The sequence below is a fragment of the Actinomycetospora sp. NBRC 106378 genome (assembly GCF_030269685.1).
Taxonomy (GTDB): domain Bacteria; phylum Actinomycetota; class Actinomycetes; order Mycobacteriales; family Pseudonocardiaceae; genus Actinomycetospora.
Map to the genome: position 1 here is coordinate 115,344 of NZ_BSTT01000012.1, position 56,673 is coordinate 172,016.

A 56,673-nucleotide genomic window follows, 5' to 3' on the forward strand; every position below is an offset into this window, starting at 1 on the left:
GGGAGACCCCGCTCGACCCGGCCCACCACGGCTGCAGCCCGGAGTGGAGCACGCTCTACGGGACGTCGTACTGGGACGAGCTGAGCGAGTCCCAGCGCGCCGCGCTGACCCGGCAGGAGGCGGCGTCGGTCGCCAGCACGGGCATCTGGTTCGAGATGATCCTGCAGCAGATGGTCATCCGGGACTTCTACGCGAAGGACCCCACGGACCCGGCGTTCCAGTGGGCGCTGACCGAGATCGCCGACGAGTGCCGCCACTCGATCATGTTCGCCCGCGGGGCGGAGAAGCTGGGCGCGCCCGCCTACCGCCCGGCCCGCCACGTCGTCGAGGGCGGCCGCGTGTTCAAGGCGGTCGCCAGCGGCGAGGCGGCCTACGCGTCGATCCTGGTCGCCGAGGAGGTCCTCGACGTCATGCAGCGCGACTGGATGCGCGACGACCGCGTCGCCCCGTTCGCGCGCACCATCAACAACATCCACGTGGTCGAGGAGGCGCGGCACATGCGCTTCGCCCGCGAGGAGACCCGGGAGCGGCTCGAGGGCGTCGGCCCGGTCCGTCGTCGGGTGCAGGCGCTGCTCGTCGCCTTCGCGGCGTTCTTCATCGTCACGAGCATGTGGAACAAGCAGGTCTACGCGAACGCCGGGCTGGACCCGGAGCGGGCGCTGCGCGAGGCGCGGGCGAACCAGCACCACCGGGCGATGCTGCGCTCGAGCTGCGCGGAGCTGATGGAGTTCCTCGGTTCGGTCGGCCTGCTGACGCGTCCGGCGCGGGCGATCTACCGCGCCGCGCACATCCTCTGAGAGGCCGTCGTGGCGTTCGCGATCACGCAGTCGTGCTGCGTCGACGCCTCGTGCGTCTCGGCCTGCCCGGTCAACTGCATCCACCCCGCGCCGGGTGAGCCGGACTTCGGGTCGACCGACATGCTCTTCGTCGACCCGCGGGCCTGCATCGACTGCGGGGCGTGTGCCGAGGTCTGCCCGGTCGACGCGGTGTTCCCGGTGGAGGAGCTCGTCGGCCCGCTGCGGGACTACGCCGAGGTCAACGCCGGGTACTACGCCGGCCGCGACGTCCCGACGGCGCTCGCCGGGTCCCCACTGTTCCACGCCTGGGACCCGGTGCGCTTCGACCGCGTGCTGCCGGCGGACTTCCCGCGGCTCGACGTCGCGGTGGTCGGCAGCGGGCCGGCCGCGATGTACGCGGTGGAGGACCTGCTCCTGCACACCACCGCGCACGTCACGATCATCGACCGGCTCACCGAGCCGGGTGGCCTCGTGCGCTTCGGCGTCGCGCCCGACCACGCGTCCACGAAGAAGGTCGGCGAGCACTTCGCCCGCTACCACGCCCACCACCGGGTGAAGCTGCGGCTCGGCGTCGAGGTCGGGCGCGACGTCACGGCCGACGAGCTCGCACGGCGCTACGACGCCGTGATCTACGCCGTCGGCGCCGCGGAGTCGCGCGACCTCGGCATCCCGGGCGAGGACCTGCGGGGCAACCTCGCGTCCACGACCGTGGTCGGTTGGTACAACGGCCACCCCGAGATCCCGGCGGACGCGGTCGACCTGTCCGGGCCGCGCGTGGTGGTCGTCGGCACCGGCAACGTCTCCCTCGACATCGCACGCGTCCTCGCGGCCGACCCGTCCGCGCTCTCGGGGGTGGCCCCGGGGGCGCTGGCCGCGCTGCGCGGGAGTGCGGTGCGCGAGGTCGTGGTGCTCGGCCGACGCGGCCCGCGCGACGCGGCCTGGACCCGGGGCGAGCTGCTCGGGCTGCTGCGCCGCGACGACCTCGAGGTGGTCGTCGACGACCACGACCCCCGCGTGGCGGACGAGATCGCAGGGGCCGACACCGCAGGGACGGCGAGCCTGCTGCGCGACGTCCCGCTCCTCTCGGAGGCGGGGGAGCCTTCCCGACGGCGGGTGGTGCTGCGGTTCCACGCCGCTCTCGAGGACATCGTGGGCACCGACCACGTGACCGGCGTGCGGCTGGTGGGCGGGGACGTCGTGGAGGCGGGCGTGGTGGTCCGGGCGATCGGCCACCGCGGTCGTCCCGTGCCGGGGCTGCCGTTCGACCCGTCGTCGGGAACGGTGCCGCACGTGCAGGGGCGGGTGCAGGACCGTCCGGGCACCTACGTCGTCGGCTGGATCAAGCGTGGTGCCTCCGGCGGCATCGGCGCGAACCGGGCCGACGCGGCCGAGACGGTGGCGTCCCTCATCGCCGACGGTGCCACGGGTGTCCTGGGCGACGGCGCGTCACGGAATCCCGTCACGCGGGTCCTCGGGCGGTTGACCCGTCGCTGAGGTCCGGCGCGCCCTCACGACGAGGTGCACATCAGGCAGGCGCGGGAGCCCGCGGACCTGCCCGGTGTGCACCTCACGAGCGTCGTGCGGCGGATCGTGGCGTATCCGGCTCTCTCGCTCCCACGCTAGACGGGCGTAGACGCCTCGATCGACGACAGATCGGGCCGTATCCGGCTCTCTCGCGGTCACGCTAGACGGACGTAGAGAGAGCGAACCGACGATGGCGCTCTGCTCGCGTCCAACGGCAGCAGAGCGCCATCGTCGGGACACGGCGTCGTCGAGCCCGCTCCGACGATGCGGCGGACCTGCCACTGGATGACAGCAACGACGCTTTCCTGCCACGGAGCTACGACCCGCGCAGGGCGTCCAACCCCGGCCAGACGACGGCCATCAGCATGTCGGCGAGCAGGTCGGCGGGCTCGCGGCCGTGGGTCGGGTGGTTCCCGCCGAGCCACCAGTCGGTCAGCCCCTCGGCGGCGCCGACCAGGATGTGCGCGACCGGCTCCGCGGCCTCGGCCGAACCGCCCAGTTCCGCCGCGAGCAGCTCCGCCGCGCGGCGCACGATGCCGCGCCGTGCCGCGTCGACCGGGCCGGCGAACTCCCCGCTCGACGCCTGCCGGTAGAGCACGGTCCAACCCTGGCGGTGCGTGGTGACGGCGCCGAAGAACGCCCGGAACGACCGCCGGAGCCGGGCGTCGGCGCCCGAGTCGCGGGAGCCTCCGTCGGGAAGGGCGGCCGCGGTCAGCGTGGAGACGAGCCGCTCGGCCTCGCGGGCCAGGCATGCGGCGAAGAGTTCGTCCTTCGTGCCGCCGTGGGCGTAGACCAGCGGCTTCGACACGCCGGCCCGCGCCGCGATCGCGTCCATCGACGCGCCGTGCAGGCCCTCCTCGGAGAACACCGCGATCGCCGCGTCCAGCACCTGGCGGCGGCGCACCTCGGGGGCGAGGCGTCGGCGCGTCGAGGAGGTCACCCTTGCATCGTATCTACTACCGCGTAAAGTAGCGAGCGTCAGCGGGACCGCTGGTACCTGGAACCTCACGTCGGAGTGGAGATCGTGGCCGAGAAGATCGACGTCAACGAGCTGGGTCGCAGCGTCGACCTCAAGAAGCTGTCCTCCGAGGACCTCGTGGCGACGCTGCGCGACGCGCTCGCCGAGCCCGAGGGTGCGAAGACCGTGGACGCGTCGATCTTCGCGCGCCTGGTGAAGGGCGCGAGCAAGGCGCAGCTCGAGGCGATCATGGCCTCCGACGCCCGCCGCCCGGTGATCGACGCGATCTTCGGCCGGATGAGCGAGTTCTACTCGTCGAAGGGGGCGAGCTCGAAGCGGCAGGTCGTGCACTGGCACGTCACCGGCGCTCCGGGCGGCGGCAGCGACGACTACCAGACCGCGATGCAGCACGGCACCTGCACGGTCTCCACCAGCCTCGACGAGGAGCCCCGGACCGAGCTGTTCATGAACGGCACGGAGTTCCTCAAGGTCGTCACGAACAACGCGAACCCGATCACGCTGTTCATGACCCGCAAGCTCAAGGTCTCGGGCGACGTCGGCTTCGCCACCGCCCTACAGAAGATGTTCACCATCCCCTCGGCGTAAGGCGCACCATGACTTTCTCGATGGAACTGTCCGAGGAGCACACCGACCTCAGGGACTGGGCGCACGGCTTCGCCGCCGACGTCATCCGCCCGGCGGCCGAGGAGTGGGACGAGCGCGAGGCCACCCCGTGGCCCGTCCTGCAGGAGGCCGCGAAGATCGAGCTCTACAACTTCGAGACGCTCGCGTCGTTCTGGGGTGACGAGACCGGCCTGAGCCTGCCGATCGTCAACGAGGAGCTCTTCTGGGGCGACGGCGGCATCGGCATGGCGATCTTCGGCACCACCCTGGCCGTCGCCGGCATCTTCTCCTCGGGCACGCCCGAGCAGATGGTCGAGTGGATCCCGCAGTGCTACGGCGACGTCGACGACGTCAAGGTCGCCGCCTTCTGCTCCTCGGAGCCGGAGTCGGGCTCCGACGTCGGCGCGATGCGGACCAAGGCCGTGTACGACGAGGCCAAGGACCAGTGGACGATCTCCGGCGCCAAGGCGTGGGCCACGAACGGCGGGATCGCGAACATCCACGTCGTCCAGGCCGTCGTCGACCCGACGCTGGGCACCCGCGGCCAGGCCGGCTTCATCATCCCGCCGAACACGCCGGGCCTGGAGTCGACCCGCAAGATCAAGAAGATGGGGCTGCGCGCCTCGCACACGGCCGACGTCTTCCTCGACGACGTCGTCGTGCCCGGCTCCTGCCTGCTCGGCGGCAAGGACAAGCTCGACGAGCGCCTCGCCAAGGCCCGTGAGGGGCAGAAGTCCAAGGGCTCGGCCGCGATGCAGACCTTCGAGCTCTCCCGCCCGACGGTGGGGTCGCAGGCCATCGGCATCGCCCGCGCGGCCTACGAGTACGCGCTGGAGTACGCGAAGGGCCGGCAGACGTTCGGTCGCCCGATCATCGACAACCAGTCGATCGCGTTCACCCTCGCCGACATGAAGACCGAGATCGACGCCGCCCGCCTGCTCGTGTGGCGCGCGGCGTGGATGGGCCGCAACGGCGTGCCGTTCGAGGCGGGCGAGGGCTCCATGTCCAAGCTCAAGGCCGGCCGCGTCGCGGTCTGGGCCACCGAGCGGGCCATCCAGGTCCTCGGCGGCGCGGGCTACTCCCGCGAGCACCCGGTCGAGCGCATGCACCGCGACTCGAAGATCTACGACATCTTCGAGGGCACCGAACAGATCCAGCAGCTCGTCATCGCCCGCTCCATCTCCGGGCGCCACATCGCCTGACGCTCCCCAGCCGCATCGGCGCCGGTCACGAGGGCTGCTCTCGTGGCCGGCGCCGTTGTGTGTCCAGGCCGGACGTAGTCCCTGGCGTGCGGTCGTCGTCAGCGTGCTCATGATCAGGCCGTCCTCAGGCCGTCGGAGGTATCAACGCCCGCCCTGAGCACGGCGTCCACGGCCTGGCGGGCGCGAGCGTGGCTCGACGGCACGAGGTGGGTGTAGGTCCGGAGCGTGAAGCCGGGGTCGGTGTGGCCGAGGTACTCGGCGACCTCCTTGATGGAGACGCCGCCGGCCAGGAGCGTCGAGGCGTAGAAGTGCCGCAGGGCGTGCATGCCGTCGGTCCGCGGTTCGTAGGCGAGCCCGGCGGTCCGGAACGCCCCACGCCACTTCACCTTGTTGAAGTGATCGCCCGAGTGGGGCGCGCCCCGCTCGTTGGACAGCAGCAGCTCGACCTCGACGGTGCGCCCTCCCGGCTCCAGCCACGGCAGCCGGACGCGCACCGAGGGGAACGACCGACGATGCGCGGCCACGGCGCCGCGGACCTCGTCGGGCAGTGGGACGGTCCGGGACTTGCCGCCCTTGGGTGGGGCGAAGACCAGCTGCCCGCGGATGATCCGCAGTTGCCGAACGACGTGGACCACCGCTTCTGTGGTGTCGAGGTCATCAGGTGACAGTCCGAGTACCTCGCCCTGACGCAGGCCGAGCCCGGCCCCGACGTCGACCGCGAGACGCCACCGCTCGGCCAGCCCTTCCCGCACGGCGCGGACTCGTTCCACCGACCACGGCACGACGCGACGGCTGGATCTCCGGGGCTTCTTGATGCTCCGTGCCTGACAAGGATTGTCACGAATGAGCTTGTCCTCGACGGCGGCGTTCATGATCGAGGAGAGCGTGTCGAAGAGCACCGCCCGATACGTCCCGTCGAGCCGTTGCTCCTCCAGCCTCGCGAGCCAGTCGCGCACGCGGGCCGGCCCGATCGCATCGACCGGTCGCCGGTCGAAGAACGGGTAGAGCTGGCTTCGCAGTCGGCTCTCGATCGACTGGCGGGAGGACGCGTCGCTGGACTGGCCCTTGACCCAGCTCTCGGCGTACTCGCGGAACGGCATCTTGCCGGCGTTGGGGTCGAGGTAGGTCCCCGCGCGGACACCGGACTCCATCTCCCCGAGGAAGTCCTCCGCGGCCTTCTTGCGTCGATCGGGGAACGACTTGGACCGCTCGCGGCCCTCGGGGTCGACGTAGCGCACCTTGTAGCGAAGCCCGGTGCCGTGCAGGTCGGTGCGCTCCCGCCGTGTCTCGCCGGTGAACTCGTCCCGCACGGTGCGGAACCAGCGGTCTTGTACGTGGCCCATGGGTGATCACGCCGCTTCCGGCTGCGTCGCCCATGCCCGGACCTGATCAGGCGCGTACCGGAGGTGACGACCGATCTTCCGGACGGGAGGACCCTCGCCGCGCCACTTCCACTGGTAGAGCGTCTTGACCGGGATGCCGAGGTACGCCGAGACGTCGTCGACCGACCAGAGACCCTCCGTCGGTGTGGTCGTCATGCCGCCGCCCCCTGCTCGTGAGTTGCCGAGCTGACGTCGTCCTTGGCCTGGTCGTATTGCTGGCGCCATCGGCGGCGTTGGGCGATGGAGCGCAGTAGCAGCTCCAGGCGGTCGGGTTGGTCGGGGTCACGGGGCCCGATGAGCTGCCAGGTGTAGCGCTCAGGGTCCGCGTCGTCGGTGTCGTGTTCGGGCTTGGCGCCGACGGCACCGAGGACGCGCAGGACGTGAGTACGTCGTTCGCCGCGGTGTTCGGTGAGGGTCTTGCCGGACCAGCGGCGAGAGACCAGGCAGCGGCGGCCGCCGTAGCCCAGGTGTTCGGCCTTGTGGGCCTTGGCCTTGCACATGCCCGGGGCGAGCCCAGCCGTGGCACCCTTCGGCGTGATCCCGTAGAGCAGCCAGTTCGCGCAGCTCTCGGAACACGGCTCGTGCCGGAGGGCCTCGACAAGCCGGTCCATGTGCAGCTGAGCGGCAGGGGTGTCAGGGGTGTGGCACTCGGCGACGCCCTTGGTCAGGTACTTCGTCAGGTACCCGAGGGCCCGGTCGGCTTCGCCGGTCTCGCCGAGGACGCCTTGGATGTCGACCTGCGGGCCGAACCCGAGCACATGGGCGGGGACGGCGTCGTCGCCGCTGGTGTGCGCGTCGAGGGCCTGCTCCCAGATCGGGAGCCGGGCACCGGTGTCGGGGTCGACGTAGCAGGGGACGTCGCGGGTCTCGTCCCAGACCGGCGGGTTCTCCACCGTGTAGATCGGCTGGTCGGCGGGGGGCCACCAGACCTGGTGGTAGGTGGCGGCGGCGACCTCGCGGATCAACTTGCGGGGCAGAGTGCCGCGAATGGCGGCGTGGAGATGTGGTGCTCCGCGGCGTTGGGGTTCGACTGCGGCGAAGTACTGCACGTTCCACCCGGCGGCGCGGCGCAGGTTCTGCCAGAACCGGTCGACCAGTTTGCCGAAGTGCAGCGCGTCCCGGGCCGCGCGGCGGTAGTCGTACCGATCGGGGTCGCGCGGAGCGCCGTCAGAGCGGACCGGCCCGTAGGAGGGCAGCGTGAGGGTGACGAAGGTGGACGGCCGGTAGGTCCGCCCGTTCGGAGCCTCGAACACCCTCCCGGTGGTCTGGGCCCGGACCTTGTGCCGCGGGAGGTCGGGGGCGTCCTGACGCCGCCGGGTGCTGCGGGTCCGCCGCTTCGCCGCCTCCTCACCGTCTTCGCCCGATGTGCGTGGGGCGGTGAGGGTGCCGCGGATGCCTTCGGCGCGGAGCAGGGCGTCGGCTTGGTCGATGGCGTGCTCGAGGTCGTGGGCGCGGTCGGTGTCGCCCGCCTCGAGCGCGGCGGCGTGCTCGTCCTCGAGGTCGGCGCGTTGGCCGAGCAGGGCGCGTTGCCGCATGGTGGGTTCGGCGGTGGTGATGGTGGGTTCTTCGGTGAGGTGCCAGCCTTCGCGGGCTTGGTGCATCCGCAACCGCCGGGCCCGACCCGCGCAGGGCCCGCACACCGCCGCCCGGGTGGCTCCGCACGGGATCGGGACCACGGTGGCCTGCCCGGTGGTGGTGTCGATGCGCCGGACCGCGAGGGGCCGGGTGCAGGCGCCGACTTCTTCGGCGTGCGCGACGGCGAGTTCCCGGGCGAGTGGGGCGGCGATCTTCCCGACCGGCACCGGCCCTGGCTCCGGGACCGTCTCGGGGGCGGTCATCGGCGGGCCTTGCTGCGCGGCCGAGGCGCTGGGGCGTCCTGCGGTTGGTCGGCTGGCTGGTCGTCGAGGATTTCGCCGTCGATGACGTCGGGCACGAGTCGTGAGGGGGTGGGGTAGGTCTCCGCGAGCCAGGCGAGTTGGTCGTCGTCGACGAATCCGGCCCGGACCTTGGTGACGGTCGGGGCGCCGTCCTCGATGACGTAGCCGATCCCCGGCGCGGTCAGCGGGATGCGATCCGCGGTGGCGCCGCGGTCGCGGGCCCCGTCGCCGAGGACCATCCCGACTTCGGTCTTCTCGGACAGCCTGAGGGCGATGCGGGTGGTGAACAGGTTCCGCAGTTCCAGGACCTCCTTGCGGGGGTCCTGTACGCACCCGACAACAGAGACACCGGGGGCGCGCCCCTTGGTCAGCAGTCGGCCCAGGGCAAGTTTGGCGCGGTCGCGGAGCTGCCGGTCCCCGAGGTAGGCGGTCAGCGAGGCGATCTCGTCGACCACCACGAGGTAGAACGGCTCAGCGATCGTCGGGACATGCTGTCGGGCGACGCCGCGGAGTTCCTTGGCGCGGGCTTGGACGAGGTCGGCGGCCAGTTCGAGGGCCTCGACCATCTCGGCGTCCGTTTCGCAGGCGAGGTGCCAGAACAGGCCGGGGTAGAGCCCGAACTCCATGCCGCCCTTGGGGTCGATCCCGATCACCCGCACCGACCCCGCGGCGATGGCCGGGGCGAGCTGGGTGAACAAGGCGGCCACCACGGTCGACTTCCCCGCCCCCGTCGCACCCGCGATGAGCAGGTGGCGGCCGAGCAGTTGCAGCAGCCACGGGCCGCCGTCTTCGCGTTGTCCGAGCTCCAGGGCGGTGAGGTCGACGTCGTCGGGGGTGCGGGGTGGGGCGACGCCGTCGAGCAGGGTGTCGGCGGCGATCACCCGCAGCAGACACCATCCCCGCCGCGTTGGGTGAGGCAGGACGCGGACCTCCAGGGCGCGGAACTCCGAGCGCAGCGCATCAGTGCGTTCGGCGATGTCGTCGGCGGTCACGCCGGGGCAGAGCTGGACGTGCAGGACGTCGGCGTAGCGGCCGAGCTGGACCCACCACAGCCGCGGGACGCGGACGGTGTGGTGGGCGTCGCGGGCGGCGAGCCCACAGGAGGCGAGCAGGTCCGACCAGGTGAAGCGGTAGCGGATGCGGCGGGCGAACCGGTCAGCGCGGGACTCGACGTACCGGTCGAACGAGTCCGGCCACATCCACCGCCAACCGGCCCCGCCCGCCACGAGGACCGCGGCCAGCGCGAAGCCGGCCATCCGGCTCTCGACGTTCCACAGCGCCAGCACGACGGCGACGGCGGCGCCGACGAGGGGGACGTAGGCCAAGAACCACACGGCCATCGCCGCTGCCCACACCGTCAGGGCGACCAGGCGGGCGGTAGCAACCAGAGCGGAGCGCCGCAGGCGGGCTCCGAGGGTGGTGGACCGTTCGATGCGGGTGGGTTGGACGTCGGCGCGGCGCCGGACGGTGGTGCCGCGCAGCGCGGAGGTATCGAAGAGCGGGGGCATCAGGAGGCCTTCCGGGAACGCCTACGCGACGACGGCCGGCGTAGGGCGGTGAGGGGGAAGAGGGGCTGTTGGTCGAGGTGGCCGGCACACCGGCGGCGGTCTCGGCGGGGCCGGTCATCTGTGAGGCGGGCGCGACAGACCTCACAGCGCGCAGCGACCTGCTCCGCGGCGCTCACGCCACCGCCCCCGACGACTCGGCCACTTCGGCGAGGGCGTCGTGGCGGCGGGCGTGCTCGCGCAACTGGACATACAGCCGGCCCCGCTCGGTGGCCGAGAGGCCGCCGAACACGCCGTAACGCGCCGAGGCGGACTCGCGGGTCATCGCCTCCGCCAGGCACGCCGCCCGCACCGGACACCCGGCGCAGACCTGCTTGGCCTGCTCGACCTGAGCAGCGCCGAGAGGTCCGGTCTCGGTGGGCGGGAAGAACAAGGTCTCGTCCATCCCCGAGCAGGCGGCGTCGGCGTGCCAGTCGGGGACTGAGCCGCCGTCGAAGACCAGCTCGCGGACCAGGGCCCGCAGCCGCTCCCGAGTCATCCGCCGCACCGCGCGGGCCGGGCGGGTCGTCGGATCGGTGGTGCTCATGCCACACCCCCGGAGGTGAGGCCCGGGACGCGGGAGGCGACCGTGGCGGCGGGAGCCGTCCAGCGCTCGCAAGCGGTCACGAACACCTGCAGGGCCGCGAGCAGGGAGCGGGCGGCCTCCAGCTCCTCGTCGCCGACCTCGTCGAGGCGCCGCGGGGTCAGGGTGAGCACCGTGCGGGCGTTCTCGACGACATCGAGGATCGGGGTCTGGTCCGGCGGGGTGATCACCTCGGCCCGACCGATCGGGGTCAGGCGCACCGACAGCCCGCGCATCAGGCCACCGCCTCAGCCGACTTGCCCGTCGAGGAGGCGTGGCGGCGGCTCTGGCTGGGGGCGTGCATCCCGGTCGCGCGCAGCCCGAACGCCACCCGACCCCGGCAGCGGTGCGGCCGCCCGTCCTGGGGACCGGTGCAGGACTTGGTGTCGATGTAGGGCGTCAGCTCCAGGCCCTCGAACTCCACCGGCCGGAACGGCAGCCCGGGCAGCGCTTCCGGTGGGACGGGCTGAACCTCGGCCGCGATCTTCACCGTCACCGACCGCTCGGTCTTGCGGGCCTCGGGGTCCGGGTCGTGGACCCCGACCTCCCACAGCGGCAGCCCCGTCACGGTGTCGGTCTGCTGCACGAACTTGTCCTTGCTCGACCGGTCGAAGTCGCGGACCGCGTCCGCGCCATCGGTGGTCAGGAATGCGCCGTGCGGGAACACGTCTTCCATCGAGACCCGCAGACGTCGCTTGATCGCCATTTCTGTGTTCCTCCAGTTCGCCGCGGAGTCGTTCTCCGCGGTGAGGCCAGGAAACGGCGATCACCCCGCCTGGCGGGAGCTGCCAGGGGTTGACACGGGGATAACAAGTGCGTTGTTACCCCTGGCGTGAGCAGGGGAAATGCGGCACCCTCGATCACAGGTTCGAAGATCTTGGCTGGGGGGTGCGGCAGGTGACGGCACTACGCGACGCCCGCGCCGCGCTCGGCTGGTCGCAGCCCCGGGCGGTCCAGGAACTGATCCGCCAGGCGAAGACTCGCGGGCTCACGCTCACCAACGCGGCGTCGTTGAAGACCCAGCTCTCACGCTGGGAGAACGGGCACCACGAGCCCGACGTCATGTACCGGGAGCTGTTGCGCGCTGCCTACGGCCGCACCGACGCCGAACTCGGCCTCCCGCCGATCGTCTCCGCGTGGAGCGCTCAGGCGGAGGCGCTGCGGACCGCGGTGAGCATGTCCCACTCGGTCGGGCCGGCCTCGGCGGCGACGTTCGCCGAGCAGGTCCAGACGACGCGCGTGCTCGACCGGCAGCTCGGGGCGCCCGGGGCGCTCGACCGGTTGAAGTCGATCACCGAGGCGATCGAGTCGCTGCTGACCCACGCCGTCCTGCCTGGCGCTCGGGCTCCTTTGGCCGGAGTGCTCGCCGACGCCGGAGCACTCGGTGGGTGGCAGGCCCTCGACACCGGCGACATCACCCGCGCCTGGTCGCTCTACGAGATCGCCAAGCACGCCGCCCGCGAGGCCGACGACCCGGCCGCGCTGGCCCACGCCATGGGCGAGCAGGCCTACGCGCTGCTCGACATCGGCGAGCCAGCGGACGGGCTCGCCCTGGTCGACGCCGCCCGCGCCGAGGCCGGGACCCGGGTCCCACCGGTGCTGCATGCGTGGTTGGCCGCAGTCGGCGCCGAGATGTCCGCAGGCACCGGGGATGAGCTCGGCGCCCGCCGGCTGCTCGACCTCGCCGACGGCACCCTTCCCGCAGACCCCGCCGAGGCCGCTGTCCTGCCCTACATCGCGCTCGGTCCCGGGCACCTGGCTCGATGGCGGGGGAACATCCTCGCCCGCCTCGGCGACACTGACGCCACCCGCGACCTCGTCAACGCCCTCGACCAGATGGACCCGACCTTCACCCGCGCCGGGGCCAGCCTGCGCTGCGACCTCGCCGCGGCGATGCTCGCCCAGCACGACCGCACCGAGGCCCGACGTCACGCCGCCGAAGGTCGCGCTCTGGCCCGTCAGGCCGGATCAGTACGTCAGCGACGTCGTCTGGACGCGCTGGCCGCCTGACCCGGCGGTCGGCTCGAGCAAGCTTCCCAGTCCGAGCCCGGCGGGCCCCGCGCCCTCACCCCGGAAGAGAACCGAGAGCTGATCGACAATCCGTCGCCTCGACTACGCCCGCGGCGCCTCGACCCGCCACGCCAGCTACACCCTGGCCGGCCACCTCAGCTGAACACCTCGAATCGAATCGAGATCAACTCTCGCCGCCACCCAAGAAGCAGGACCGGCAGGCGCCGTCGGACGTGCCCGGACGAATTCGGCAGATGGAGCAGCAGAGCCGCAACGGCGGCCATTTGTCTCTTCGGCGGCGCCGCTCAACGCGCCATGTAATTCGTTTCCTGCAGCTGATCGCACCGAGCGCGTATCACGGAGTTCGTCCCCCGTACTTCCTAACTCTGGATGAACGGTCGCTCCCCACGAAGGACCACTGCATGACAACTACGACGAGGACGAACGCCGTGGCTCGCGCCTTCTTGCGCTGGCTTGACGAGCACGAGGCCCGCCACCCAAACCCGCACGACTATCTGGACGTCGAGCCGCTTGTCGACAACCTCCCCGTGACCGAGCAGGAGCTAGAGCGAGCCGTTCTTCGCGTCGAGTCCTACGGCCTCATCAAGGGACTCAAGGCGATGGGGTCGCGAATACCGCTGCGTGTGCACCTGCTTGATCCCGGTCGCGAGTGCATTGATGACTACGACGCCGACCCAGCGAGATTCCGCCAGGCCCAGGGGGGCCCGGGAGACCAGCACGTGACGATTCATCAGGGCGACTACGGCCAAGCGGCCGCGTTCGCCGGCCGCGATGTCGTGCAGACGATGAACGTCACCGAGGATCCTGATCGGCTCCGTGACGTCGCACGCGCGAGCCGCGAGGTCCTCCCGTTGGTGCCGGAGCAGTACAGGACTGACATCGAGCGCGCCGTGGAGGACGCCGAAGACGCTGTCGGCTCGCCTCGACCACGGCTGACGGTGAAGCAGGCCGCCGCTGCGCTCGCTGCGGCCCTCGCGGCGTCTGCCTCACTGCTCGTGGTCCTACGGTTCATCATCGACGCCCTTTCGGGCGGGCTTGGTGGTCACCAGTGACCAGGACCAACGCTGTCGTGCAGCATTTGCTGCGCTGGGGATACAACAACGAAGGCGCCCGACACGGTTTGGCCAGCTACCTGGCCACCGAACCAGTCGTCGAAGGCGAGCCGGTCAGTCCGGAGGACTACGGACATGCCGTGAAGCGTGCCGCCAGGCTCCGGCTAATCGAGGTCATCCCGATGGAGGAGTCGTCAGTGCCGGTGCCTACCGGCTTGACCGACCTCGGTCGCCAGTGTGTTGAGGAGTACGAGGGCGATCCCTCCGCGTGGGAGGCGGCCGGGCGGCCGACGAGTGGCACCACGATCAACCACACGACGATCACTATGGGCGACTATGGACAGGCGGCCGCCTTCACCAGCGGCGACGTGCAGCAGTCGCTCACGCAGATCACTACGGACCCTGAGCGTCTCCGTGACGTAGGCCGCATGGCTACGGAAATTCTTCCGCTGCTACCCGAGCACATGCATCAGGAGGTGCGGGAAGCGTCACAAGACATCACCCGTGCCGCTGACGACCCCACCGACACGAACCGGCTACGCGCGGCGGGCGCTCGTCTGTCGGTTGCCCTCGGGCCCGGCGCAGCCATGCTCACCATCGTGCGGTTCATCATCGACCTGCTCTCTGGAGGGCTTGGCGGCTGACATACCTCCCGTCGGCGGGGAACCGGCGCGACTGCCGACCGCACCGGCCTTCGAGCAGCCGGGAGAGTGCAGTACAGGCGACGGGCTCGATGGGGCTGTATTCCTCGCGGCGTCTCCTGGGTGGTCTGGCGCATGCGGTCGGCGGCCTTGGCCTGGGCAGCAGCGAGGGGCGGGGACGAAGTCGTCGGACCATAACCCGGAGTACCAAACATGTGTTTTATAGACGCGAACCTTGATCCGGGGCAGCGTGGTCGGCCATGAAGACGTGGCGAACCTGGCTGCTCCTGCGCCATCGCGGACTATCCCTCGTCGATGTGTTGCGCGGCTGGTCCTGACTTCGGCGAACCTCGTATCGATGGCACCCCAGCAAGCGATGATCGCGGCGTGACCTTCCTGGCTACTGGGCGGCGCGGTCAGCGAGCAGGTGCAGCAGCGCCACGAGCGAACCGGAGCCGGCGACCTCGCCAGCATTGACCAGGTCCATGACCTTGGCCATCGGGACCCACTCGATGACCGCAGCCTCCTCAGCGTCCTGCGGTTCGCCGACGTTCTCGGCGCCTTCCAGCGCGTACAGCTCATGCGGAGTGTCAACCATCCCCGGCATCGGCTGGAACGACACCAGGTGCCGGGCCTTGCCGGTCGGGCGCCACCCGGTCTCCTCCTCGACTTCACGGACCGCCGCGGCGGCGCCGTCCTCGCCAGCGTCGACGATCCCGCCGGGCAGCTCCCAGCCCCACTGATCCACCGCGAACCGGTGGCGCCACATCATCAAGACCTCGTCTGCCTCGTTGATCACTGCGGCGATCGCGACCCGCCCGAGCCGGACGACGTGGTATTCGAACCGGTGCCCGTCCGGGGGCTCGATGTCCATCAGCGTGAGCCGGACCCACTGGTTGTCATAGATCGTGCGCTCGCCGAAGACCTTGGTCCTCAGCTCCTCGGGAGTCCGCTCGTCCTGCACAGCCCCGACCGTATCGGGCTGTATCCGGGCGTATCAGGGCCGAGCGAGCCGAGTGCAGCTCAAGGCCGCGCGGCCGGAGGCCACGAAGGACCCGCCTGCGGCGAGCGGTCTGTCGGCCCCGGGAGCGTCACACGGGCGCCCTCACGTTCAAGGGTGCTGCGCATCGCTGCGCGACGGACTCCGTCCGCCCTTGATCGCGAGCCTCCGCGCCCATGCTCAGGCGCTCCAAGCGTGGCGGGGGCAGCACCCCGCCACCTCGACCCGGGGCCGACAGCCCTGGCTTCGCTTGGAGGCCCCCATGACCGTGCTCCGCGATCTCCTCGCCACATGGGAGAACTGGTCCGCCAACGACGTCATGAGCCGCGCCCTCGCGCATGCGCCCACGGAGGCGCCGACCCCGAGCCCCCTGGACGCGCTGCGCGACAGCACCGAGCTCGTAGCGCTCCTGACCGGGTGGCAGTGGCAGGCGATCTACGCCGCGCGCCGTGACGGCGCCAGCTGGGCCGAGATCACGGCCGTCCTCAAGGTCAGCACCGAGCAGACCCGCAACGATTACGTCGAGGTCCTCAACCGCCAGGAGCGCATCCTCGGCCGGAACGTCAGCGCCTACCGCGAGGTTCTGTAAGCGCATTGCCGAATTGACCTCTCTTCAGTCAAGGCGGCGCCTCCGGCGCCGTGCGCGGGCCGCTTGGCCCTCGGCCCTGGCCTCCCGCTCCGCTCCGGCGGGCCGGGGCCGCGGCCCGAGCTACGACAGCCTCGTCACTCGCACCTCACTGCTGGCGATTCATCTCGTGCATGCGCTTGCCCAGATAGTCGCGGAACTCCGAGTCCCGCAGGAAATCGGCCCATTCCGGGTCGGACGAGAGATGATAGACCACTATCCCGTACATCTGCGCTGCGTCTAAGTTTCCCCGGTTCCTCAGCTTGCCGCCTATACTCGCGGCAAGCGAGGTCTTTCTGTCCCGGCCGTCCGAAAGACTTCGGCCTAGTCGCTCCAACACTCCCTCGAGGATCGACTTCGCCGCGCGACCATCGTGAGGGCTGACCGGATTCTCGTCCTTGGTGTAGCGGTACCAGCGAACGTCGCGCCCGCGGAACTCGCTATAGCCATGGTGTTCGCTGCCGCGAACTAGATTTTCGTGCGAGGTGATGAGATTGGGCGCGTAAAGGTTCGTACCGACCGATTCGACAACGACGTCAGGAGTATTGGCCTGCTCTATAACGTACAGAAATCCCGCCGGAAGGATTCTGCGAAGTGCAAGTATGCTGGCGTGCGCGCTGATTTCACATCGATCCAAGAGTTCGAGCCACTCGTCGGGCTCGCGAGCCTGGCCCACGAGACTTTCTAGGTATCTTTGAGGGACCAGGACTCGGGAGGCGAACTCGTTGGCCTGCACTTCGTACTTCCTCGTACCAACTCGACCTACGTGACACGTCGCATTCTCCACATGCCACGGGATCATCACATGGCCAAACTCGTGAGCCGCCGAGAAAGGCCATCTATTGCGGGGTTGGTTCTTGCGAAGGAAGACCTTCGGTCGTGGACGGCTGGAGAGTCCGTGAACTACTCCGTCGCAATCGAATGACCAACTGGCGTTTTCGACGTCGGCCTTCTCTGTCAGCAGTGCGAGTACGTCCACTGGGGGGTGCAGATCATTCCGACTCACAATCAGGTCGGCGATAGCCTCATGAGGGTTCGTCAAGCCGGCCAGTTTCCTGAAGCCATCTTACTAGGTTCTTCGCATCTTCGTCTTTCTTAGTGCGAGCAGCCACCAAGGCTAGGTCGGCATCATTATTAACATCTTGAAATGATCGACCCTGTTCCCGGCCCGCAACTATCGAGCGTAGAAGGCTTGGACGTTCGGCCCAAGCGGCGTATTCGAGCGTCGACAATCCAAGATATTCGCGGAGCGCGACCTCGTAGCCATTCGGCTGCCCATCTGCCTCGTGCCAATCTTCTACCCAGTCGTCCACGTCGTCGAGGAGGGCTGCCCCAGCCAGGCAGGCCTCCATGAAGGTGCGCCTGCTAGACATTGATCTTCCTCCCTGCTATGGCCTCCCCAATCATGACACCGTGAACGGCGTCCAGGACAGCGACATGCCGACCTCGGAGGTTGAAGGCCTCGACGTGTCCATGGAGGTCGTCCCAGGTGTAGAGGCGCTTCTCCGTCGTGGAGCGCCAGACCTGTCGGCCCCCTCGGTAGCCGAGGTACTCGACGGACTGCCCCTTGAGGAAGCTGTTCGGCGGTATCGACCGCCGACCGACCGCGGGCCACTGGCCTCCTCCAGCAGTGGAGTCCGCTCGCCCTGGTGACACAACGTGACAGGATACCGACGCTCATCAGCGCCGCCGTCAGGCCGTCAGGAGGCCGTCGGAGGTCGGGTAAGGCCGAGCGGACCTGAGAAGTGTCGAGCACCTCCAGCGCTGGTCGTTGGCCTACCGACGTCCAGCGCCGCAGGTCGCTTGGTAGCGCTGCAAGATCTACGACATCTTCGAGGGCACCGAGCAGATCCAGCAGCTGGTCATCGCCCGGTCCATCAGCGGGCGGCACATCGCCTGATGCAGGCTCCCTGCCCGCACGAGGGGGGCGGGCAGGGTCTCCCCGCGAACGCTCCCCCGACACCGGCCCCGGTCGCACCCGCGACCGGGGCCGTCGTCGTGCCGGGTCGCCGGTCCTCAGCGAGCGCGGGCGGGTTCCGGCCGCAGCCGCCGTGCGAGCACGGGCGCGAGGCCGAGGACGAGCGCCAGCCCCACGACCAGGCCGAGCAGCGGCGTCCCCGGCGCCGCGATGCCCGAGCTGACGAGCAGGGCAGTGGCGCCGGCGGGAGCGTGGTGGGCGTCGGCGACGGTCAGCACCACCAGCGTCAGCGCGATCGCGCAGCCCTGCGCCGCGATCTGCGGCCACGACTCGTGGTGGGTCGCGACGACCGACGGCGCGTGCCACAGGCCGAACACGGCGAGTGCGAGCAGGCCCGTGACGAGGGCGGAGGAGTGTCCGATGATCGCGTTGCGCGCCCGGGCGGTGACGTCCGACGGGTGGGCCACGAGCAGGTAGGCGGTGGGGCCGAGCGTCGCGGTCAGCCACACCCCGGTGCCGGTGAGCAGGCCCGCGGCGCCGACCGCGGCGAGCAGGAGACCGACGAGCAGGCCGACCCGCAGGCCGGAGAGCAGTCGCGTCCTCACCCCCGCCAGCGTTCCACGCCGGGCCCGTCGAGGAGCGCCAGAGCCGGCGCCCGCCCGCAGGTCCCCGCCGCGAGGGCGAGCGCGGGCCCGGACACGACGTCACCGGAGCCGTGCGCGAAGTCGACGTCGTCGGCCACGAGCCGGACCCCGTCGAGCCGGCCCCGGGGCAGGAAGACGCCCACGGCCTTCGTCGTGGTGAGGAACCGCAGCGACGGCAGCACGTGCGCGGGGTCGACGTGGTCGACGTTCGGGGCGTCCTCCAGCGCCCAGCGCACGTCGACGGTGTGCACGAGGACGTCGGTCAGCGGGGCCGCGAGCGGCAGCCCGGGCGGCCGGAAGGTCGAGCCGGCGTGCGTCTCGAGCAGGTCGAGCAGCTCGTCCACCGGCCGGGCCGCGAGGTGGCGCGCCCAGGCGTCCATGGCGCCGGCCGGCCCGCGGTGGCGCAGGATCGACAGCGCCATGCGCGGGAGCGACACCGCGAAGGGCGTGACCAGGTGGGCGAGCACCTCCCGGGTCGTCCACCCCGCGCACAGGCTGGGCCGCTCCCAGCTCCCGTCGTCGAGGGCCCGGAACCCTCGGACCGTCGCGAGACGCTCGGTGCGCAGGATGTCGTCCACGTCCCGGACCCTATGGTCCTGCGGAAGGACCGGGGTTTCCTCCGGGTGACGTCGGGCACAGACGGGAGGAGGACCTGTCGTCGGGAAGGACGCGTCATGGCGATCGACACCGGAGCCGACCCGTCGGGGGCACCGCACCAGCTCACCGAGGCCCTGGGCACCGACTACTTCTCGGTGCGCCACCGCTTCAACCCGCAGCAGTGGGACACGTTCATGGCGGTGCGCAAGTTCGTGGACCACGAGGTCCTGCCCGTGGCGGCCGAGGCGTGGGACGCGGCGCAGATGTCGTGGGAGGTCATCAACCGGCTGCCGGAGCTCGGGGTCGTCGGTGACGACATCGAGGGCAACGGCTGTCCGGGGCTCGACCCGCTGTCCTGCGGCCTGGTGGCAATGGAGCTGGCGCGCGGCGACGGCAGCCTCGCGACGTTCCACGCCGTGCAGTCGGGCCTCGCGATGAAGGCCATCGACATGCTCGGCTCGGACGAGCAGCGCGCGCGGTTCCTGCCCGGGATGGCCCGCCTGGACATCGTCGGGGCGTTCGGGCTGACCGAGCCCGACCACGGGTCCGACTCGGTGTCGCTGGAGACGACGGCCCGCCGGGACGGCGACGAGTGGGTCCTCGACGGTCGCAAGCGCTGGATCGGCAACGGCTCGGTGGCCCACCGCACGGTGGTCTGGGCGCGGAACACCGAGTCCGGCGACGTCCACGGTTTCGTCGTCGACACCACGACGCCGGGCTACGCGGCCAGCGTGATCCCGCGCAAGGGCTCGATGCGCTCGGTGTGGCAGGCCGACATCCATCTCGACGGCGTCCGCGTCCCCGAGTCCGACCGGCTCCCCGGGGCCCGGACCTTCAAGGACACCGGGCGGGTCCTCGCCACCACGCGCGGCACCTGCGCGTGGATCGCCCTCGGTCACGCGACCGCCGGGTACGACGCCGCCCTGCGCTACGCCCTGGAGCGCACGCAGTTCGGGAAGCCGCTCGCCTCGCTGCAGATCGTCCAGCAGCGGCTGGTGAAGATGCTCGCCGAGCTGACCGGCATGCAGCTCTACTGCATGCAGATCGCGCAGCTGGCCGAGGAGGGCGACCTGTCGCCGACCATCGCGGGCCTGGCGAAGATGAACAACACCTCGAAGGCCCGGTGGATCCTCTCCGAGGCGCGCGACCTGCTCGGCGGCAACGGCATCCTGCTCGACAACCACGTCATGCGGCACATGGCCGACATCGAGTCGGTGCACACCTTCGAGGGCACCGAGACGATCCAGACGTTGATCGTCGGGCGCGAGATCACGGGGCTGGGCGCCTTCACCTAGGGGCGCTCACCGCCACCACCGCGGGCCCTTCACCTCCACCGACCCGAGGGCGACGCGGCCGGTGACCACCACGTGCGGGCGCCCGACGGCGGAGCCGCCGCGCCGCTTGTCCTCGACGCTGCCGGCGGTCGCGCTGACGCCGTCGAGGGAGGCGCTCGCCGTCTCGGGCAGCCGCAGTTCGACCGAGCCCAGGGTCATGTCGACGTCGATCTCGACGACGTCGTGGTCGATGACGGCCTCGGTGAGGTCGAGCTCGGCCGACCCGAGCCAGCCGTCGATCTCCAGACGCCGGGGGACCGCCCACGCGCCGCGACGCTTCACCGACCCGAGCGTGGCGTGCAGCGCGACGGTGCCGCTGGTGTCCCCGGCGGACCACGCGTCGCGCGGGGCCTGACGCCGCTCGCGTGACTCGGCCTCGGTGCGCGCGCGGGCGCGGTCGGGGTGGTCGAGCGGCAGGTCGACGACCAGGGAGTTCAGGTCGCGCCGGGTCCGGGCGGCGATTGCGAGCCCGGAGCGTCGGTCGAACTCCAGGGTGTCGAGCAGGCCGCGGCCGACCGCGTCGTGCAGCAGGCCGACGACGTGCTCGCGGTCGTCGTGGTCCACCGGGAGGTCCGCCGGGGACGGGGGCAGGTCGCCGCTCGCGGGCGGCGCCGGCGGGGCGACCGTCTCGTCGACCGGGGTGGCGGGGCCGTCGGTGCTCTGCTCGCTCATGGCGACCACTGTCCCGCCGTGCGCGGGCGAGCACCTCGGGGTCGGACCCTGAAGCCGGATCGGGGTGTCTGCGACCGTCTCGGGGATTCCCGAGACGGTCGGATACGGGCTCGGTCACTCGAACCGGTGACGGTTGTGGGCAACCGACTAACGCTGCCGCGAAGGCCCGCGATGACCCCGGCATAACCCGTTCGGCCCAGCGATGGTGCGGGCACCCGCCGGGTTCCCCCCTCGTCGAGGAGACCGTCGTGACCGTTCCCGCCCGCGGACCCCGTCGTGGCGCAGCCCGGGTGCCGCACCCGGCCGTGCCCGTCCCCCGCCGCCCTCCGGAGGAGGTCGCCCCGGTCGACCCGGAGGAGATGACCCCGCGCGACCGGGCCATCCTCATGGCCGTGGCCGCCGGCCGGTGCACGATGAGCCCCGACCGGTCGGAGGGCCTGCTCGTCGACGGACGGCCGTGCACCGACCAGTTCGCGGGTCACCGCCTCATCCGGGCCGGGCTCGCGCGCCTCATCGCCCAGCCGCCGGGTCGCCCGTACACCGTCTCGCTCTCCCCGGACGGCCTCGCGCTGCTGGGTCTGCCGATCACACTGTGAGCGAGCGGCGCCCGGTCACCACCGGGAGGTGCTCGTACCCGCGCAGGATGCGGGTGGGGCGCCGCACCGGCTCCCCGGCCGCCGCGAGCCCGGGGTAGCGCTCGAACAGGGCGCGCAGCGCCACCTCGCCCTCCATGCGGGCCAGGGCGGCGCCGAGGCAGTAGTGCACGCCGTTGGAGAAGGCGACGTGGTCGCGGGCGTTCGACCGGCCGACGTCGAACGCGTCGGGATCGGCGAACACGTCCGGGTCGCGGTTCGCGGCGGCGAGCACGGTCACCACCAGCGAGCCGGCGGGCACCTCCTGCCCCGCCACCACGGTGTCCCGCTTCGCCGAGCGCGCGGTCCGCGAGACCGGCGACTCCACCCGCAGCACCTCGTCGACCGCGTTCGCCCAGAGCGACGGGTCCGCGGCGAGGCGGTCCCGCTGGTCGGGGTGGTCGAGGAGCAGCCGGGTGCCGTTGCCGATGAGGTTGACCGTCGTCTCGAACCCGGCCGCGAGCACCAGCAGCGCCGTCGCGACCAGTTCGCGCTCGGTCAGGTGCGACCCGTCGTCGTCGGCGGTGGTGACGAGGCTGGAGAGCAGGTCGTCGCCCGGCCGGGCGCGCAGCCGCCGCAGGTGTCCGGTCATCCAGTCGTGCAGGGCGGCCACGTTGGTCTGCACGCTCGCCCACCGCTCCCGCGGCAGACCGAGGTCCAGCGACGCGGCGGCGCCGTCGCCCCAGGCCAGGAACTGCTCGCGCATCGAGGTCGGCACCCCGAGCATCTCGGAGATGACCGTGACCGGGAGCAGGCTCGCGTAGCGCGCGACGAGGTCGACCGGCCCCGACCCGTCGTCGAGCGTGTCGAGCAGTTCCTCCGCGATCTCCTCGGTCCGTCCGCGCAGCGCCGCGACGCGCTTGGCCGTGAACGCGCGGGTGACCAGCCGCCGGTAGCGGGCGTGGTCCGGGGCGTCCACCGCGAGCATCGAGGGCGGGTCGATCGGCCCCGGGTGCGCGGGCGGACCGGCGACCCGCAGGGCGAGCCGCACCGGGGCCGGCATCGAGCCGTCGCGGTCCGCCACGCCGAAGTCCTCGCTGCGCAGCACCTCGGTGCACACGCCGTGGTGCACCGTCACCCGCGAGAACGCCCCGGGTGCGAAGGGTCGGTGGCGGCGGAGGCTCTCGTAGTGGGCGAACGGGTCGCCCTGGAGCTCGGGGTCGAGCAGCAGCGCGGCGTCGTCGTTGCCGCGGCGGGCCTGACGGCGGATCGCGGCCCGCATCAGGCCGTGCGTGGCGGCCCACCGGACCGTGTCCCGGATCATGGGAGGACGGTACGCGATGGTACCGACGCGTGTCGCGAGGAGTCGCGTTCCCGACGGCGGGTACACCCGCTCCCGTGCGCACCACCGTCGCCGCCCGAGGCACCCTGTCCGCCGACGAGGCGTGGGAGCGCTACGCGGACCTCGACGCCTGGCCGCGCTGGGCCCCCCAGATCACCGGGGTGACCGCGCCCGCGCGCCGGCTCGTGCCGGGCCTGGAGGGCGTGGTCCGGGCGGCCGGGGTGGTGCACGTGCCGTTCACGGTGCTCGCCGTGGACGAGGCGGCGCGGACCTGGACGTGGCGGGTCGCGGTCGGCCCGGTCCGGCTCGTCCTGCAGCACGGGGTCGAGGCCGACGGCACCGGCTCGCGGACCTGGCTCGTCACCGACGGCCCTGCGCTCGTCGTCGCGCCGTACACGCCGGTCGCGTTCGTGGCGCTGCACTCGCTGGTGCGGCCGTGACGGGAGACGCAGCGCGGCGGAGCTCGACCCGGGGCGTGGAGCTGGTCCTGGTCTCCGACACCCATGCGCGGTGGATCCCCGACGAGGTCTGGACGGCGGTCGACGCGGCGGACCTCGTCGTCCACGCGGGCGACTGGACCGACGTCGCCACCCACGACGCCTTCGTCGCCCGGTCCCGCCGGCTGCTCGCGTGCTGGGGCAACAACGACGGGGAGGAGCTGCGGGCCCGGATGCCCGAGGTCGCGCGCGCGACGGTCGGGGGCCTCCGGCTCGCCGTGCTGCACGAGACCGGGGACGCGAAGGGCCGCGAGCGCCGCTGCGACGCCTGGTTCGGTCCGGAGGCCGACGACCCCGCGGACGTGGTGGTGTTCGGCCACAGCCACATCCCCTGGGACTCCGCGACACCCGGCGGACTGCGCCTGCTCAACCCGGGTTCACCCACCGATCGCCGGCGTCAGCCGTTCTGTACCTTCATGACGGGTTCGGTGCGCGACGGAGCGCTCACGATCACCCGGCACGACCTGCCACCCCGGCCCGGACGGCGGTCCTGACGATCACGCATCGTCACACCGGATGTCCGGGGACCGCGTGTCAGATCGGTGTGTGGCAGGTCCGATGCACCGATTTCCGGCCGCGAGGCAACGTCCGGGCGTGCTGGACCGTCCCCCTTCACGAGCACGGTCAGTGATGCCCGTACCGTTCTCCCGACACCGGGAGCGCGGACTGCGCGCAACCGAACCGCACGTGGACGATCAGACGGGAGGACGGCGACCGGCCGGCGGGTCCCTGCGGAACCGCACGCCGAACGCCACGACGACGAGGACTCCAGGACGCTCCCCAGCACCACCTCTCCTCGAGCCCCTGCCTTCGAGACGAAACGGCCGATGACGCTTCTAGCCGAGAGACCTGCCGACGAGGTCGACGAGAGCGAACTCGTCGTCGGACGTCGTATCCAGGAGTTCTCTCAGCTCGCCGGACCCGTCCGGGAGCTGGACGGGGACCCCGCGGACTACCGCGTCTCCTACCGCGGTGTGGACGCCGTGCACGGCAAGGGCCGTGTGTGGCGGTCGCTGCTCGTCGCCGGCCTGAACTTCGCGTTCGAGGCCCTGTTCTTCCTCTGGCTGCTGCACCCCTCGCACCGTCCGCCGGTCGACATCAACGCCCCGGCGTTCGCGACGTACGCGAACTGGGTGGTCATCGGCTCGATCGGTCTGATGGAGCTGCTGCGCCTCATCAACGTCTTCTCGTTGTCGCTGGCCTCGGTGATCTCCCGGGACCCGGTCCCGGTCCCGCCGGTGGCCAACCAGCGCGTCGCCTTCCTGACGACGATCGTGCCCAGCAAGGAACCGATCGACGTCGTCCGCGGGACGCTGCAGGCCGCGCTGCGCATCCGCTACCAGGGCATCCTCGACGTCTGGATCCTCGACGAGGGCGACGACCCGGCGGTCCGCGCGATGTGCCGCGAGCTGGGCGTCAACCACTTCACCCGCAAGGGCATCGAGAAGTACAACCGCAAGAAGGGCGCCTTCAAGGCGAAGACCAAGCACGGCAACTACAACGCCTGGGTCGCGGAGCACGGGGACTCCTACGAGATCTTCCTGTCCGTGGACCCGGACCACGTGCCGCTGCCGAACTACGCCGAGCGCATCCTGGGCTACTTCCGCGACCCCGACGTCGCCTTCGTCGTCGGCCCGCAGTGCTACGCCAACGACGAGACGTTCGTGACGCGCGCGGCGGAGTCCCAGCAGTTCCCGTTCCACTCGCTCATCCAGCGCGCCGCGAACCGCTACAACGCCGCGATGCTGGTCGGCACGAACAACGCCATGCGCATCAGCGCCCTCAAGGGGATCGGCGGACTCTCCGACTCGGTCACCGAGGACATGGCGACCGGCCTGAAGTTCCACGTGAACCGGAACCCGCAGACGAAGGCGCGCTGGAAGTCGGTCTACACCCCCGACGTCCTCGCCGTCGGCGAGGGCCCGTCGTCGTGGGGCGACTTCTTCAGCCAGCAGATGCGCTGGTCCCGCGGCACGTTCGAGGTGCTGCTCACGGAGTTCTGGCGCCGCCTGCCGATGCTCTCCCCGGGCCGGGCGCTGCACTACATCCTCATCACGACGTTCTACCCGTCGATGGCGATCGGCTGGATCCTCGGCGCCGTCAACGCGGTGCTCTTCCTTGCGCTCGGCGTCCAGGGCGTCGTCGTCCCCGTGCAGCTGTGGCTCGCGCTCTACGTCGACGCCACGGCGTTCCAGCTCTGGGTCTACCTGCGCAACCGGCGCTACAACGTCAGCCCCTACGAGGCCGAGGGCTCCTCCGGCGTCAAGGGCATGCTGATGTCGATCTTCGCCTCGCCGATCTTCGCGGCCTCGCTCCTCGCGACGCTGCTGCGCCTCCCGGCCAAGTTCGTGGTCACGCCCAAGGGCCTGTCCTCCAGCGCCGACCACATCCTCACCTTCCGCCGCCATCTGCAGTGGGCGGTGCTGCTGCTCGGCGCGATCGTCACGTCGATCTTCATGGGCTACGCGACGCCCGCCGTGCTGCTCTGGCCGTTCGTGGCCCTCTGCGCCTGCCTCGCGCCCCCCGCGCTGTGGATCGTCGAGCGGGTCGTCGGCCGTCAGCCGGTCATCACCGCCGAGCCGGCCCGGACGTCGAGCGGGCACACCGGCATCACCACCGAGTCGCTGCAGCGGGCCGCCCTCGACGCGATGATCGCCGAGGGCCCGGCCTCCGCGCCGTTCCGCTCGCCGCTGGTCGGCAAGTTGCCCGAGGGCTGGATCCGCACCGGCAACGACCGTCGCCCCGTGCCCGCCGGCGTGGGCGTCCCCCAGGGCGAGTCCGGGTCGCGCACCGAGGTCGCGAACGGCGAGCGCTACCGCCCGTTGCCCGCCGGGTGGGTCCGGCAGGGCGAGTCGGGCGCCGAGACCGCGGTCGGTCCCGCGCCGGTCTCCCCGGCCGTCGGGACCCCGTCCCCCGGCCCGCGCACCCCGAGCCCGGCGCCCCGCCCGGCGGCCGCGGCCGGTCCGCCGCCCGGCGGTCCGCGTCCGCGCCCGGTCCCCGGCCCGACGCCGGGTCAGCCCGGCGCGAACGGCCAGCCGGCGCCCACCGGTCAGCCCGGGGGCGCCCAGGTGCCGCGCACCGGCGGGCCCGCGAAGCGCCCGACGCCCGTGCCGCGGACGACCGCTCCGCGCCCCGGTCCGCAGCAGCCCGGACAGCCCGGTCGGCCGGCGCCGGTGGAGCGTCCGGCGGCGGAGCAGCCGCAGCCCGGCGGCGTCCGTCCGGCCCCGCGGCCGGACCAACCGCGGCCCGAGCAGCGTCCGGACCAGGCCCGTCCCGCGCGTCCGGAGCCGCACCGGCTTCGTCCTGCCGCGGCCGGCGCGACGCCGGAGACGCCCGAGCCCGTCGCGGCGCCCACCGTGCACCGCAACGAGATCGCACCGCTCGAGCGTCGTTCGCGGACGTCGGCCGACGGCCGCCCGGCCCGGCCGGGCCAGGTCCCCGCGGTGGCGGGCGCACCGGTCAACGGCAGCACCCCGAACGGGACGAAGGCTGCCGTCGCGAACGGTGCCCCCGTCAACGGGGCCGCCGGGCACACCGAGGTCACACCGCGCGGTGGCGAGGATGCCCCCGACGACGGCCTGACGACGAGCGAGCGCGCTCTGCACGCGTCGACCGTCGCGGTGCGCGTGGTCGCCCTGGCGGCCGTCGCGCCGCCGGCGGCGCGTCCCGAGGACGGTCGCCGTCGCGTTCGGCAGCCGGAGCAGACGGAGGCGAGCTGACCCTCGGGTCGGTGATCCGCTCGGGCGCGGCACACGAACACCGCAGGGGCGCCCCGGACGAGAACGGGGTGCCGACGGGCCCCGTCAGCGCGGATGGGACTCTGTGCGGCAGGACACGACCGGTCCCGCCGCAGGACAGCGACCACGAACGACACCGGGGGTGGCTCGGCAGGATGTCGGCACGACGGAGGCACATCGCCTCGGGTGCGCTCGCCATGATCGCGGCACTGACGCTGGCCGGGTGCTCCGGCGGTGGCACGAGCGAGGAGTCGGCGGCCCCCCAGACGATCGTCCCGGCCGCGGCGTCGGAGTTCTGGGTGGACCCGGCGTCGACCGCGGCCAAGCAGGTGCAGGAGTGGCGGGACCAGGGCCGGTCCGTGGACGCCACGGAACTCGAGAAGATCGCCCGGCAGCCGGTCGCCCGCTGGATCGGCAGTGACGGCGACACGGCCGACGAGGTCCGTGGCCTCGTCGGGCAGGCGAAGGCGGCCGGTCGCACGGCCGTGCTGGTGGCCTACAACATCCCCAACCGCGACTGCGGCCTCTACTCCCAGGGCGGGGCCTCGGACGACGACGCCTACCGCGACTGGATCGGTCAGTTCGCCTCCGGCCTCGGCGGGACGAAGACCGTCGTGGTCCTCGAGCCGGACGCCCTCGCGCAGACGCTGACCAACTGTGAGGGCCAGGGCGAGCAGGAGGGCCGCGAGGCGCTGCTCTCCGATGCGGTGACGACGCTGTCGCAGGCCGGCGGCGAGGTGTACATCGACGCCGGGAACCCGGGCTTCGTCACCGACACCGGCAAGCTCGCCGACGGGCTGCGCAAGTCCGGCGTGTCGCAGGCGGCCGGCTTCGCGCTCAACGTGTCGAACTTCCAGTCGACCGACGCCGTCGAGGCCTACGGCAAGAAGGTCTCGGACGAGGTCGGCGGCAAGAAGTTCGTGATCGACACCAGCCGCAACGGCAACGGGGCCTACACCAGCTCGGACGACAAGAACTGGTGCAACCCGCCCGGGCGTGCGCTCGGCACCCCGCCCACCCGCGACACCGGCGACCCGCGGGTCGCCGCGTTCCTGTGGGTCAAGGAGCCGGGTGACTCCGACGGCGAGTGCCGCGGCGGCCCGAAGGCCGGCGACTGGATGCCGGACTACGCGCTGGGTCTGGCCAAGGCCGCGAAGAGTTCCTGACGACGGGTCCCGGCCCGGTCCGGCAGGAAAGCGTCGTTGCTGTCGCCCGACGACAGCAACGACGCTTTCCTGCCACGGGGGGCGGCTCAGGTGCCGTAGCCGTACACCACGGCCGCCATGTCCTCGGCGCCGTGACCCTGCGCGGACGCGGCGGCGAGCCGGTCGGCCACGGCGTCGGCGAGCGTCGTCGCCGTGCCCGCCTCGGCGAGGGCGTCGCGGATGAGGTCGGTGTCCTTGATGACGCCGTCGAGCTCGAACGAGGGCGTGTAGTCGCCCGTGATCATGGCCTTGCCCTTGAGCTGCACGTACGGCGAGTCGACGGCCTGCCCGTCGACGGCGTCGAGGAACTGCTGCGGGTCGAGGCCCAGTCCCCGGGCGAGGGCGATCGACTGGGCGGTGCCGTTGACCATGACGCCGATCCACGCGTTGACGGCGAGCTTCACCTTGCTCGCGTCGCCGAGCGTCTCGCTCACCCACTGGGTCCGGGCGCCCATCGCGTCGAAGGCGGGCGTCACCTTCTCCCGCAGCGCGGACGGGCCGGACGCGAGGACGACGAGCTTGCCGTTCTCGGCCGGCGCCTTCGTGCCGAGCACCGGGGCGTCGAGCACGTCGATCCCGTGCTCCTGCGCGAACGCCTCGACGCGCCGCGTGCCCTCGATCCCGACGGTGCTCGCCTGCACCCACACCGCGTCGTCGCGCAGGGAGCCGGCCGCGTCGGCCATCACCGCGAGCACCGGCTCGATGTCGAAGAGCATCGTGACGACGACGTCCGCGCCGGCCACGGCCTCGGCGGCGGAGTCCGCCACGGTGGCGCCGTCGTCGGCCAGCGGTTTCGCCTTCTCGCTGCTCCGGTTCCAGACGGTGACGTCGATGCCCTCGCGCAGCAGGCTGCGGGCCATGCCGGCGCCCATGATCCCGGTGCCCAGGACGGCTACTGAACTCATGCCGGGGGACTACCCCTGGCGGCCCATCGTGAAGAATTCCGCATTCGGGCGCAGAGCGGTCAGGTGGGCCAGTCGGTTGGACATCGCGAACAGGGCGGTGATCGACCCGACGTCCCAGATCTCGTCGTCGGAGAGCCCGGCCTCACGGGCGGCGTCGACGTCGTCGTCGGTGAAGCTCGCGGAGTCCACGGCGAGGGTCAGCGCGAGGTCGACGATCGCCCGCTGCCGACCGGTGAGCTCGGCGCCGTAGGGGTTGGTGCCGACCGCGTCCGCGAGGAACGGGTCCTTGCTGCGCACCCGGAGGATCGCGCCGTGGGCGACGATGCAGTAGGTGCAGTGGTTCGCCCCGGAGGTGGCCACGACGACGAGTTCGCGCTCGGCCTTGGACAGGCCGTCGTTCGAGTCCATCAGCGCGTCGTGGTAGTCCAGGAACGCCCGGAGCTCGCGTGGCCGGCGTCCGAGCGCCCGGAAGATGTTCGGCACGAAGCCGGACTTCTCCGCGATGGCGCCGACCCGGTCGCGCAGGTCGTCGGGCAGGTCGGAGAGCTCCGTGACGCCGAAACGGCTGACCTGGTCCATGCCCGCAGACCCTAGGTGCGCTCCGGGCCGCAGGCACCTACGCGGACGGTCGGAACTCCACGTGGCAGCGGGCGGCGGTGACGTCCTTGATGCGCTGCACCGCGGGGAGCGACCGCTGCTCGAGCGCGGCGAGCTGCGCCCGGTCGATCCGGTTCGGGTCGCCCCTCGTGGCGGCGAGCGAGCCGAGCGCCCGGTCGGTCAGGTCGGAGACGGTGCGCCAGTCGGCCGCGAGCTCGGGCGGGGCGGTCGCGACGAGGTCGTCGACCTGCTTGCGGGCCACCGCGCTGGCCGCCGGCACCCCGCCCTGCCCGGCCTGCGGCGAGGTCTGCTCGGCCTGGACCCGGACCACGGTGTCGCAGTACGGCTTCACCGCCGGGTCGATCGCCGGCGCCGCCGCGTCGTCGGCCCCGCCGCCGCACCCGGCCAGGAGCAGCGCGCCCGCGAGCACGCACCCGGCCACCAGCCGCCGTCGCCGCATCCGTCACCCTCCCGTGTCGTGATCCGGCCGTGATGGTGTCAGTAGGCGGAACGACGGGACGGTCGGGGTGATGCCACCGGTGCGCCCTCCCGCACGGCGGGGTCGTCATGTCACAGTGACCCGCGAGCACGGATGCGGCGACGGGGAACGGGGTGAGTGCCGTGCAGGTGACCGACGAGCACCGCGCGATCGTCCGCCGGTGGTGCACCCGGCGAGTACCGGACGCGCAGCGCGACTCGATGCAGATCTCCTACGCGGAGCGCGCGGGCCGGATCACGCTGTCGTGCCGCCGGGCGCCGGTGTTCCCGGAGCTCGCCACGGAGTGGTCGACCGCCCCGATCGCGCAGCTGCGCTACGACGCGGCCGACTCCCGCTGGGTGCTGCTGTGGCCGGACTCCGGCGGCCGCTGGCACCGCTACCCGGACGAGACGAAGGCCTCGTCGCCGGCGCCGCTGCTCGACATCGTCGACGCGGATCCGACCGGCATCTTCTGGGGGTGACGGGGCACCCGAGCCGCCCGGACGCGTCGACCATCGCCGCCCGGGTCGCGGCCTTCTCGCACCGTTCCCGGCGCCGGGTCGACCCGGCCTCGCTGCCCGAGGTCCCGTCCCGCGACGGCTCGATGCGCCCGGCCCGGCGGGCGGCGGTCGCGGTGGTGCTGCTCGACGACCCGGAGCGCGGGCCCGGGGTGCTGCTCACCCGGCGTACCTCGAAGCTGCGCGACCACCCCGGGCAGTTCGCGCTGCCGGGCGGCTCGCTCGACCCCGGTGAGGACGCGGTCACCGCCGGGCTGCGGGAGCTGCACGAGGAGCTGGGCCTGCAGCTCGGGGCGGCGGACGTCGTCGGCCTGCTCGACGACTACCCGACGCGGTCCGGCTTCGTGATCACGCCCGTCGTCATGACGACGGCGGCGCCGCTGGGGAGCCTGGTGCCCTCGCCGGACGAGGTGGCCCGGCTCTACCACGTCACCCTCGACGAGCTCGACGTCGAGCCGTACTACCTGGAGATCCCGGAGTCCGACCGGCCGGTGGTGCAGCTGCCGATCGTCGGCCACCGCGTCCACGCGCCGACCGCGGCGGTGATGCTCCAGTTCGCCGAGGTCGCGCTGCGCGACCGCGCGACCCGGGTCGACGGCCTCGAGCAGCCGGTGTTCGCCTGGCGCTGAGCCGCCGCCGTGATCGGGGGCCTTGACCGTTAACGATGCGTGACGAGCACCCCGTTCCCATGCGTCGCGTGAATCGCTCGTGTACCTGTGGTCAGGCACCCTGACGAAGGAAGCGTGAGCGCCTGTGTGCGGAATCGTTGCTGCGTACGGTGACATCGACCCCGAGAAGTGCGAGCGGATGCTCGCGCGGATCCACCACCGTGGCCCGGACGACTCCGGTCGGGTCCAGCTGGAGAGCGCGTGGCTCGGCCACCAGCGTCTCTCGATCATGGACGTGACCGGCGGCAAGCAGCCGATCGCGGACGAGACGGACTCGGCCTACGTGGTCGGGAACGGCGAGATCTACAACCACGCCGACATCCGCGACCAGCTCTCGGAGGTCCGCTTCGCCACCGACTCGGACACCGAGTCGGCGTTCCGGCTGGTCCTGCGCGACGGTTCGGCCGCGCTGCACGACCTGCGTGGCATGTTCGCGCTCGCGATGGCCCACACCGACGGGCACGGCGTCGTCGCCCGCGACCCGATCGGCATCAAGCCGCTCTACTGGGCCAAGCTCCCCGGTGTCACCCTGTTCGCCTCCGAGCTGCGGGCCTTCGACGAGGCCGACCAGCCGCTCGTCGAGGCCTTCCCGCCCGGGTACGTCTGGAGCCCCGGCCTGCCGGAGTCCGGCGACGTCGCCGGCGGCACCATGGTCCGCTTCGCCGACGCCGTGCCCGTGCAGGTGCGCCCGGCGCGGTACGCCCCGGACAAGCAGTGGGACGACGGCGTGCTCACGCACATCCGTGAGGTCCTCTCCGACTCGGTGCGTCGCCACATGATGTCCGACGTGCCGGTCGGGGTGTTCCTCTCCGGTGGGCTCGACTCGGCGATCGTCGCGGCCGTCGCCGCGCAGGTCGCCGCGGAGAAGGGCGAGAAGCTGCCCACCTTCGCCGTCGGGACCGAGCAGAGCGCCGACCTGCTCGCCGCCCGGGCGGTCGCCGAGTACCTCGGCACCGAGCACCACGAGATCGTCCCGACCGCCGAGGACCTCGAGGAGGCCCTCGACGAGGCGGTGACGGTGATCGAGCACTTCGACCCGGCGCTCGTGCGCTCCGCGGTGCCGAACCTGCTGCTCGCCCGCGAGGCGGTCAAGCACGTCAAGGTCGTGCTCACGGGCGAGGGCGCCGACGAGCTGTTCGCCGGCTACTCCTACGTCCACGAGGACCCGGCCTTCACGACGCCGGACGCCCTGCAGGCCGAGCTGGTCCGCTCCATCGAGACGCTGCACGAGCTCAACCTGCAGCGCTGCGACCGCACCACCATGAACTACGGCCTCGAGGCCCGCGTGCCGTTCCTCGACGCCACGGTCATGGAGGAGATGCTCGCGATCCCCGCCGAGTGGAAGCTCATGGGCGAGGGCCGCACCGAGAAGCAGCTGCTGCGCGAGGCGTTCCAGGACATGGTCCTCGACGACATCCTCTGGCGCGGCAAGGAACAGTTCGGCGACGGCTCGGGCGCCGGCGAGGTGCTCGCGGAGCTCGTCGAGAAGGAGAAGGCGAAGGAGGGCGCGCAGGGCGCCGAGCCCCCCGTCGTCGAGAACGGCTGGGAGCTGCGCAGCGACGAGGAGGTCGCGTACTACCGGACGTGGCACCGGTCGTTCTCCGGCGTCAAGCCCAACGCCACGTTGGGGGCGTTCGCCACAGCCTGACGGGTGACCCGGGTCCGGCTGTTCGGCACGCCGCCGGCCCGGGTACTCGCCCGACATGAGCAACGTCCCCGGCATCGAGCTGAACAGTGGCGCGACCATCCCGCAGCTCGGGTTCGGTGTGTTCCAGATCGAGCAGTCGCAGACCGCGGAGACGGTCGCGAAGGCGCTCGAGATCGGCTACCGCCACATCGACACCGCGCAGATGTACGGCAACGAGGCCGAGGTCGGCGAGGCCATCCGCGGGTCCGGCATCGGGCGCGACGAGCTGTTCGTCACCACCAAGTGCAACAACTCGAATCACGGCCGCCTGGACTCGCAGAAGGCCCTCGACGAGAGCCTGTCCAAGCTCGGCCTCGACTACGTGGACCTGTACCTCATCCACTGGCCGCTGCCGGGCAAGGACCTCTACGTCGACACCTGGCGCGGGTTCGAGGAGGCCGTGAAGGACGGCAAGACCAAGTCCATCGGCGTCTCGAACTTCCAGGACCACCACCTGGAGCGGCTCTTCTCCGAGACCGACACGGTGCCCGCGGTGAACCAGATCGAGCTGCACCCGCACATGCAGCAGCTGGCGATGCGCTCCTTCGACGAGCGCCACGGCATCGCGACCGAGGCGTGGAGCCCGATCGGCCAGGGCAAGGGCGTGATCGACGAGGAGACGATCGTCGGGATCGCGCGGGAGCACGACAAGACCGGCGCGCAGGTGACGCTGCGCTGGCACATCCAGCTCGGCAACATCGTCTTCCCGAAGTCGGTGACGCCGGAGCGCATCCAGGAGAACTTCGAGATCTTCGACTTCGAGCTCTCCGACGAGGAGATGGCCGCGATGGGCGAGCTCGAGCGTGCCGAGCGGATCGGGCCCGACCCCGACCAGTTCGACCGCTGAGACCTGTCCTCCTCGCACTCCCTCGTCGAGGAGGACGCCCGAACGGCCCGGACACCGCCGTCGCCCCCACGGCGGTGCCCGGGCCGTTCCTCTGTCCCCACCCCGTGGCAGGAAAGCGTCGTTGCTGTCGTCCAGCGGGAGGATCGCCGCATCGTCAGACTCGGCCGGTGACCACCAGCGCCGACCTCCGCCGTCGTCACGCGTCGACCTGGGAGGCCGCCGTCGGGCACCGGTTCGTCGACGAGCTCGGCGCCGGCACCGTCGCCGACCCGGTGCTGGCCCGGTACCTGGCCCAGGACGCGCTCTTCCTCGACGCGTTCGTCGCGCTGCTCGGGGCGGCCGTCGCCGGGGCCGACCGGCCCGGGCCGAGGATGGTCGTCGCCCGCCAGCTCGGGCTCGTGGCCGGCGACGAGGACGACTACTTCACCCGGGCGCTGGCCCGGCTCGGCGTCGTCGGCCCCGCCGAGCCGCTGCCCCCGACCGCCGGCTTCCTCGCCCTCATGGACGACGCCCGCCGCTCGGCCGACTACGCGACGGCGATGACGGTGCTGCTGGTCGCGGAGTGGGTCTACCTGGACTGGGCGCAGCGCCTCGGGAACGCGCCCGCCGACTGGTTGCACGCGGAGTGGATCGAGCTGCACCGCGGGCCGGCCTTCGCGGCGTGGGTGGCGTTCCTGCGCGGGGAGGTCGACCGCGTCGGGGCCGACGAGGACGCGTTCGCGCGGGCCGTCGAGCTGGAGCTGGCGTTCTTCGACGCGGCGTACGGCTGACCCGGTCGCGAGGGGCACGTGAGTCACGTTCCCCGGCCCGCCGGGCTGCCTGGTGTGACTCTCGCGCGACGGCGGCCGACGGGACGATCACGCCGCGGCCGACGGACTCCGCTTCGCGAGCCGACGGCGCTGCGCGTCCAGGTGCGGCCGCGCCCGGCGTTGTCCGCCACGCACGCGGATGGCCTCGTCGAGGGCGTCGAGGACCCGCACCAGGCGCGGCACGTCCGGGCTCCAGCCGCGCCGCTCGCACTCCTCGAGCCAGTCGACCACACCCCGGTGACCGCGCTCGCCGTTGCACCGCCGGCACGCCGCGACCTCGTTCTCCAACCACGACGGCCCGCCCTTGACCTTCGGGATGACGTGGTCGGTGGTCGCGGGCACGCGGTCGTCGAGCGGCCGGGCACACCACACGCAGCTCGCGCCGTCGCGCGCGTGGGCGGCGGTGAGGCGCTGGAGACGACCGGGTTGCATCGATCTCCAGGATGCCCGCCGTCCCCGAAGATCGCTCGTGTTGCGGGTCCGTGACAACGGCGTCCGGGCGATTGATGGTCAGGTGCGCACGTGCTCTGATCACCGTGGTCCCGACGCCGGAGGCGAGCCCGTGCCGACCTACGTGTTCCGCTGTCCCGACTGCGGGGACTTCGAGGCGTTCGCGACGATGGCCGCGGTCGGCCCCAGCGCGCCCTGCCCCTCCTGCGGCACGGACGCGCCGCGCGGGATCACCGCGCCCGGTCTGAACGTCGGCGGCCCGACCCACGCCGCCCTGGCCGCGCACGAGCGCTCGGCCGCCGCACCCGCCGTCGTGAAGGCCCCCTCGCCCGCACCGCCGCGGCGCGCGCCGGCCGACCCACGCCAGGCCCGCCTCCCCCGCCCCTGATCAGAGGAGACCGCCCGTGCCCGACGTGATCTTCGGAGTCGACCAGTCCAAGCCGTTCCGCGAGCAGGCGCTCGTCGGGCACAACCGTTGGCACCCGGACATCCCGGCGGTCGCGACGGTGAAGCCCGGGGACAGCTTCCGGGTGGAGTCCAGGGAGTGGTTCGACGGCACGATCGTCAACTCCGACGACGCGAACGACATCCGGGACTGCGACCTCTCGATGGTCCACCAGCTCTCCGGCCCCTTCGCCGTCGAGGGCGCGGAGCCGGGCGACCTGCTGGTCGTCGACATCCTCGACGTCGGGCCGGTGCCGCAGGAGACGGGGCCGGTCGCGGGCCAGGGCTGGGGCTACACCGGCCTCTTCGCCCGCTCCAACGGCGGCGGGTTCCTCACCGACTGGTTCCCGGAGGCGTACAAGGCGATCTGGGACTTCTCCGGCCAGAAGGCGACCAGCCGGCACGTCCCGGGCGTCGAGTTCACCGGTATCGTCCACCCCGGGCTCATGGGTACCGCGCCGAGCGCGTCGCTCCTGCAGACGTGGAACGCCCGCGAGGCCGCGCTCATCGCCACCGACCCGGACCGGGTCCCGCCGCTCGCGCTGCCGCCGGAGCCGCACAACGCGGTGCTCGGCTCGCTGTCCGGCGACGCCTTCGAGCGGGCCGCCGCCGAGGCCTGCCGCACCGCCCCGCCGCGCGACAACGGCGGCAACCAGGACATCAAGAACCTGTCGAAGGGCAGCCGGATCTTCTACCCGGTGTTCGTCGACGGCGCCAACCTCTCCCTCGGCGACCTGCACTTCTCCCAGGGCGACGGCGAGATCACGTTCTGCGGCGCGATCGAGATGGGCGGGTTCATCGACCTGCACGTCGACGTCATCAAGGGCGGCATGGAGACCTACGGCGTCTCCACCAACCCGATCTTCATGCCGGGCAACGTCGAGCCGCGCTACTCCGAGTTCCTCACCTTCGTGGGCTTCTCGGTCGACCCGCGGACCGGGGAGCAGCATTACCTCGACACCACGCTCGCCTACCAGAACGCCTGCCTGAACGCGATCGAGTACTTCTCGAAGTTCGGGTGGTCGAAGGAGCAGGTGTACCTGATGCTCGGCGCCGCGCCCGTGGAGGGACGGATGTCGGGGGTCGTCGACGTGCCCAACTCCTGCGCCACGCTCTACGTGCCGACCGCGATCTTCGACATCGACGTCCGGCCGAGCGCCTCGGGCCCGACGTGGGTCGACCGGGGGCAGTGCGCCGTGAGTACCTGAGTCCACCCCTCGCGAGGTACACATCGGGCAGCTCCACGGGCCGCGGGTCCGGCCTGGTGTGCATCTCGGCGTGGGGAAACGGGCGACCGGGTCCGGCGCTACCCCGCGAGGATGGCGTCAGGCAGGTGCGCAGGCTCCAGGACCTGTCTGAGGTAGACCTCGGGGGCGCGATCGTGCCGGGGAATGCGCCGGAATCGTCCGCTGCAAGCGCTTGCGGTCCCTGGGGTGGCGGCCCGTAGGCTCGGACAGCGTGACGACCGAAGCTCTGTGGTGGCGCGACGCCGTCATCTACCAGGTCTACATCCGCAGCTTCGCCGACTCCGACGGCGACGGGATCGGCGACCTCGCGGGCCTGCGCGAGCGGCTGCCCTACCTGCGCGACCTCGGCGTCGACGCCCTGTGGATCAACCCGTGGTACGCGTCGCCGCAGGTCGACGCCGGGTACGACGTCGCCGACTACCGGGCGATCGAGCCCGCGTACGGCACCGTCGCCGACGCGGAGAAGCTCATCGCCGAGGCGCACGAGTACGGGCTGCGCATCATCCCGGACCTCGTCCCCAACCACCTCTCCGACCACCACGCGTGGTTCGTCGAGGCCCTGGCGGCCGGACCGGGCTCGGCCGCCCGGGCCCGCTTCCTGTTCCGTGACGGTCGCGGACCGGACGGCGCCGAGCCGCCCAACAACTGGCTCTCGCACTTCGGCGGGCCCGCGTGGACGCGCGTCGCCGACGGCCAGTGGTACCTGCACCTGTTCGCGCCCGGGCAGCCGGACGTGAACTGGGAGAACCCCGAGGTGCACACCGAGTTCGAGGCCGTCCTGCGCTTCTGGTTCGACCGCGGCGTCGACGGCTTCCGCATCGACGTCGCCCACGGGTTGGTCAAGGACCCGGCCCTGCCCGACCTCGCCGACCCCACCGACTTCGTCGGTCTCTCCACGGGACCGGGCGAGCATCCCTACGTCGACCGCGACGACGTCCTCGCGATCTACGAGTCGTGGCGCCGCATCGCCGACTCCTACGACGGCGCCCGCATGTTCGTCGCCGAGGCCTGGACGCCGAGCCCGGAGCGGCTCGCGCGCTACGTCGGCCCGGGCCGGCTGCACACCGCGTTCAACTTCGACTACCTCGTGGCGCCGTGGGACCCGGCCGCGCTGCGCACGACGATCGACACCACCACCGGGTTCCTGTCGTCGGCGGGAGCGCCGGCCACCTGGGTGCTGGAGAACCACGACGTGGTCCGTGCCCCGAGCCGGTACGGCCGCCCCACCGTCTCCCGGCACGGCAACGCCACGTTCGACGAGTCCGACCCGGTCGACGTCGAGCTCGGGGTCCGGCGCGCCCGGGCCGCGTTCCTGCTCTACGCGGCGCTGCCCGGCGGCATGTACGTCTACCAGGGCCAGGAGCTCGGGCTGCCGCAGGTCGACGACATCCCCGAGGCGGCCCTGCAGGACCCGACCTGGGAGCGCTCCGGGCACACCGAGCGCGGCCGCGACGGCTGCCGGGTGCCGATCCCCTGGACGCCGACCGGGTCGAGCTTCGGCTTCGGTCCCGACGGTGGAGCGTCCCCCTGGCTGCCCCAGCCCGCCTGGTTCGGCGAGTACGCGGTGTCCGCCGAGGAGGGGGCGGAGGGCTCCTTCCTGGAACTCGCCCGCGCGGCCCTCGCGACCCGTCGTCGGCACCCCGCGCTGGGCGAGGGCGACCTGGACTGGGTGTCGGCCGCGGGCGACGCCGTCCTCGTGTTCCGGCGCTCCCCGGCGTTCCTCGCCGTCGTGAACCTGTCGGCGGAGACGGTCGACCTGCCCGACCACGACGGGGTGCTGCTCGCCAGCGGCCCGCTCGACGGGCGGCGGCTCCCGCCGGACACGGCCGTCTGGCTCGCCGCGCACTGACCCGTCCGGCGGCACCCCGATTCCGAGCGAACGGCACTCTCGCAGCATCTATGTGCGCGAGAGTGCCGTTCGTTCAGTTCGGGTCGGAGGAGCCCACCACCGGCAGGTCCGCCCGCGTGTCGGCCACCAGGGCGCGGGCGGCCGAGTCGGTGGGCGCCTTCTCGGCGAGGGCCTCCATCGCGGCGTCGGTCCCGACGTCGTGCCCGGCCGCCTCGGAGAGCAGCCAGCGCACCTCGAGCAGGTCGCACCACGCCTGCACGGCCGTCCCCACGTGCCCGACGGCGGCGTGCGCGCGGCGCATCCCCGGCGTCAGGACGTCGTGCAACCAGCTGGGGGCCGCCTCGTCCTCGGACACCCGCCGGCCCTCGGCCCGCGACAGCGCACCCCGGTGGGCCTGGAGGTCGGCGAGCAGCTCGCGAGCCTGCCCCTCGCCGACGTCGAGCCCGGTCAGCTCCCGCAGCCGCTGCGCGTGGAACCGGCGGTCGCCCACGCCGACGCGCAGCCGCACCGCGTCGCCGTCGGGCACGAGCGAGACCTCGTCGACGACGAACCCGAGCTCCTCGAGATCCCGGACGGTGGACTCCACGCGGTAGCGGTCGGAGAAGGCGAAGCGCGGCGCGGCGTGCAGGGCGTCCCACAGCGCCTGGTAGCGCTCCGGCACGCCGAGCGCCTCCTCGATCAGCCGGGGCTCGATCTCCGGCGGCCGGCCGAGCGAGGCCGCGACGTCGATGAGCCCCGAGGCGACGTTCTCGACGAGGATGTCGAGGTCCATCTGCCGCTGCCCGTCGGAGAGCGAGGGGTGGATCTCGGCGGTCTCGGCGTCGACGAGGTGCGCCTGCAGCGCCTGGCCGTCGCGCGAGAACAGCGTGTTGGCCAGCGAGCAGTCGCCCCAGAACACGCCGTGGCGGTGCAGCTCGACGAGCAGGCCCGCCATGGCGTCGAGCAGGCGGGCCCGGTGGGCGGCGCGGTCCGGGGGCAACCGGGCGAACAGCCGCCGGTACTGCCAGGACCCGGTGAGGAAGCGCGTGACGAGGACGGCGGAGTCCTCGGGCACCGACCGGACGACGAGTCCGGCGGCGCGCACCGTCGGCAGGCCCATCGCCTCCATCCGCCGCAGCGCCTCGTACTCCTTGTGGGCCAGCCGCACCGGGAGCTCCTTGAGCGCCCAGAGCACCCCGTCGGCGACGACGAACCGCACGAGGTGGCGGCTCGGGCCGACGGGGAGGTCGCGCAGGGGGACCGTCGCCGGGTCCCAGTCGGCGAGCGGGACGTCCCAGGGGAGGGCGAGCAGCTGCGGCGACGGGGTGCGCAGTCGCAGCTCCGGGGCGCTCACGGGGGCGGTCCCGTCGTACCGCGCAGGATCAGGTGCGTGGGCAGGATCCGCGAGGTGACCGCGCCGGGTGCGTCCCCGGCCAGCAGCGCCCGCACCATCCGGCCCGCCACCAGGCCCTGCTCGTGGACCGGCTGCGCCACGGTGGTGAGGTCGAGCACCTCGGCGACCGGGTGATCGTCGATGCCCACCACCGACACGTCCGCGCCCACCCGGAGCCCGGCGCGCCGCAGGGTGCGCACCGCGCCGCCCGCGATCTCGTCGGCGGTGGCGAAGACGGCCGTCGGGGGACGGCGCAGGCCGAGGAGCCGACCCATGCCCTCCGCGCCGCCCGGCCCGCCGAAGGGGACGCGCACGACGAGGTCGTCGTCGGGCTCCGGGCCGGCGTCGGCCAGCGCGTCGCGGTAGCCCGTCGACCGCAGGTCGGGGCCGCGGTCCGCCGGGTCCTCCGACGCGAGCAGGGCGATGCGGCGGTGCCCGAGGTGCACGAGGTGGTCCACGGCCTGGCGGGCGGCGCGGTGGTCGTCGACGGTGACCGACGGGAACGGCTCGCGGGGACCGCCCGCGGAGACGATGTGCACGCCGAGGAGCTCGAGGCGGGCGCGTTCGGCCTCGTCGACCTCGAAGCCGACGACGACGGCCGCGTCGACCCGCCGTCGGGCCGGAAGCTGCTCGAAGAAGGCCCGGCGGCCCGCGACGTCGCCGACGAGGAAGAGCAGCACGTCCACCCCGGGGCCGGCCCCCTCGTGCAGCCCCGCCTCCAGGCCCTCGAGCAGCCGGCCGAAGAACCACCGGGACAGGTGCGGCACGACGACGGCCACCCGGGCGCGCGACGTCCCGCCGGCGAGGCGCGAGGCCTCGGGCGACACGACGTAGTCGAGCCCCGCGGCGGCCGTCAGCACCCGCTCCCGCGTCGCGGCGGCGACCTGCGGGTGGTTGTTCAGCGCGCGCGAGGCGGTGGACGCGGAGACCCCCGCCAGACGCGCCACGTCGTCCAGGCTGGCCCCGGAGCCCGCCCCGCGGGCCTCCTCGTCCACCACCCGGCGGGCGGCGGGGGCGCGCGGGTCGTGGACCACGTCACCCAGTCTAGGTCAGGCCGCAAGCGCTCCCGAGACGATACGTCCGAGTGGAGCAGGCGGTGACGCCACCTGTCCAGTAGGTGACGATTCACGTACTTCCTGCCCGTCTCTCGCTTGACATGTGAGACCTGTGTCACCACAGTCTGACCGCAAGCGCTTCCACGCGGACCACGACCAGGCCCGGAGGACCACGCCCATGCGCCTTCCACCCCGACGACGGCGGAGGCCGTCCCTGGCGGCTCTCGCCGCCCTGGGCGTCTCCGTCCTCGCCCTGCTCGCGGGCTGCGCGAGCGGCCCGGTCGGACCGCCCACGCTCACCTGGTACATCAATCCCGACGACGGCGGTCAGGCCGAGATCGCGAAGCGGTGCACCGACGCCGCGGGTGGGCAGTACCGCATCGCCACCTCGACGCTGCCCCGCGACTCCGGCGACCAGCGCCAGGAGCTCGTCCGCCGGCTCGCGGCGAACGACTCGTCGATCGACATCATGAGCCTCGACCCGCCCTACATCCCGGAGTTCGCCGAGGCCGGCTTCCTGGCCCCGATGCCGCCGGGGGTGGCCGCCCGGGTCAGCCAGGGCGTGGTGCCCTCGGCGATCGAGGGCGCCTCCTGGCAGGGACAGCTCGTCACCGTGCCGTTCTGGGCCAACACCCAGCTGCTCTGGTACCGGAAGTCGCAGGTCGCCTCGATGGGCCTCGACCTCTCGAAGCCGGTCACCTGGGACCAGGTTATCGACGCCGCCGTCGCCCGCGGGACGAAGGTCGAGGCGCAGGGCAAGCGCGCCGAGTCGCTCATGGTGTGGACCAACGCCCTCGTCCGCTCCGGGGGCGGTCAGATCATCACCAACCCCGGCGAGTCGAACCCGAAGCTCGTCACGCTGGGCCTGACCGACCCGCCCGCCGTCGAGGCGGCCCGGATCATGAGCAAGCTCGCGAACTCGCCCGCGGCGCCGGCGGCGTTCTCGACCGCCGACGAGGACTCGAACTCCGAGGCGCTGCAGAGCGGGACCTCGGCCTTCATGGTCAACTGGCCGTTCGTCTGGTCGAAGGTCACCAAGGCGGCGGGCGAGGGCACCATCCCCGCGAACACGCCGGACGACTACGGCTGGACCCTCTACCCGCAGGTCCGGGCGGATCTCCCCGCGGCGCCCCCGTACGGCGGCATCAACCTCGGGATCGGGCACTCGAGCCTGCACCCGGACCTCGCCTACGCCGCGTCCGAGTGCATCACGAGCGCGCAGAACACGGCCTACTACTTCGAGTCCAACGGCAACCCGTCGGCGCGCTTCGCGAGCTACTCCGACCCGGCCGTGCTCGCGAAGTACCCCATGGCGCCGGTGATCCTGCAGTCGCTGACGCTGGCCAAGCCGCGTCCGCAGACCGCCTACTACGCCGAGGTCTCCGGCGGCCTCCAGCGGACCTTCCACCCGCCGGCGGCGATCGTCCCCGGCCCGACCAACCAGGCGGCCCAGGACCTCATCCTCGGCGTGCTGCGGAAGGAGCGGCTGCTGTGACGACCACCGTCGAGAAACCGACCACGACCTCGGCGTCCCCGAGGCACGCGGCGAGCGAGAAGTCGCGCTCCGAGGCCCGCCTCGGGTGGTATCTCGCGGGCCCGGCGTTCGCGGTGATGCTCCTGGTCACCGCCTACCCGATCCTGCAGGCGTTCTACGAGTCGCTGTTCGACTACCGGCTCACCGACCCGGCGAACCGGTCGTTCACCGGGCTCACCAACTACGGCGTCATCCTCACCGACCCCGTCTGGTGGGATGCCTTCGGCGTCACCGTGCTCATCACCGTCGTCACCGTGGCCGTCGAGCTGGTGCTCGGGTTCGCCCTGGCCCTCGTGATGGTCCAGGCGCTCAAGGCCCTGCGCCCGGTCCTGCGCGCGGCGATCCTCATCCCCTACGCGGTGATCACCGTGGTCTCCGCGTTCGCCTGGCAGTTCGCCTTCGCCCCCGACTCGGGCTTCGTGAACTCGTGGTTCTCCTTCCTCGGGCTCGCCCCCGACACCGACTGGTTCGGCAGCCCCGGCTCGGCGATCTTCGTCATCTGCCTCGCCGAGATCTGGAAGACCACGCCGTTCATCTCGCTGCTGCTGCTCGCCGGGCTCGCCCAGGTGCCCGACGTGCTGCAGGAGGCGGCGAAGGTCGACGGGGCCACCTGGTGGCAGCGGATGCGCCGGGTGACCATCCCGAACATGAAGGCCGCGATCATGGTCGCGCTGCTCTTCCGGACCCTCGACGCCTTCCGCGTCTTCGACTCGGTCTACGTCATGACGGCGGGGGCGAACGGCACCGAGGTGCTCTCGTTCCTCGCCTACCGCCAGACGATCGCCCGCCTGGAGATCGGGCTCGGCTCGGCGGTGTCGGTGCTGCTGTTCATCTCCGTCGTCCTCATCTGCGGCCTGTTCGTCAAGGGCTTCAAGGTCGACCTGTCGCAGGCTCGGGGGGAGTGAGCATGTCCACGCGCGAGAAGATCGGCTGGGGCATCGGCGGTGTGCTCATCATCGTCTACTGCCTGTTCCCCATCGCCTGGATCGTGTCGCTGTCGTTCAAGTCGTCCTCGGACATCTCGAACGGCGCGTTCCTCCCGACGATCGCGACCGACGAGAACTACGCGACCATCCTCACCGGGGACGCCGCGGAGCTGTTCCTGCCGGCCCTGCGCAACTCGTTCGGCATCTGCCTCATCGCGACGGCGCTCGCGTGCCTGCTCTCGATGTTCGCCGCCTACGCGATCGCCCGGCTCGACTTCCCGGGCAAGAAGCTCATCCTCTCGACGGCGCTCGCCGTCGCGATCTTCCCGGTGATCTCGATCGTCACGCCGCTGTTCAACCTGTGGCGCGAGATCGGGCTCTACGACACCTGGATCGGCCTGATCCTGCCCTACCTCTCCCTCACCCTGCCGATCTCGATCTGGACGCTGTCGGCCTTCTTCCGCGAGATCCCGTGGGAGATGGAGCAGGCCGCCCAGGTGGACGGGGCCACGCCGTGGCAGGCGTTCCGCAAGGTCATCGTGCCGCTCGCGGCGCCCGGGGTGTTCACCACGGCGATCATCGCGTTCTTCCTGGCCTGGAACGACTTCGTCTACGGCATCTCGCTGACCTCGACCAGCGCGTCCCGGCCGGTGCCCGCGGCCCTCGGGCTCTTCCAGGGCGCCTCGCAGTTCGAGTCGCCCACCGGGCCGATCGCGGCGGCGGCGGTGATCGTGACGATCCCCGTCGTCGTGCTCGTCCTGATCTTCCAACGGCGCATCGTCGCCGGTCTGACCAACGGCGCCGTGAAGGGATAGCACCATGGCCGCGATCGAGATGAGCCACATCGTCAAGCGCTACGGCGACGGCTTCCCCGCCGTGAACGACGTGTCGCTGGACATCGCCGACGGGGAGTTCATGATCCTCGTCGGACCGTCCGGCTGCGGGAAGTCGACCCTGCTGCGGATGATCGTCGGGCTGGAGGACATCACCTCCGGCGACATGGTGATCGGCGGGACGCGGGTCAACGACAAGGCCCCGCGCGACCGCAACCTGTCGATGGTCTTCCAGAACTACGCGCTCTACCCGCACCTCACGGTGTTCGAGAACATCGCGTTCCCGCTCCGGCTCGCGAAGGTCCCGGACGCCGAGGTCAGGGAGAAGGTCGAGCAGTCGGCGACCATCCTCGAGCTGCACGAGCACCTGCAGCGCAAGCCCGCGAACCTGTCCGGCGGGCAGCGGCAGCGGGTCGCGATGGGGCGGGCGATCGTGCGCGACGCCGACGCGTTCCTCTTCGACGAGCCGCTGTCCAACCTCGACGCGAAGCTGCGCGGCCAGATGCGCGCCGAGATCGCGCGGCTCCAGCGCCGGCTCGGCATCACCACGGTCTACGTCACCCACGACCAGACCGAGGCGATGACGCTCGGCGATCGCGTCTGCGTGCTCAAGAAGGGCGTCATCCAGCAGGTCGCCTCGCCGCGCGAGCTCTACGAGCAGCCCGCCAACCTCTTCGTCGCGGGCTTCATCGGCTCGCCCCCGATGAACTTCCTGCCGGCGTCCGCGGCGAACGGGACACTCGACACGCCGTTCGGGTCGATCACGCTCGACCAGTCCCGGGCGGCGAAGGTCGGCGATCGGGACCTCGTGCTCGTCGGCGTGCGACCGGAGATGTTCGAGGACGCCGCGCTCGTCGACGAGGCCCTGCTCGACCGGGGCGCGCGCTTCCGGGCGCAGGTCGACGTCACCGAGTGGCTCGGCGACTCGCAGTACGCCTACCTGCCCTACGAGTCCTCCCCGGAGGCGGCGGCGAAGCTCAAGGAGCTGGCCCAGGAGCTCGACGGCGACCAGCTGCGGACGCAGGCGATCGTGAAGATCGACTCCACCTCGCGGATCCGCGAGGGCGGCGAGGCCGACTTCTGGTTCGACACGCGGAAGATCCACGTGTTCGACCCGCAGAGCGGCGAGAACCTGACGCGCGACGCCGAGGCCGGCGCCGAGCTGACCCGTCAGGCGGGCGAGGACCGCCGGGCCCAGGTCGACCGGGCCCGGGCGACCGTCCCGGCCTGAGCCGCCCGCACGGACGGCACTCCCGCGACCGCCTCCGGCGGGCGGGCGGGTGCCGTCCGTGCGTCGCGGGCCCGAGGCCACGGCCCGACCGACGACAGGAACAGCACCCGGGCCAGCAGGAACAGCGCCACCGAGAGCAGGTCGGCGGTGGTGATGCCGTGCGTGGCGTCGATCGCGTAGAGGATCGGCCCCTCGATGTCGTGGTCGAGCGGCAGCCACGCGACGGCCGCGACGACGAGGACGACGGCGAACACCCGGCGGGTGAGCAGGAATCGCGGAGCGTGGTCGGTCGACCGCGTCAGCAGGGTCACGGGGGCCTCCTCGGGGTGACGGTCCCGGTGGAGACGGCGGTTCGCGACGATGCGTGACGAGTGGCGGCCGAAATGGCCACTCGTTCGAGTGACATCGCAGCCAGCCTCTGCTGTCAGAGGGTGAGGAGCGGGATCACGCTCGCGGCGACCGCCGCGGCGCCCACGACCACCCCGACGGCCGCCAGGGTGCGTCGCGGCCGTTGCCGGCCGAGACCGAGCGCGGCGGTCCCGAGCCCGAGCAGGGCGACCACGAGCACCCCGACGAGCGTCAGGTGCGACCGGCCCGGGCCGGCGACGACCGCGGTCACGACGGCGGCGGCGAGTGCGACCGCCGACACCACGGTGCCGAGCACGGCCGGCTGCGGGCCGGTGCCGGGCCCGTCGGGGAGGGCACCCCGTCCGGGCCGGGCCACGAGATCGGTGACCGCCTCCTCGGCGGGGCCGCGCACGGGCTCCGGCGCGCGCGACGCCGGTGCCGACGTCCCGGACGCACCCGTCGCCGGAAGCGGGCGCGCGGCGACGGTGGGCCGGGAGGCGGCGTCGCGGGCGGCCTCCACGCGGGCGATCGAGCGCGCCGGCAGACCCGCGCCGCCCACCTGCTCGGCGGCGTCGGGGCGGGCGCGCCGGTGCCGCGGGGCGCCGACCAGGGAGGCCGCGGCGACGGTCGCACCGGCGCCGTCGGCGTCCGGGCTGCGGTGCCGGCCCCTCGACGGCGACTCGTCGGGCTCGCCGCTCACGCCGCCCGGTCGCGCCACCTGGACGGACACCCGGACGGGGCCGCGACGGTTCGACGGGCGCGACATGGCGACGGATTCCCTTCCGTGGCGGACCAGGCGTGGGGAAGATCGATGCCCGCGACGGCGGCGTTACCCCGCCGTGACGCGCTCGGGATGCTCCTGCAGCCGGTGCCACGCCATCGCGAGCTGGGTGGCGATCGGTCGGATCACGCGGACGTCGTTCCAGTAGAAGGGGTGGACGAGCGGGGTCCAGCCGAGCCACCACGGCCCGACCGCGACGGCGCGATCCTCGACGACGGCCTCGGCATAGGCGTCGTTGAGCGGGCGGATCGGCGCCGCGATGACGTCGTCGGGGTCCCAGACGTTCACCCACTCCCCGCCGACGTGCGGGTGCAGCCGGTCCAGCTCGGGGTGCGGCACCGTGATCGGCGTGCCGAAGTCGGGGTGGCGCTGGGCGAACAGCGCGAGCGGCGAGCCGAGCGTGTAGAACCAGCCGAGGGTCTCCCCGCGTTCGGCGGGGGTGTCGCCCAGCTCGGCGGCCACCTCGGGGGCCACGCCGGCCGACCCGTCCGGGTGGAGGCCCTCCGTGGCCTGCAGGTCGTAGAAGAAGTTGCTCGCGACGACGGAGCCGAGGGAATGCGCGAGCACGCAGACGGGGGCGTCGTCGCCGGCCTCGCTCGCGAGGTCGTGCAGGGAGCTCGCGAGGACCCGGTGCACCCGGTCGTAGAGCGTGCGGTCGACCGCACCGGCCTGGTAGCTGATGGCGTCGCCGAGGTAGTGCACCACCAGCCAGCGCAGCGTCGGGAAGTGGAAGCCGGGGCTGCCGGGCAGGCTGCGGACCAGGCCGGAGGCGACCAGCCCGAGCAGGGCGGACACCGAGCCGCGGTCGGTCGCGCCGCCCAGGGCGTCGAGCACGTCGAACACGCCCTCGGCCTGCTGGCCGCCCATGCGGCGCAGGAGCTTGTCCTGCCGGCCCTCGTAGACCGGCGCCCAGAACGCCGTCCGGAGCACCAGTGCCTCGTCCGCGTCGACCCCGGCGATGCGGGTGAACTCCGCGCGGAGCAGGTCCATCGAGGTGTCGGCGAACCGGTCGTCGGCGATCTCCACGCCATGCACCCACATGACGGCCAGCCGCGTCACGCGTTCTCCTTCGTGAGCTCCGAGTAGGGGGTGCGCAGCCCGTCGCGGACGAGCCCGACCAGCGCCTTCCGCTGTCGCACGAACAGCACGAGCGCCAGCACGACGTAGACGGCCGAGAGGATGAGCAGCTCGGTCTCCTGCAGCGCCGCGGGCAGGAGGGCGGCGAGCAGGAACTGTGCGACGAAGAGCCCGAGCAGGGCCAGCGCGCCCTTGACCGAGATCGAGAGCGTGACGAGCAGCGCGACCGCGAACAGCGACTGCGCGGCGGTGAGCAGCAGCTCCTCGCGCTGGTCGACGTCGATCGGCAGCCCGTTCAACGACCCCGCGGCCAGCGCGAACACCAGCGGCAGCGTGCCGACCAGCAGCGACCACTGGTTGACCTTCGACGAGACCAGGGTGGCCAGCGCGTCGGTGGTCTTCAGGCGCCAGGCGTAGAGCCCGGCGACGAGCAGCTCCGGGGCCTCGGACGCCAGCGGTGCGAGCCACTGCACCAGGAAGAACTGGCTGATGCCGAGCTCGGTGCCGGTCTCGACCAGTGAGTCCGCGAAGTGCTCGGCGCAGGCGATGATGATGGCCGCCGCGAGCACGAACAGGCCGATGTACCAGGCGCGGCGCGGGGTGGCGGACTGCTCGCCGATCCAGGCGGAGGGCCCGATGAGGTCGGGCTCCTCCGCGGGCGCGCGGGCCACCCGGATGCTGTACCCCACGAAGATGCCGACGAGCACCACGAGGTCGACGAACGTGATGCTGACCCGCAGCGGCAGGGTCAGCGAGTAGACGGTGGCGAGCAGCAGGAACATCAGCGGCACCGAGTCGGTGCGCTGGAGCGTGACGCGGGTGGAGTGGCCTTCCCGGTGCGCGGTCCCGCCGTCCCCGATCTCCCCCGAGCGGCCTCTGGAGGTGCGCAGCCGGATCGCGGCGAGCAGCACGACGAGCGCCCAGCCGACGCCGACCAGGATCCGGTTTGCCCCGGTCATGTTCGCGAGGGCGAGGCCGCAGGGCGACTGGTCGGTCGAGCCCGGCGGCAGGCACGTCGGGCCGTACTGCGCGTAGGCGTTCCCGCCCTGGATGGTGAAGACGAAGTCGACGGCGTACTCGGGCAGCACCGCGACCAGGGCGAGCAGGGCGATCGCCAGGCCGGCCGAGATGTCGACCTGGGCCGCCTCGGCCGCCCAGGAGAGCAGAAACGCGGCGCCGACGATCGCGAGCCCGTAGAGCAGCGCGTCGACCGGCGGGGAGATCGACAGGCCACCCAGGCTCATCGCGACGCCGGGCACGGCGACGGCGACGGCGCCCGCCACGAGGAGGGGGGAGCTGGTACGGGCGGGCATGTCCGAATCCCTACCCGAGTCCGACCTGCTCCACCCCCCGGAAACGCCGGATCACCCCCGGTGTTCGTCCGGTGATCGACGTGCGGCACCGTGACCTCCGCCGTCCCCGACCGTTCAGAGCATCGCGATGAGCCTGCTGTCCGATCCGTCACGTTCCACCCGGTCCGTCACACGGGCGGAACACGGAGCTGCGCATCATCGGGCGGTGACACGTTCGGGGGACGGTCGGGCGGGGCGTCGCCGCGCCAGGTCCCGACGGCGGGGCCTGCTCGGACCCTCGCGCCGCCCCGGTTTCGCACGCTCCCGCCGGGCCCTGCTCGGCGCCACCCTGCTGGTGGTGCTCGTCCTGGGCGGCCCGCTGCTGGTCGGGCTCCTGGACCCGTCCGTCGAGACCGAGCAGGTGGCGCCCGCGCCGACGCCGGTGGCGGCACCCTCGTCCGCGCCGGTGCCCGCCCCCACCACCGCTGCGGCACCGGCTCCCTCCCCGGTGCAGGCCGCCGTGGAGGCGGCCGACGCGACGGTGACGCGCCGGGGCGCCGACGTCGGGATCGCGGTGCTCGACCGGACCACCGGGGCGCTCGCGCTGAACGACGAGGCCGACGACGCCATGAACTCGGCGTCGCTGTCCAAGCTGCTGACCGCCGTCGACCTCCTCGACCGGGGGGCGGCGGGCACGGTGGCGGTGAGCGCGCAGGACCGGCGCCTGGTCCGGGCCGCGCTCGGGCCCAGCGACGACCCCTCGATGAACGCCCTCTGGAGCCGCTTCGGGGGCCAGTCGGGGATCACGCGCGTGATCGAGCGGCTCGGTCTGCAGGACACCGCGGTGCCCGACGACCCCTCCCAGTGGGGCGAGGTGCAGCTCTCCGCCCGGGACATGACCACCGTCGTCCGTCACGTGCTCGAGGCGATGGCGCCGGCCGACCGCGACCTCGTGCTCGGTGCGATGTCCGCGGCCCCCGACACCGCGTCCGACGGGTTCGACCAGGCGTTCGGCCTGCTCGCCCCCGACCGGCGCGGGGCGGCCGCGAAGCAGGGGTGGCTCTGCTGCCTGCAGAGCTCGGTCGACCTGCACAGCGCCGGGGTGCTCGACCCCGGGGGCCGCTTCGTCGTCGCCGTGCTCTCCAACCAGCCGTTCGGCTATGCGGCGGCCCGGTCGGTGCTCGACGACGCGGTGGGGGCGCTGCGGGACACGCTGGTGTGAGGCGTGCCCACCTCGTGGCAGGAAAGCGTCGTTGCTGTCACCCAGTGGCAGGTGAGCCGCTTCGTCGCCGGGCGTCTCACCCGGGGAGGGTGGCGCGCAGGGCTGCCAGGAGCTCGTCGCAGATGGTGACCAGGTCCTCGACCTCCTCGTCGGCGTCGAGCCACCGTTCGTAGGCCGTCAGGAACACCTGGACACCGACCCGGGCCGCGACCGGGGCGAGTTCCCTTCCGACTCCTCGCCGCACGAGGACGTCGGCGAACTCGAGCGCCAGGGTGTGCTGCTTGACCAGGTCACGCTCGAGGAGCCCCGGGTTGGCCGCGATGACGGACTGGCGTTCCCGCAGGGACCGGCGCGGGGCGAGTCCCTCCCAGTGGTGTCGTGCCAGCTCGCCGACCACCGCCCGGAGCGGGTCCGCGACGGAGGGCGCCTCGAGGAGTGCCTGCACCAGGGCCGCACGCACGTCATCGGTGTCGGCGAAGAGGACCTCCCGCTTGTCCGGGAAGTACCGGAAGAAGGTCCGGGTGGTCACCCGGGCCCGACGCGCGATCTCGACGACGCTCGTGTCCTCGAACCCCTGCTCGCGGAACAGCTGGAGCGCGGCCGCGTAGAGCCGTTCCTCGCTGCCCTGTTCCCACCGCGGCACGGGCCGACGATACCGGGTGATGACACACCGCGACATCAGGAGCTACCGTGATGTCACGGCGCGACATCACCTCCCGCGTCGACCGGCGAACGGAGATCGGCATGGACTTCCTGGTGCGAGCGACGCCGACGAACGGGCTGCTCGACCTGCCCGGCGAGGAGCGCGACCTGCTCATGGCACGCGAACGTGAGGTCGCCTCGGCGCTCATCGAGGCGGGCCCGATCACGTGGATGTGGCGGCTCCCGGGTACCGGGACCAGCGTCACGATCTGGAACGCCGAGGACGTCGAGACGCTCGAGAGGCATCTCGGCACGCTCCCGGTCCGCCCTTACAACGTCCTCGAGATCACCGCGCTGGCGGCGCACCCGGCGTTCCCGACCCCGTTGCGAGCCATCCACGCATCGGCGTGACCGCCGGGCCCGCCGCCGGCTCCGGCCCGCCGTCCCCTGTCGGCGTGCTGCCCGGACCCTGTCGGGAACTAGGGTTCGCCGCCGTGGAGAGCCTCGCGCGGGTGGACGACTGGCCGGTGGAGCACGTGGCGGTCGCGGTGGTGACCGGCGACGGCACCGACGTGGCGAGCCACGGGCCCACCGACCGCCGGTTCCGGCTCGCCTCGGTGACCAAGCCGCTCGTGGCGGTCGCCGCGCTGCTGGCGGTCGAGGAGGAGGCCATCTCGCTGGACGACCCGGCGGGTCCCGAGGGGTCGACGGTCCGGCACCTGCTGGCCCACACCTCCGGCCTGGCGTTCAACGAGCAGAAGGCGATGGCCGAGCCGGGCACGCGGCGGCTGTACTCCTCCGCGGGCTTCGAGGTGCTGGCCGACCACGTCGCGGCCTCGACCGGCATCGCGTTCCCCGACTACCTGCACGAGGCGGTGTGCGAGCCGCTCGGGATGGGGTCCACGACGCTCGAGGGCTCGGCCGGGCACGGTGCCACGTCCACCGTCGACGACCTCGTGCTGCTCGCCCGCGAGCTGCTCGCCCCGACCCTGCTCGCCCCCGAGACCCTCGCCGAGGCCACCTCGGTGCAGTTCCCCGGCCTGACGGGGGTGCTGCCCGGGCTCGGGTACCAGAAGCCGAACGACTGGGGCCTGGGCTTCGAGCTGCGCGACCACAAGTCGCCGCACTGGACCGGCACCGACAGCTCCCCGGCCACCTTCGGGCACTTCGGCCAGTCCGGCACGTTCCTGTGGGTCGACCCGGACGCCCGCGCCGCGTGCGTGGCGCTCACCGACCGGGACTTCGGCGACTGGTCCAAGGAGGCGTGGCCGCCCTTCACCGACGCGGTGCTGGCGGAGCTGCGTTCCTGACGACGGGTCCCCGACGCGGCAGGAAGGCGTCGTCGCTGTCACGTGATGACAGCAACGACGCGTTCCTGCCACGGGGCACTCAGCGCGGCACGACCAGCAGCAGCGAGGTCTCGTCGGCCTGCTCGACGCGCAGCCCGGCGTCGGCGAGGACCGCGAGGACGCCGCCGGTGTCCCTCGGACGACGGCGGGTCGAGGCGAGCAGGCGCGCGACCCGGCCCTTGGACGACTTGTTGGCGTGGCTGACCGTGCTGCGGGACCCGTCCTCGGCCTCGGAGACCACGTCCAGGGTCGTCGCGCCCACCGCCGGGGCGAGCGCCATGTAGCCGCCGGAGCGGAGGTCGACGACGTGCTCGCCGAGATCGGCGAGGACGGGTCCGAGCACGGGGCGCCACACGGTGCGCAGGCCACCGCGACCGGGGAGGGCCGAGTCGGCGGAGAGCCGGTAGGCGGGGATCGGGTCGGTCCCCATGACCAGCCCGAACAGGGCCGAGCAGACCGCGATCCGGCGGCGGGCGCCCGGCGTCAGGGACCCGGCGTCGAGCGCGTCGTAGAGCACCCCCGTGTAGCGGCGCAGGGCCGGCGCGGTGCGGGAGGTGCGCAGGGCGGCGTTGCGCTCGATCTCGTCGTCCTGGCGTTCGCTGATCCCGAGGGCCGCCCGGGCGGCTGGCACGTCGTCGGCGAGGGCGACGACGTCGTCGAGGAGTTCGGCGCGGGTGTCGGTGAGGGCCGGGAAGGACAACGCGTCGAGGTCGAGGGGGGCGCCGCGTCCGCCGGCCGCCTTGGTCTCGGAGGGTGGGAGGACGACGAGCACGCCGGACATGATCTCCCGCGGCCGGGGAGTCCGCCGCCGTCGGGGGCGGGCGGCGGGTTCCGTACCCTCCTCCGGGTGGATTGCGCAGCCCGCTGGCAGCCGTCGCGTGCCGGGATCCTGAACGTCTACCAGTACCAGGACGAGGTCCTGGAGTTCGGCGGCGGCCGGCTGCTGCTGCGCGGAGTGAACGGCTCGGGCAAGTCGACGGCGATGAACATGCTGCTGCCGTTCCTGCTCGAGGCCGACGTCCGCAAGATCGACGCGGCCGGCGAGCAGCGCGGGGTGCTGCGCTCCTGGATGCTCTCCGACAACGACGACACGCAGCGCACCGGCTACCTGTGGATCGAGTTCGTGCGCGACGGCGAGTACCGCACGGTGGGCTGCGGCATCCGCGCGAACCGGTCCACCGACCGTGTCACCACCTGGTGGTTCTCCACCGACCGGCGGGCCCGCCTGGACTTCCGGCTGACCGAGGCCGACGTGCCGTTCTCGGTCGACGCGCTGCGGGCCGAGCTGGGCGTGCGCGGGCAGGTGTTCACCTCGACCGCCGAGTACCGCGCCGAGATCGCCCGCCGCTTCTTCGGCGGCACCGACCCGACGGCGTACTTCCGGCTGCTGCACCAGGTGCGCAACCCGAGGGTCGGCGACCGGATCGACACCGACCTCCCGCGCACCCTGCGCGAGGCGCTGCCGCCGGTGCCCGAGGACGCGGTGAACGACGCCGCGCAGCCGCTCGAGGACCTCGAGGACCACCGCCGCAACGTCACCGACCTGGCCGCGACGGCGACGGCGCTGGACGGGGTCGTCGAGGTCTACACCGACTACGCCCGCCGCGTGCTGATGACCGCCGTCGAGGGCGCGGCGTCCGCCGTCGACGCCGCCCGCACGGCCGGCAGGCGCGTGGAGCGCGACCGGGCCGCCGCGCAGCGGGCGGGGACCGCGCGCGACGACGCCGTCCGGGCGGTCGGCGACCTGGCCGACGAGCACGCCCGGGCCACGGCCGAGCGGCAGGGGCTGGTGAGCCTGCCGGAGTACTCCGCGCACGCCGACCTCGTCCGCCGTCGCGACGAGCTGGGCCGTGCCGACGAGGCCGCCGGCACGCTCGACGGGGTCCGCACCCGCGCCCTGGCCCGCGTGACCACCGCCGCCGCCGGCGCGACGGCCGCGAAGGGTCAGGTGGAGTCCGACCTCGCCGGGATCGCCGAGCACCTCCGGGGCGTGGCGACGGCCGCTCGCACCGCCGCCGCGCCGGTCCGCCTCCCCGACCCGCCCGCGCTCGCCACCGAACCGCGGGACGATGCCGCGAGCGGCACCTCGCTGGCCGTCCCGGAGGACGACCTCGACCCCGTGGACGACCTGCCGCCGGCCCTGGTCGCCGTCGGCGACGGTCTCCGGGCCCACCGGGCCACCGTGCGCGAGCTGCGGGAACGCGCCGCCGCCGCCGACCACGAGACGGCCGCCGCCGACCGCGCCGACACCGAGGCCGCCGAGGCCGGCGAGCGCGCCGCCGAGGCCGCCGAGCAGGCCGACGTCGCGCGTCGTGCTGCTCGGGTGGCGGCCGACGAGCACGCGGCGGCGGTCGGTACCTGGCACGAGCGGCTCGTCGCGCACGTCGCGGCGGTCCCCGCGGCCGAGCCGGACGGCGTCGCGGGCTGGCTGGCCCTGTCGTCCGGTCCCGACGACGCCGACGACACCGACGACACCGAGGCCTCCGACGACCTGCGCGCCCGCGCCGAGAGCCTGGTCGGCGCCGTCCGACGCGTGGCGGACGAGGCCTCCGGGGCGCTCGCCGGGGCCCGCAGCCGGGCCACGGCCCGCGTCGGGGAGGCCGACGGGGAGCTCACCGCCCTGCGCGCCGAGCACGCACGGATCGAGGCGGCGGGCGAGCTCCCGCTGCCCCGCGAGCCGTGGCGCACCGACAGCGGCGTCGAGGACGCGGCCCTGTTCGCCTCGCTGGTCGACTTCGCCGACGACCTCGACGACGCGGGCCGGGCGGGCCTCGAGGCGGCGCTGGAGGCGTCCGGGCTGCTCGCGGCCCGCGTCGAGGCCGACGGCCGCATGCTCGGCGCGGACGGCGAGCTGTTCCTGACGACGGGTGCGGCCGGGTCGGCGGAGCCCGGCTCGGGGCCGCGGCTGGTGCCGGTGGACACCGGCACCGTGCCGGTCGACGTCGTGGCCCGGGTGCTCGCCGCCCTCGGGACGGCGCCGGGAGACGCCCTGTGGGTCGGCGAGGACGGCTCGTTCGGGGCGGGGCCGCTGCGCGGGCGGCACACGAAGCCGGCCGCCGAGTACGTCGGGGCCGGGGCACGCCAACAGGCCCGTGCCCGTCGGCTGGCGGAGCTCGCCGCGCTGGTGGCGGACGCCGAGGCGCGCCTGGCCGCCGTGCGAGCCGTGGCAGCCGCCCTCGACGAGCACGCCGACCGGCTGCGCCGCCTGGTCCGCGAGCTCCCCGGCACCCGCACCGTCGACGACGCGGTGGTCGCCGCGACCGGGGCCGCCCGGTACGCGCAGGAGGCGCAGGGGCGGGCGGCCGAGCGGGCAGCGGCGGCCGCGGACACCCGCCGTCGGGCCGACGACCTCGTCGCGCGCCTGCAGCAGGAGGCGGCCGAGACCGGGCTGTCGACCGACCCCGAGCGGCTCGAGGGCCTGCTGGAGGCGGTCACCGACGCCGAGCGGGCCCTCGCCGCCGTCGACTCCGCCGTGGAGCGCACGCGGCGCAGCGTGCGGTCGTGGCGCGAGGCGATCGCGGGCTGGGACCGCGAGGTGGCCGACCTGGCCGCGGCGGTGGCCGACCACCGGGCCGCGGCCGGTCACGCGGCGTCCGTGCGCACCGAGCTGGAGACCGCGGAGTCGGCGCTCGGGGAGGAGCCCGCCAAGGTCGCCGCGCGGGTCTCGGAGCTGGACACGCACCTGCGGGAGACCGCCGCCCGCCTCGACGCGGCCCGCGAGGAGCAGACGACCGCGACCGTCGCCGTCCGGGAGGCGGAGCTCCGCGTGGAGGCGGCGCGCGAGACGCTGGCCGAGCGGGAGAAGGCGGCCGTCGGGGGCCGGGCCCGCCTGGTCGACGCGCTCGAGGTACCCGGGCTGCTGGCGGCGGCGGAACGCGACACCCAGGAGCGAACGAACGGCACTGTCGCTCACATAGATGCTGCGAACGGGCCGCTCGCTCAGGACGGGGACGTGGCGGACGGCGGTACGGACTGGTCCGAGGAGCCGATCCCCGTCACCCCGGACACCGTCGAGGGCGCCGCGGACCTGGTCGACGCGCTGCGCGCCCGGCTCACGGCGCCGCGGCGTCAGGTCACCGAGGACGCGCTGGAGAAGGCGCTGCGCGAGACGCGGGACCACCTGGCGTCGGGCTGGGACATCGAGTCCCGGCGTG

Annotated in this window: 57 protein-coding genes (2 of these 57 running past the window's edge); 30 read left to right on the forward strand and 27 right to left on the reverse strand. The window is 72.6% G+C overall.

Features of this window, described 5'->3' with window-relative positions:
- Nucleotides 1–797: the 3' portion of an AurF N-oxygenase family protein gene (locus tag QSK00_RS23060; protein ID WP_285594514.1), read on the forward strand. The gene continues 109 nt to the left of window position 1, outside the view; the window shows 797 of its 906 coding nt (coding positions 110–906); the start codon falls outside the window, past its left edge; the stop codon is at nt 795–797.
- A gap of 9 nt (nt 798–806) precedes the next feature.
- Nucleotides 807–2,291 (forward strand): FAD-dependent oxidoreductase, encoded by a 1,485-nt coding sequence (locus QSK00_RS23065; protein ID WP_285594516.1) that lies wholly within the window; start codon nt 807–809, stop codon nt 2,289–2,291.
- A gap of 346 nt (nt 2,292–2,637) precedes the next feature.
- On the opposite strand, the gene QSK00_RS23070 is transcribed toward QSK00_RS23065, so the two are convergent.
- Entirely contained in the window at nt 2,638–3,261 is a 624-nt protein-coding gene (locus tag QSK00_RS23070) for a TetR/AcrR family transcriptional regulator (protein ID WP_285594518.1), read from the reverse strand.
- 84 nt (nt 3,262–3,345) lie between these two features.
- Here QSK00_RS23070 and QSK00_RS23075 point away from each other — a divergent pair, with 84 nt between their 5' ends.
- Entirely contained in the window at nt 3,346–3,885 is a 540-nt protein-coding gene (locus QSK00_RS23075) for an SCP2 sterol-binding domain-containing protein (RefSeq protein WP_285594520.1), read from the forward strand.
- A gap of 20 nt (nt 3,886–3,905) precedes the next feature.
- A complete protein-coding gene (locus QSK00_RS23080; RefSeq protein WP_285594522.1) occupies nt 3,906–5,105 on the forward strand; it encodes an acyl-CoA dehydrogenase family protein in 1,200 nt (399 codons plus the stop codon).
- Between the two features lie 113 nt (nt 5,106–5,218).
- Here QSK00_RS23080 and QSK00_RS23085 read toward each other — a convergent pair whose 3' ends face one another.
- The 7 genes from QSK00_RS23085 to QSK00_RS23115 form a co-directional block, all read right to left on the reverse strand.
- Entirely contained in the window at nt 5,219–6,448 is a 1,230-nt protein-coding gene (locus QSK00_RS23085; protein ID WP_285594524.1) for a tyrosine-type recombinase/integrase, read from the reverse strand.
- 6 nt (nt 6,449–6,454) lie between these two features.
- The gene (locus tag QSK00_RS23090; RefSeq protein WP_169186893.1) at nt 6,455–6,643 is read right to left on the reverse strand and encodes a helix-turn-helix domain-containing protein; all 189 of its coding nucleotides are present in this window, start codon (nt 6,641–6,643) and stop codon (nt 6,455–6,457) included.
- Nucleotides 6,640–8,325 carry a replication initiator gene (locus tag QSK00_RS23095; RefSeq protein ID WP_285594526.1) on the reverse strand — a complete coding sequence of 562 codons (1,686 nt, stop codon included), beginning with the start codon at nt 8,323–8,325 and terminating at the stop codon, nt 6,640–6,642. The genes QSK00_RS23090 and QSK00_RS23095 overlap by 4 nt, the downstream gene beginning before the upstream one ends.
- Nucleotides 8,322–9,872: an FtsK/SpoIIIE domain-containing protein gene (locus QSK00_RS23100; RefSeq protein ID WP_285594528.1), complete on the reverse strand. Its 1,551-nt coding sequence runs from the start codon at nt 9,870–9,872 to the stop codon at nt 8,322–8,324. The genes QSK00_RS23095 and QSK00_RS23100 overlap by 4 nt, the downstream gene beginning before the upstream one ends.
- 172 nt (nt 9,873–10,044) lie before the next feature.
- On the reverse strand, nt 10,045–10,455 hold the full coding sequence (locus tag QSK00_RS23105; RefSeq protein ID WP_352231165.1) for a WhiB family transcriptional regulator: 411 nt from the start codon (nt 10,453–10,455) through the stop codon (nt 10,045–10,047).
- Complete coding sequence (locus QSK00_RS23110) at nt 10,452–10,727, reverse strand: hypothetical protein (RefSeq protein WP_285594529.1); 276 nt, start codon at nt 10,725–10,727, stop codon at nt 10,452–10,454. The genes QSK00_RS23105 and QSK00_RS23110 overlap by 4 nt, the downstream gene beginning before the upstream one ends.
- Complete coding sequence (locus tag QSK00_RS23115) at nt 10,727–11,197, reverse strand: plasmid replication, integration and excision activator (RefSeq protein ID WP_285594531.1); 471 nt, start codon at nt 11,195–11,197, stop codon at nt 10,727–10,729. The genes QSK00_RS23110 and QSK00_RS23115 overlap by 1 nt, the downstream gene beginning before the upstream one ends.
- A gap of 191 nt (nt 11,198–11,388) precedes the next feature.
- On the opposite strand from QSK00_RS23115, the gene QSK00_RS23120 reads away from it, so the two are divergent.
- From QSK00_RS23120 to QSK00_RS23130, 3 genes are all read left to right on the forward strand, one after another.
- On the forward strand, nt 11,389–12,501 hold the full coding sequence (locus tag QSK00_RS23120; protein ID WP_285594533.1) for an NsdA family TPR-like regulatory protein: 1,113 nt from the start codon (nt 11,389–11,391) through the stop codon (nt 12,499–12,501).
- Between the two features lie 449 nt (nt 12,502–12,950).
- Nucleotides 12,951–13,574, forward strand: coding sequence for a hypothetical protein (locus QSK00_RS23125; protein ID WP_285594535.1), 624 nt, complete (start codon nt 12,951–12,953; stop codon nt 13,572–13,574).
- The gene (locus QSK00_RS23130; protein ID WP_285594536.1) at nt 13,571–14,218 is read left to right on the forward strand and encodes a hypothetical protein; all 648 of its coding nucleotides are present in this window, start codon (nt 13,571–13,573) and stop codon (nt 14,216–14,218) included. Before QSK00_RS23125 ends, QSK00_RS23130 begins: the two co-directional genes overlap by 4 nt.
- A gap of 397 nt (nt 14,219–14,615) precedes the next feature.
- Here the strand turns inward: QSK00_RS23130 and QSK00_RS23135 are convergent, their stop codons facing one another.
- On the reverse strand, nt 14,616–15,179 hold the full coding sequence (locus QSK00_RS23135) for an NUDIX hydrolase (protein WP_285594538.1): 564 nt from the start codon (nt 15,177–15,179) through the stop codon (nt 14,616–14,618).
- A 298-nt stretch (nt 15,180–15,477) separates the two neighbouring features.
- Between QSK00_RS23135 and QSK00_RS23140 the strand changes: the two genes are divergently transcribed.
- A complete protein-coding gene (locus tag QSK00_RS23140; RefSeq protein ID WP_285594539.1) occupies nt 15,478–15,804 on the forward strand; it encodes a hypothetical protein in 327 nt (108 codons plus the stop codon).
- Between the two features lie 145 nt (nt 15,805–15,949).
- Here the strand turns inward: QSK00_RS23140 and QSK00_RS23145 are convergent, their stop codons facing one another.
- The 4 genes from QSK00_RS23145 to QSK00_RS23155 form a co-directional block, all read right to left on the reverse strand.
- Nucleotides 15,950–16,846 (reverse strand): ImmA/IrrE family metallo-endopeptidase, encoded by an 897-nt coding sequence (locus tag QSK00_RS23145; RefSeq protein ID WP_352231167.1) that lies wholly within the window; start codon nt 16,844–16,846, stop codon nt 15,950–15,952.
- A gap of 359 nt (nt 16,847–17,205) precedes the next feature.
- Nucleotides 17,206–17,496, reverse strand: a complete 291-nt coding sequence (locus QSK00_RS30440) for a colicin E3/pyocin S6 family cytotoxin (protein WP_352231166.1) — start codon at nt 17,494–17,496, stop codon at nt 17,206–17,208.
- Nucleotides 17,497–17,856: 360 nt separating this feature from the next.
- Nucleotides 17,857–18,363, reverse strand: coding sequence for an HPP family protein (locus tag QSK00_RS23150; RefSeq protein ID WP_285594541.1), 507 nt, complete (start codon nt 18,361–18,363; stop codon nt 17,857–17,859).
- Entirely contained in the window at nt 18,360–18,980 is a 621-nt protein-coding gene (locus QSK00_RS23155) for a maleylpyruvate isomerase family mycothiol-dependent enzyme (RefSeq protein WP_285594542.1), read from the reverse strand. Before QSK00_RS23155 ends, QSK00_RS23150 begins: the two co-directional genes overlap by 4 nt.
- Before the next feature lie 96 nt (nt 18,981–19,076).
- Between QSK00_RS23155 and QSK00_RS23160 the strand changes: the two genes are divergently transcribed.
- Nucleotides 19,077–20,294: an acyl-CoA dehydrogenase family protein gene (locus tag QSK00_RS23160; protein ID WP_285594543.1), complete on the forward strand. Its 1,218-nt coding sequence runs from the start codon at nt 19,077–19,079 to the stop codon at nt 20,292–20,294.
- Nucleotides 20,295–20,300: 6 nt separating this feature from the next.
- Here the strand turns inward: QSK00_RS23160 and QSK00_RS23165 are convergent, their stop codons facing one another.
- Nucleotides 20,301–21,005: a DUF1707 SHOCT-like domain-containing protein gene (locus QSK00_RS23165; RefSeq protein WP_285594544.1), complete on the reverse strand. Its 705-nt coding sequence runs from the start codon at nt 21,003–21,005 to the stop codon at nt 20,301–20,303.
- Nucleotides 21,006–21,253: 248 nt separating this feature from the next.
- Here QSK00_RS23165 and QSK00_RS23170 point away from each other — a divergent pair, with 248 nt between their 5' ends.
- Nucleotides 21,254–21,601, forward strand: a complete 348-nt coding sequence (locus QSK00_RS23170; RefSeq protein ID WP_285594545.1) for a hypothetical protein — start codon at nt 21,254–21,256, stop codon at nt 21,599–21,601.
- On the opposite strand, the gene QSK00_RS23175 is transcribed toward QSK00_RS23170, so the two are convergent.
- Nucleotides 21,591–22,901 carry a cytochrome P450 gene (locus QSK00_RS23175; protein WP_285594546.1) on the reverse strand — a complete coding sequence of 437 codons (1,311 nt, stop codon included), beginning with the start codon at nt 22,899–22,901 and terminating at the stop codon, nt 21,591–21,593. The two genes, QSK00_RS23170 and QSK00_RS23175, sit on opposite strands and share 11 nt — an antisense overlap.
- A 74-nt stretch (nt 22,902–22,975) precedes the next feature.
- On the opposite strand from QSK00_RS23175, the gene QSK00_RS23180 reads away from it, so the two are divergent.
- The 4 genes from QSK00_RS23180 to QSK00_RS23195 all read left to right on the forward strand — a co-directional run bounded on the left by QSK00_RS23180 (nt 22,976) and on the right by QSK00_RS23195 (nt 28,319).
- Nucleotides 22,976–23,359: an SRPBCC family protein gene (locus QSK00_RS23180; RefSeq protein ID WP_285594547.1), complete on the forward strand. Its 384-nt coding sequence runs from the start codon at nt 22,976–22,978 to the stop codon at nt 23,357–23,359.
- A gap of 35 nt (nt 23,360–23,394) precedes the next feature.
- Nucleotides 23,395–23,910 carry a metallophosphoesterase family protein gene (locus tag QSK00_RS23185; RefSeq protein WP_285594598.1) on the forward strand — a complete coding sequence of 172 codons (516 nt, stop codon included), beginning with the start codon at nt 23,395–23,397 and terminating at the stop codon, nt 23,908–23,910.
- A 333-nt stretch (nt 23,911–24,243) separates the two neighbouring features.
- Entirely contained in the window at nt 24,244–27,135 is a 2,892-nt protein-coding gene (locus tag QSK00_RS23190) for a glycosyltransferase family 2 protein (RefSeq protein WP_285594548.1), read from the forward strand.
- A gap of 215 nt (nt 27,136–27,350) precedes the next feature.
- Nucleotides 27,351–28,319, forward strand: a complete 969-nt coding sequence (locus QSK00_RS23195; protein ID WP_285594549.1) for a glycoside hydrolase family 6 protein — start codon at nt 27,351–27,353, stop codon at nt 28,317–28,319.
- 86 nt (nt 28,320–28,405) lie between these two features.
- On the opposite strand, the gene QSK00_RS23200 is transcribed toward QSK00_RS23195, so the two are convergent.
- From QSK00_RS23200 to QSK00_RS23210, 3 genes are read right to left on the reverse strand one after another with little or no spacing between them, the layout of a single operon-like run.
- Complete coding sequence (locus tag QSK00_RS23200) at nt 28,406–29,263, reverse strand: NAD(P)-dependent oxidoreductase (protein WP_285594550.1); 858 nt, start codon at nt 29,261–29,263, stop codon at nt 28,406–28,408.
- Between the two features lie 9 nt (nt 29,264–29,272).
- Complete coding sequence (locus QSK00_RS23205) at nt 29,273–29,842, reverse strand: peroxidase-related enzyme (RefSeq protein WP_285594551.1); 570 nt, start codon at nt 29,840–29,842, stop codon at nt 29,273–29,275.
- A 37-nt stretch (nt 29,843–29,879) separates the two neighbouring features.
- Nucleotides 29,880–30,320 carry a hypothetical protein gene (locus QSK00_RS23210; protein ID WP_285594552.1) on the reverse strand — a complete coding sequence of 147 codons (441 nt, stop codon included), beginning with the start codon at nt 30,318–30,320 and terminating at the stop codon, nt 29,880–29,882.
- A gap of 161 nt (nt 30,321–30,481) precedes the next feature.
- Between QSK00_RS23210 and QSK00_RS23215 the strand changes: the two genes are divergently transcribed.
- The 5 genes from QSK00_RS23215 (at nt 30,482) to QSK00_RS23235 (ending at nt 34,828) form a co-directional block, all read left to right on the forward strand.
- Nucleotides 30,482–30,820 (forward strand): DUF3024 domain-containing protein, encoded by a 339-nt coding sequence (locus QSK00_RS23215; protein ID WP_285594553.1) that lies wholly within the window; start codon nt 30,482–30,484, stop codon nt 30,818–30,820.
- Nucleotides 30,817–31,485 carry an NUDIX hydrolase gene (locus QSK00_RS23220; RefSeq protein ID WP_285594554.1) on the forward strand — a complete coding sequence of 223 codons (669 nt, stop codon included), beginning with the start codon at nt 30,817–30,819 and terminating at the stop codon, nt 31,483–31,485. The genes QSK00_RS23215 and QSK00_RS23220 overlap by 4 nt, the downstream gene beginning before the upstream one ends.
- 124 nt (nt 31,486–31,609) lie before the next feature.
- Nucleotides 31,610–33,172, forward strand: a complete 1,563-nt coding sequence (gene asnB / locus QSK00_RS23225) for an asparagine synthase (glutamine-hydrolyzing) (RefSeq protein ID WP_285594555.1) — start codon at nt 31,610–31,612, stop codon at nt 33,170–33,172.
- 55 nt (nt 33,173–33,227) lie between these two features.
- Nucleotides 33,228–34,058, forward strand: coding sequence for an aldo/keto reductase (locus QSK00_RS23230; protein WP_285594556.1), 831 nt, complete (start codon nt 33,228–33,230; stop codon nt 34,056–34,058).
- A 167-nt stretch (nt 34,059–34,225) separates the two neighbouring features.
- Nucleotides 34,226–34,828 (forward strand): TenA family protein, encoded by a 603-nt coding sequence (locus QSK00_RS23235; RefSeq protein ID WP_285594557.1) that lies wholly within the window; start codon nt 34,226–34,228, stop codon nt 34,826–34,828.
- Nucleotides 34,829–34,915: 87 nt separating this feature from the next.
- Here QSK00_RS23235 and QSK00_RS23240 read toward each other — a convergent pair whose 3' ends face one another.
- Entirely contained in the window at nt 34,916–35,299 is a 384-nt protein-coding gene (locus QSK00_RS23240; protein WP_285594558.1) for an HNH endonuclease, read from the reverse strand.
- Between the two features lie 130 nt (nt 35,300–35,429).
- On the opposite strand from QSK00_RS23240, the gene QSK00_RS23245 reads away from it, so the two are divergent.
- The 3 genes from QSK00_RS23245 to QSK00_RS23255 all read left to right on the forward strand — a co-directional run bounded on the left by QSK00_RS23245 (nt 35,430) and on the right by QSK00_RS23255 (nt 38,857).
- Nucleotides 35,430–35,705 (forward strand): FmdB family zinc ribbon protein, encoded by a 276-nt coding sequence (locus QSK00_RS23245; protein WP_285594559.1) that lies wholly within the window; start codon nt 35,430–35,432, stop codon nt 35,703–35,705.
- Nucleotides 35,706–35,721: 16 nt separating this feature from the next.
- Entirely contained in the window at nt 35,722–36,969 is a 1,248-nt protein-coding gene (gene fmdA / locus QSK00_RS23250; RefSeq protein WP_285594560.1) for a formamidase, read from the forward strand.
- Between the two features lie 250 nt (nt 36,970–37,219).
- Nucleotides 37,220–38,857 (forward strand): glycoside hydrolase family 13 protein, encoded by a 1,638-nt coding sequence (locus QSK00_RS23255; protein ID WP_285594561.1) that lies wholly within the window; start codon nt 37,220–37,222, stop codon nt 38,855–38,857.
- 73 nt (nt 38,858–38,930) lie between these two features.
- On the opposite strand, the gene QSK00_RS23260 is transcribed toward QSK00_RS23255, so the two are convergent.
- Both QSK00_RS23260 and QSK00_RS23265 read right to left on the reverse strand, forming a co-directional pair.
- A complete protein-coding gene (locus QSK00_RS23260) occupies nt 38,931–40,190 on the reverse strand; it encodes a DUF4032 domain-containing protein (protein ID WP_285594562.1) in 1,260 nt (419 codons plus the stop codon).
- Nucleotides 40,187–41,263, reverse strand: coding sequence for a LacI family DNA-binding transcriptional regulator (locus QSK00_RS23265; protein ID WP_285594563.1), 1,077 nt, complete (start codon nt 41,261–41,263; stop codon nt 40,187–40,189). Before QSK00_RS23265 ends, QSK00_RS23260 begins: the two co-directional genes overlap by 4 nt.
- Before the next feature lie 199 nt (nt 41,264–41,462).
- Between QSK00_RS23265 and QSK00_RS23270 the strand changes: the two genes are divergently transcribed.
- The 4 genes from QSK00_RS23270 to QSK00_RS23285 are packed head-to-tail and all read left to right on the forward strand — an operon-like array spanning nt 41,463 to nt 45,808.
- On the forward strand, nt 41,463–42,779 hold the full coding sequence (locus tag QSK00_RS23270) for an extracellular solute-binding protein (RefSeq protein ID WP_285594564.1): 1,317 nt from the start codon (nt 41,463–41,465) through the stop codon (nt 42,777–42,779).
- Nucleotides 42,776–43,723, forward strand: a complete 948-nt coding sequence (locus QSK00_RS23275; RefSeq protein ID WP_285594565.1) for a carbohydrate ABC transporter permease — start codon at nt 42,776–42,778, stop codon at nt 43,721–43,723. Before QSK00_RS23270 ends, QSK00_RS23275 begins: the two co-directional genes overlap by 4 nt.
- A 2-nt stretch (nt 43,724–43,725) precedes the next feature.
- Nucleotides 43,726–44,559 carry a carbohydrate ABC transporter permease gene (locus QSK00_RS23280; protein ID WP_285594566.1) on the forward strand — a complete coding sequence of 278 codons (834 nt, stop codon included), beginning with the start codon at nt 43,726–43,728 and terminating at the stop codon, nt 44,557–44,559.
- A 4-nt stretch (nt 44,560–44,563) separates the two neighbouring features.
- Entirely contained in the window at nt 44,564–45,808 is a 1,245-nt protein-coding gene (locus QSK00_RS23285) for an ABC transporter ATP-binding protein (protein ID WP_285594567.1), read from the forward strand.
- On the opposite strand, the gene QSK00_RS23290 is transcribed toward QSK00_RS23285, so the two are convergent.
- The 4 genes from QSK00_RS23290 to QSK00_RS23305 all read right to left on the reverse strand — a co-directional run bounded on the left by QSK00_RS23290 (nt 45,748) and on the right by QSK00_RS23305 (nt 49,327).
- Nucleotides 45,748–46,119 carry a hypothetical protein gene (locus tag QSK00_RS23290; RefSeq protein ID WP_285594568.1) on the reverse strand — a complete coding sequence of 124 codons (372 nt, stop codon included), beginning with the start codon at nt 46,117–46,119 and terminating at the stop codon, nt 45,748–45,750. The two genes, QSK00_RS23285 and QSK00_RS23290, sit on opposite strands and share 61 nt — an antisense overlap.
- 113 nt (nt 46,120–46,232) lie before the next feature.
- On the reverse strand, nt 46,233–46,856 hold the full coding sequence (locus tag QSK00_RS23295) for a hypothetical protein (RefSeq protein WP_285594569.1): 624 nt from the start codon (nt 46,854–46,856) through the stop codon (nt 46,233–46,235).
- A gap of 129 nt (nt 46,857–46,985) precedes the next feature.
- Complete coding sequence (locus QSK00_RS23300) at nt 46,986–47,996, reverse strand: hypothetical protein (protein WP_285594570.1); 1,011 nt, start codon at nt 47,994–47,996, stop codon at nt 46,986–46,988.
- Entirely contained in the window at nt 47,993–49,327 is a 1,335-nt protein-coding gene (locus QSK00_RS23305) for a sodium/calcium exchanger protein (protein WP_285594571.1), read from the reverse strand. The genes QSK00_RS23300 and QSK00_RS23305 overlap by 4 nt, the downstream gene beginning before the upstream one ends.
- A 205-nt stretch (nt 49,328–49,532) precedes the next feature.
- Between QSK00_RS23305 and QSK00_RS23310 the strand changes: the two genes are divergently transcribed.
- Entirely contained in the window at nt 49,533–50,528 is a 996-nt protein-coding gene (locus QSK00_RS23310; RefSeq protein ID WP_285594572.1) for a serine hydrolase, read from the forward strand.
- A 76-nt stretch (nt 50,529–50,604) separates the two neighbouring features.
- Here the strand turns inward: QSK00_RS23310 and QSK00_RS23315 are convergent, their stop codons facing one another.
- Nucleotides 50,605–51,171: a TetR family transcriptional regulator gene (locus tag QSK00_RS23315; protein WP_285594573.1), complete on the reverse strand. Its 567-nt coding sequence runs from the start codon at nt 51,169–51,171 to the stop codon at nt 50,605–50,607.
- A gap of 101 nt (nt 51,172–51,272) precedes the next feature.
- Here QSK00_RS23315 and QSK00_RS23320 point away from each other — a divergent pair, with 101 nt between their 5' ends.
- Nucleotides 51,273–51,581, forward strand: coding sequence for a muconolactone Delta-isomerase family protein (locus tag QSK00_RS23320; protein WP_285594574.1), 309 nt, complete (start codon nt 51,273–51,275; stop codon nt 51,579–51,581).
- 83 nt (nt 51,582–51,664) lie between these two features.
- On the forward strand, nt 51,665–52,480 hold the full coding sequence (locus QSK00_RS23325) for a serine hydrolase domain-containing protein (RefSeq protein ID WP_285594576.1): 816 nt from the start codon (nt 51,665–51,667) through the stop codon (nt 52,478–52,480).
- Between the two features lie 79 nt (nt 52,481–52,559).
- Here the strand turns inward: QSK00_RS23325 and QSK00_RS23330 are convergent, their stop codons facing one another.
- On the reverse strand, nt 52,560–53,291 hold the full coding sequence (locus QSK00_RS23330) for a YaaA family protein (RefSeq protein WP_285594578.1): 732 nt from the start codon (nt 53,289–53,291) through the stop codon (nt 52,560–52,562).
- Between the two features lie 75 nt (nt 53,292–53,366).
- Here QSK00_RS23330 and QSK00_RS23335 point away from each other — a divergent pair, with 75 nt between their 5' ends.
- Nucleotides 53,367–56,673 carry the 5' portion of a TIGR02680 family protein gene (locus QSK00_RS23335; protein ID WP_285594580.1) on the forward strand. Its footprint extends 866 nt past the window's final position, so only the first 3,307 of its 4,173 coding nucleotides appear in the window; its start codon is at nt 53,367–53,369; its stop codon lies off the right edge, out of view.

Bases quoted from the DNA above. Each gene is read 5' to 3' on its own strand.
- QSK00_RS23285 (WP_285594567.1), top strand. From the start codon at position 44,564: ATGGCCGCGATCGAGATGAGCCACATCGTCAAGCGCTACGGCGACGGC.
- QSK00_RS23175 (WP_285594546.1), bottom strand. From the start codon at position 22,901: ATGATCCGGGACACGGTCCGGTGGGCCGCCACGCACGGCCTGATGCGG.
- QSK00_RS23195 (WP_285594549.1), top strand. From the start codon at position 27,351: ATGATCGCGGCACTGACGCTGGCCGGGTGCTCCGGCGGTGGCACGAGC.
- QSK00_RS23100 (WP_285594528.1), bottom strand. From the start codon at position 9,872: ATGCCCCCGCTCTTCGATACCTCCGCGCTGCGCGGCACCACCGTCCGG.
- QSK00_RS23095 (WP_285594526.1), bottom strand. From the start codon at position 8,325: ATGACCGCCCCCGAGACGGTCCCGGAGCCAGGGCCGGTGCCGGTCGGG.
- QSK00_RS23210 (WP_285594552.1), bottom strand. From the start codon at position 30,320: ATGCGGCGACGGCGGCTGGTGGCCGGGTGCGTGCTCGCGGGCGCGCTG.
- QSK00_RS23160 (WP_285594543.1), top strand. From the start codon at position 19,077: ATGGCGATCGACACCGGAGCCGACCCGTCGGGGGCACCGCACCAGCTC.
- QSK00_RS23280 (WP_285594566.1), top strand. From the start codon at position 43,726: ATGTCCACGCGCGAGAAGATCGGCTGGGGCATCGGCGGTGTGCTCATC.
- QSK00_RS23110 (WP_285594529.1), bottom strand. From the start codon at position 10,727: ATGCGCGGGCTGTCGGTGCGCCTGACCCCGATCGGTCGGGCCGAGGTG.
- QSK00_RS23115 (WP_285594531.1), bottom strand. From the start codon at position 11,197: ATGGCGATCAAGCGACGTCTGCGGGTCTCGATGGAAGACGTGTTCCCG.
- QSK00_RS23165 (WP_285594544.1), bottom strand. From the start codon at position 21,005: ATGAGCGAGCAGAGCACCGACGGCCCCGCCACCCCGGTCGACGAGACG.
- QSK00_RS23230 (WP_285594556.1), top strand. From the start codon at position 33,228: ATGAGCAACGTCCCCGGCATCGAGCTGAACAGTGGCGCGACCATCCCG.
- QSK00_RS23085 (WP_285594524.1), bottom strand. From the start codon at position 6,448: ATGGGCCACGTACAAGACCGCTGGTTCCGCACCGTGCGGGACGAGTTC.
- QSK00_RS23240 (WP_285594558.1), bottom strand. From the start codon at position 35,299: ATGCAACCCGGTCGTCTCCAGCGCCTCACCGCCGCCCACGCGCGCGAC.
- QSK00_RS23200 (WP_285594550.1), bottom strand. From the start codon at position 29,263: ATGAGTTCAGTAGCCGTCCTGGGCACCGGGATCATGGGCGCCGGCATG.
- QSK00_RS23190 (WP_285594548.1), top strand. From the start codon at position 24,244: ATGACGCTTCTAGCCGAGAGACCTGCCGACGAGGTCGACGAGAGCGAA.
- QSK00_RS23320 (WP_285594574.1), top strand. From the start codon at position 51,273: ATGGACTTCCTGGTGCGAGCGACGCCGACGAACGGGCTGCTCGACCTG.
- QSK00_RS23140 (WP_285594539.1), top strand. From the start codon at position 15,478: ATGACCGTGCTCCGCGATCTCCTCGCCACATGGGAGAACTGGTCCGCC.
- QSK00_RS23090 (WP_169186893.1), bottom strand. From the start codon at position 6,643: ATGACGACCACACCGACGGAGGGTCTCTGGTCGGTCGACGACGTCTCG.
- QSK00_RS23305 (WP_285594571.1), bottom strand. From the start codon at position 49,327: ATGCCCGCCCGTACCAGCTCCCCCCTCCTCGTGGCGGGCGCCGTCGCC.
- QSK00_RS23080 (WP_285594522.1), top strand. From the start codon at position 3,906: ATGGAACTGTCCGAGGAGCACACCGACCTCAGGGACTGGGCGCACGGC.
- QSK00_RS23270 (WP_285594564.1), top strand. From the start codon at position 41,463: ATGCGCCTTCCACCCCGACGACGGCGGAGGCCGTCCCTGGCGGCTCTC.
- QSK00_RS23105 (WP_352231165.1), bottom strand. From the start codon at position 10,455: ATGAGCACCACCGATCCGACGACCCGCCCGGCCCGCGCGGTGCGGCGG.
- QSK00_RS23205 (WP_285594551.1), bottom strand. From the start codon at position 29,842: ATGGACCAGGTCAGCCGTTTCGGCGTCACGGAGCTCTCCGACCTGCCC.